We start from the raw sequence: 57,671 nt of genomic DNA, 5'->3' as shown, positions 1-57,671 counted from the left end.
CCGGGCGGTGTGGATTCCGGCCGGTGTGGTCCACGCCCACCTGGCGTACGGGCCGACCGAGCTGCGGGCGCTCAGCTTCGCCCCGGAGGACAATCCGCTGCGGCTCGACCGGCCGACCGTGCTGGCCGTCACCCCGCTGCTCAGGGAGGTCGTGGCCTGCCTGACCGACGACACGGAGCTGATCGGCGACCAGCGCAGGCGGCGGAATCTGGAGCGGGTCGCGCTCGATCAGCTGCGCCGGGTCGAGCCGCTCGGGGTCTGCCTGCCGTCACCGGCCGACGCCCGGCTGCGGGACATCGCCCGCATCCTCCAGGAGGACCCGGCGGACGGGCGGACCCTCACCGAGCTGGGGGCGGCCGTCGGCGCCTCGGCGCGCACCCTGAGCCGGCTGTTCCGCGGGGAGACCGGGATGTCGTTCCCGCAGTGGCGCACCCAGCTCCGGCTGCACCACGCGCTGACCTTGCTGGCGTCCGGCGGCTCGGTCACCGCGGTGGCCGCCGCCTGCGGCTACAGCGGGCCGAGCGCGTTCATCCAGTCGTTCCGGCACGCCTTCGGCACCACCCCGGGGTCCTACGCGGCGGGCGGTGCGGGCGGGGCGTAGTAGCAGAGGAACATGTCGACGCCGTGGGTGACCAGCCGGTCCGTGGCGTCGTCGTCCAGGGTCGTGCCGTACGAGCCGAAGACCAGGTGCGGGAAGACCAGCAGCGCGTAGAGCTGGACGATCGCGGTCTCCAGGTCGGGGATCACCAGCCGCCCCCGCCCGGCCAGCTCCCGCAGCGCGTCGGCGACCGCCGGGTGGTGGCCCTCGGGCCCGTGGCCCCGCCAGGCGTCCGCGAGCCCCGGGAAGCGGTGCATCTCGGCGGCCACGAGATTGCGCAGGGCGATCACATCGGCGTTGCCCCGGACGGCGGCCACCCAGGTGCGGGCCGCTTCGGTGAGGGCCGCGCGCAGGTCGGGGGCGTCGGCGAGGCCGGCCAGCGCGGTGGTGGAGGCGCCGCCGAGCGGTTCGTCCAGCGCGCCCGCGATGACCGCGGTGAACAGCGCTTCCTTGCTGCCGAAGTGGTTGTAGACGGTCACCTTCGAGACGCCCGCGTCGGCGGCGATCACGTCCATGCCGACGCCGAACCCGTCCCGGAGGAACGCGGCGCGGGCCGCCCGCACGATGGCCCGGCGCTTGGCCTCGGCGCGGGGTCCGCTGGGGCGTGGCCTTTCGTCCATGGGGCCGATGCTAGCAGCGACCTGAACTGAACTGTTGAGTTCAACTGAACTGGGCCGTACAGTTCAGTTCATGACCCATGACACCTCATCGTCCCCGCACGCGGCCCACCCGCACGCGGCCACCCGGAACGGCTCGGGGCTGATGCTCGCGCTGCTGTGCGCGGCCCAGTTCATGCTGGTCCTCGACGTCACCGTGGTGAATGTCGCGCTGCCCGACATGGCCGCCGACCTGCACCTGGACCGCACCGCGCTGACCTGGGTGGTCACCGCGTACACCCTCTGCTTCGGCGGTCTGATGCTGCTCGGCGGGCGCCTCGCCGACGCACTGGGCGCCCGGCGCACCCTGCTCGCCGGACTGGCCCTCTTCACCGCCGCCTCGCTGGCCTGCGGCCTGGCCGGCAGCGCCCCGGTCCTGATCGGCGGCCGTATCGCGCAGGGCGTGGGCGCGGCCCTGCTGTCCCCGGCCGCGCTGGCCCTCGTCACCACGTCGTTCCACGGCCCCGCGCGCGCCGGAGCGCTCGGGGTGTGGGCCGCGATCGGCGGCACCGGATCGGCGGTCGGCGTCCTCGCGGGCGGTGCGCTGACCGGGGGCCCCGGCTGGGCCTGGATCTTCTACGTCAACGTGCCCGTCGGCCTCGCCCTGCTGGCCGCGCTCCCCGCCGTCGTGCCCCCGCGCGCCCCGCAGCGCTCGGGCGGCCTCGACCTGCCGGGCGCCGTGCTCGTGACCGCCGGCACCGGGGCGCTGATCTACGGGCTGGTCGAGGCCGGGGACGGCGGCTGGGCCGGGACCGGCACCCTGCTGCCCCTCGCCGCCGCAGCGGCCCTGTACGCGGCGTTCGCGGGCGTCGAGCGGGCGGCCCGGAAACCGCTGATGGACCTGCGGATGTTCACCCGTCGGCCGGTGCTCGCCGGAGCCTTCCTGATGCTCGTCGCCACCGGGCTGCTGATCGCGTTCTTCTTCCTCGGCTCGGTCTACCTCCAGCACGCCCGCGGTCTCGGGGCGATGCGGACCGGCCTGGTCTTCCTGCCGGTCGCGGTGGCCGTCGGGGCCGGCGCGCACCTGGGCTCGCGGCTCGTCACCACGGCCGGCAGCCGGGCCACCGCCGTCGGCGGCATGGTGATCGCCACCGCCGCCTGCGCCCCGCTGGCCGGCCTCGGCGCGCACAGCAGCGTGTACGGGGTGCTGATGCCGGGTCTCGCGGTGGCCGCCTTCGGGCTGGGCGCGGTGTTCGTCACCGCGACCACCACCGCCCTCGGCATGGTCGCCCACGAGGAGGCGGGACTCGCGTCGGGCGTGGTCAACACCTTCCACGAGGTGGGCGGCTCGGTCGGCGTCGCGGTCGTCTCCACGGTGGCGGCGGCCGGGATCGAGGGCGCCCCGGGCACGTCGGCCGGATTCGGGGACGCCTTCCTGGTGTGCGCGGTGGCGGCGGCCGGGTGCGCGGCCCTCTCCGCGGTGCTCGTACCCCGGGGGAAGCCGGAGACCGGGGGAGCGATGCCGCTGCACTGAGGGCGACGCCGCTGCTTCAGGGGGGTCCGGAAGGCCCCGGCGTGCGCCCGCGGACCGGGCGGGACTTCGCGGACACGGCCCGGGTGACACCGGTCGGCGGTGCTGCGGATGCGGGAGCGGGCCGGGCGTTCGAGGATGAAGGGCCGGGCAGTGTGGCGGCCCGCGCCCTGCCCCAGGAGGTACGCCTTGCCGGTCCACGCCGACCATCCGCCGTCGATCGACGTCACGGCGCTCGCCGCCGTGCTCGACGGCACGACGGCGGGCGTGGCCGTGTTCGACACCGAGCTGCGCTACATGTACGTCAACCCGGCGCTCGTCCGCCACAACGGCCTCCCGCCCGCCGCCCACCTGGGCCGCCGCCCCAGCGAGGTCATGCCGGACATCGACGCCCGCGAGGACCTGATGCGCGCCGTGCTCGCCGACGGGCGGGCCCGCGAGATCACCTCCAGCGGCCGGCTCCCCGCCGCGTCCGGCACCGCCCGCTGCTACTGGCACGGGGCCTACCACCGTCTGGAGATGGGGGAGCGGGTCGTCGGCGTCGTCGGGATCGTGCTGGAGGTCGTGGCCTCCGACGACGAACAGCGCCGGCTCGCCCAGGCCCAGCGCCACCTGAGCCTCCTGGACAGCGCCAACACCCGCATCGGCACCACGCTCGACATGGACACCACCTGCGCCGAGCTGGCCGACCTCGTCGTCCCCGGGATCGCCGACGTCGCCATCGTGGAGGTCTTCCCCAGGGACGTCGCCCCGCCGGTGCGCCCGGCCCCGCCCGGCGTGGTCCGGCTGCGGCGCGCGGCGATGTCGGCCGTGCGGGGGCTGAGCCCGGGTGCCGAACGGTTCGGGGTGGCCGGTGACTACGTCGACCACCAGGAGGACGCCGCCGTACCGCGCTGTCTGGCCACCGACCTGCCCATCGTCGAGAACCTCACCGACGACGAGCAGCTGAACCGCTCCGCCCCCAGCCCCGAGTGGGCCGATGCCTACCGGGACCTCGGGCTGCACTCGGCCGTCGTGGTGCCCGTCTCCGTGCGCGGCGCCCCGATCGGGATCCTCGGCCTGATGAGGGGCGGCGGCTCGCCCGTCTTCTCGGACGACGACGTGGTGGTGGCCCGGGAACTCGCCGGGCGGGCCGCCGTCCACCTCGACCACGCGCGCCGCTTCACCCACGAGCACACCATCGCCCTGGAGCTCCAGCGCTCCCTGCTCTCCGAGCCCCGGCCGCCCCACCCGCACATCGAGGTCGCCACCCGCTATCTGCCGGCCGACCGCAGCGTCCTGGTGGGCGGCGACTGGTTCGACGTCATCCCGCTGCCGGACGGGCGGCACCTCAAGGCCATGGGCGACGTCATGGGCCACGGCGTCGAGGCGGCCGTCGCGATGAGCCACTACCGCTCGCTGCTGCGGCTCCTGGCCGACGAGGAGCTGCCCCCGCACCGCATCCTCCAGCAGCTGGACCGGATGGTGGAGCGCTCCGGGATCGACCGGGCGGCGACCTGCCTGCTCGCCGTGGTGGACCGGGACGGCGAGATGTGCGAGGTGGCCAGCGCGGGCCACCTGCCGCCGGTCTTCATCGACCCGGGCGCGGCCGGCACCCGGATCTGCGACGTACCGGCGGGCCCGCCGCTCGGCACCGGGTTCGGCGGCTACCGGTCGACCAAGATGGAGTGCGGGCCCGGGACGGTGCTGTTCATGTACACCGACGGGCTGGTGGAGCGGCGCGACGAGGACATCGACGCGTGCGTCGCCAGGCTCAGGGAACTGACCCTGCCGGAGGACGGCGATCTGGAGACGCTGCTGGACCGGGTGCTCGAACGCTTCGGTCCGGGCGCCGAGGACGACATCGCGGTGATGGCCTCGCGGACCCGGGTCGAGCCGGTCTGATGCCTCACCCCAGTTCGAGGCTGGTGATGCCGTACAGACCGGGGAGGTCGATGTCCGGGACCGGGCCCGTGTACATGCGGGCCGTCTCGAACGTCGGGGCGAGCCCGAGGCGTTCGGCCAGCCGCAGCGCCGCCGGGTTGGCGTCGGGCACGTCCACGGCGACCGGGGTGGCCGGGTCGGTGGCCGCGAGCGCGCTCACCAGGGCTTCGGCGATGCCCGGCGTGGCCGCGTACAGCGGTCCCACGCGCGAGGACGTACGGCCGGCGCGCAGCACCCCGAGGCCCCGTACCTCGCCCTCGTACAGCGCGGCGTACGCGGTGCGTCCCGGGGTGGTCGTCCAGGCGGCCAGGAAGCCGTCGCGCCCGGCCGGGAAGAAGCGGCGGTCGTACGCGGACACCTGGCCGAACGGCAGCGTCCGCACGTCCACGAGGGTGACGCCCGGCGGCGGTGCCACGTCCAGCGGGGCCAGGCCCTCGTGGCGCAGGTTCGTCCAGGCCGGACGGAAGCCGGACTTCCGGTAGTTCGGCTGCTGCTTCACCACCCCGTCGAGCCCCGTGTTGCGCCCCGCGAGCCGTGCCGTACCGGCGGCCCACAGCCGGCTCCCGTAGCCCTGGCCGCGCAGCTGAGGGCGGGTCAGGTAGAAGCCGAGGAAGCCGAATCCGGGGTCGTAGCGGACCACCGAGACGCAGGAGACGGGCGTGCCGTCGAGCCTGCCGATCAGGAAGCCGCACGGGTCGGCGGCGAAGAACGCCGGAGCGTCGGTCAGGCCCGGGTTCCAGTTCTCGGCGTGGGCCCAGTCCGCCATCATCCGGAGGTCGTCCGCGCTCGCTGTGGTGATCTCGAAGTTCGGCACGCCCCCACCTTGGACTGCCCGCCGGGTCCGTTCAACGACCCGCGGCCCCGCTCATACGAACAGGAACGCGCACGCCGTCGTCGCCCCGAGCGCCGTCCCGGCCGTCACCTGGCCGACCGTGTGGTAGCCGAGCGCCACCCGCGACCAGGCCACAGCGGCCGTCATCACATAACCGGACAGCCACCACGGCGAGTGGACGGCGGCGAGCAGGGCGACGACGGCCGAGGCCACGGAGGCGTCCACGGAGATCTTCCACACCGTGTTGACCGCCAGCAGCACGACCGTCATCGCCCACAGCGCGAGCATCGCGGCCAGGATGCCGGCGGGCGCCCCGCCCAGCACCATGACCGCCGAACCGGCGCCGATGGAACCGAGGATGACGAAGAAGATCGGCGCCCGCTTGGTGCGGTCGACCACATGGCGGTCGCCCCAGGTGCCGCGCCCGCGCTCCCACTCGATGTACCCGGCGGGCACGATCCCGGCGCAGAGGGCGCCCAGGAGACCCCAGAGCAGCCCGGTCCAGTGCCCGGCCGCCGCGAGGCCGATGGAGAGCATGCCGACGAGCAGCAGGTTGCGCGGCTGGAGGACGTCGGTCACCGTGCGCGCCACGCGGTGGTCGGGCACGGCGTCCGGTGCGGTGCCCGTGGTGTCGGTGGTGCTCATGCCGGCTGCTCCTTGCTCGCCGCGGAAGCGGATTCCAGGATCCGACGGGCCCGTTCCGGGGTCACCGTGCGGTACGCCGCCGCGACCCGGACCAGCCAGGCGACCTCGTCGTCCTGGTCGGTGGCGTGCTGGGTGCCGACGGCCGCCGCCTCGCCCGCCGGTGCCCCGGCGTCGCGGGCGATGAGGGCCGCCTTGATCCAGTAGGCGTCGGTGAGCGGACCGGCCTGCTCCCGGCCACCGGCCCCGGCGGCGGCCTCCGCGGCGGGGAACAGCGCGTCGGGCACGTAGTGGCGCAGCTTCTCCACCGCGTCCGCGATGTCCGCGGCCCAGCGGTCGACGCGCAGATCGGCCGGGGTGTCGAAGCGGGTCAGCTCGCGCGCCAGCGGCGCCGGCGGCTCGAAGGGCTGGTCGGGGAAGGCGGTCATCAGCTCGAACCAGAGGCCGTGCAGCCGCACCTGAGCCCGCCAGAGCTTGGCGCGACGGCGGACGTTGCTCAGAGCGGGGATGGAGGCGCCGACCGCGAAGAAGGCGAACAGGACGACCTGGGCGGCCTCGGTGACCTCGTCGAAGCGCAGCGCGAAGCTCTCGCCCGGGTTGTCGACGACGCTGACCCAGAGGAACAGCGTCCGGCTGACGGTGTATCCGACGCCGATGAACATCGCGAACGTCATCATCCCGAGCCCCACCCGCAGATGGCGCGCCCGCGCGCTCGCGGTGGCCAGCGCCCACTGGTAGGCGCAGACGGCGGACGCCGCGCCGAGGTAGAGGTAGAACACGCTCATGTACAGCGTCGCGCCCCACTGCCCGGCGTGGTCGGCGACGAAGCGGTCCGAGGGGACGGAGCGGTCGACCACGGTGAAGAACAGCACGGTCAGCAGGACGAGGGTGGCGGCCGACGCCTTGGCCGCCACCTGCTGGATGAGCCGCGCGAACCGTACGTGCCGGGGGACGGCCCCCTCGTCCGCGTACTGGCCGTAGATGGCCACGATGTAGCTGAGAATGGCCAGAATCGCGATGGTCGCCGTGTAGTGCTTGATGAGGACGGCGAGATCGGTGACCGGGCTGTCGTTGAGCCCGATGCGCACGACCCGGGTCTTGGTCCACAGCGCGACGGCGAATCCCGCGTAACAGCCCCACAGGGCCCGGCGCCTGCGGTCCTCCTCGTCGCCCCACAGGGCGGCCGGCATGCGCCACAGGGCGACGGCTGTCATCAGGCCGGCTACCAGATAGCCGGCGAGGTCGAGCGGGGTCACGGCGGAAGTCCTCGTGGGTGGGGGGCAACAGGGGCGGGCGCAACGGGTGCTACGGACGGCGGAACAGGCCCCCGCGGCGGTGCGCGACCGGGCGCGAGAGCGAGTTGGCGAGCCGCCCCACCATGTCATCGCTCGTCACGTCGCGGGCCATCCGGGGGATGAGTGAGGCGCCGAATTCGGCCATGCGTTCGTCGTGGGTGTCGTACTGCGCGCGTGCCTGTACGACGTCCGGGGTCAGCGTTCCGCCGGGGCCGACGACCCGGGAGATCAGGGAGGCGTCGAAGACGGGCAGCAGCCGCTGGAGCTGTTCCGCGTCGAGCGAGGTGCCGTGGTCGAACCACTCGTGGCACAGCTCGTGCAGGATGACGTGCTGGGTCTGGTACTCGGTGGGGCGTCTGCGGTAGAGCACGAAGCTGGTCCCGCCGGTCTTCAGCCGCAGCCCGCAGGCGGCGTTGACACGCGCCAGCCGGTCGGGCATCTCGTGCAGCACGATGGTGCGGCCGCGGGCCGCCTCCATGTTGGCGACCAGGCCGGGTATGGAGAACGGGGAGGGCAGCGGCAGTTCCGCGAGGCCCTCCTCGCACTCCCTGCGCAGCTTCCGCATGGACACGGGTCAGCCCCGCTGTCCGCCGCCGGCCGCCGGCCCGCGGTCCTCGGCGTCCCGGAGCAGGGCCAGGGCGAACTGGAGCAGCTCCGGCGGGAGTCCGTCCTCGTCGAGCCCGCGCCCGGCCAGTCCGCTGATCTCGCCGGTCCGCCGCTTGGCCAGGAACTGGAGCCCGGCGACGACGTCGTCGACGACCTCGGACTCCTCCTTGAAGAAGCGCCAGTCCACGCCGAATCCGAGACCGAGCGCCTTGAGGATCTCCTCGGACGGCTGGGTGACCTTGCCGGCCAGGATGTTGGAGAAGTAGCTGTGGGAGAGGGAGCCGCCCCGCTCCTTGACCAGGTCGGCGAAGACCCGGCCCGAGATCTTGCGGCCGGGGAAGGTCTTCTCGACCATGTACTCGACCTTCTGGCGCAGCGTCCGCAGCTCCGGCGCGCGCTCTTCGCCGTTGTCCATCCGGCCCCCACGTTCACGTCCGCCGCAGGCCCCTGTCCGGTCCCGGGCGGCGCTCGATTCGGTCAACGGGCTCGTACTGTAACCAACCCCCGGACCCCGACCCGGGGGCGGGACACCCGGGGTTGCGCGAGGGGGAGCTTTCCGATCCAGTGCCCGGAGCGGGCTTGCGCAAACACTCTAAGTCACTGTTAACTCAAAAAAACACGGGCAGGGGGCCACGAGGGGAGTCCCTTGCCCGTGAAGACTCCGGCGGGTCGCGGGCGGGGCGGCCCGCGCGCTGCCGGAGGGAGCGCACAGGGGTGTAGCCCTTCACGACGGGGGATGCGTGAAGGGCTACCCGTGCATTATGGACCCTGCCGACGGAAGTCATCAACTGACCGGCCGGTCAGTGTCCTTGTGGTCATCGGCGCCGGTGCGCCGCCCGTTGCCGGTTTCCGGCAGCCGCCCGCCCCGCCCGTCGGGCGCTCCGGTCAGCGGGTGTCCGAGCCCTCGCGCGGCGCCGCGGTGCTGCCCCGTTCGATGAGCCGGGGCAGCGGCACCCGCACGGTGCGGGCCGGGCCGCCGTCGAGCAGTGCCGTCAGCTCCCGCGCCGCGAGCCGGCCGAACGCCACCGTGTCCCGGGAGAGCGCGGTCAGCCACGGGGCGGTCAGCCGGCACAGCGCGGAGTCCTCCCACGAGACCACCGACAGGCCGCCGGGCACCTGGACGTCCAGGCCCGCCGCCACGGCCACCCCGGCCGCCGCCATCACGTCGTTGTCGTAGATCAGCGCGGTCGGCGGGTCGTCCCGCTCCAGGACCCGGCGGGTCACCGCGGCGCCCTCGGTGTCCGAGTAGTCCGTGGTCACCGAGTGGGCCCCGGTCAGGCCGCGCCGGTCGGCCTCCACGCGCAGGGAGCGGATGCGGCGGTCGGTGTGCGCGAGCGAGGGCAGTCCTGCGATGTGGACGATGCGGCGGTGCCCCAGCTCGTGCAGCCGGCCCACGACGGCGGCCATCGCGCCCGCGTCGTCGGCGCGGACCTGCGAGAGGCCCGGGTGGGGTCCGGTGTCGGTACCGGGCAGGGCGCCGATGACGACGCCGGGCAGGCTCAGTTCGTCCAGGAGGGCGACGCGGGGGTCGTCGGTGCGCGGGTCGACGACGAGCACGCCGTCGACCCGGTGCTCGGCCCACCAGCGGCGGTAGACCTCGCACTCGGCGGCCACGTCGTCCACCACCTGGAAGAGCAGCCCGAGTCGACGCTCCGCCAGGACCTCCTGGATGCCGGAGATCAGCTGGAGGAAGAAGGAGTCCACGCCCAGGTTCGCGGCCGGCCGGGCCACGACGAGGCCGACGGTGGCCGAGCCCTCGCCGGACAGGGCGCGGGCGGCGGTGCTCGGATGCCAGCCCAGCTGTTCGGCGACGCGCCGCACCCGGGCGCGGGTGACCTCCGAGACGCCCGGCCGGTCGTTGAGCGCGAAGGAGACCGCGCTCTCGGAGACCCCGGCGCGCTGGGCTATGTCCTTCATGGTCGGCCGCTTCGGTGCCACCGGTGCCTCATTTCCTGCGTTCCCCGTGGTGCTGACTGATCGTCGGGTCCGCTCGCCCCCGGGGCATCGTAAGGCGTCCCCAGCTCTTTGGTCGAGTGAGGCGACCCGCACAACTAAAGCGCTTGAGCAATCCCCATCTAAAGCGCATTAGTAAGCAGCCGTCAATAGTCTGCCGTGCGGCTCTGACCTGCATGTATGCCATAACTAAAGATTACGTTCCGGTGAATGTATTGACTTTGGGTCCACGTGCATTGCAGGGTCTGTCGGGCGAACGCGGCCCGCCGGGTCAGGGCCCCGGGCAGCGTCCGCACGCCTGGTCCGAGCAAAGGAGCCGTTCACCGTGCGCATCTCCCGCAGGGCAGTCGCCACTGCCGCCGTCCTCGCCACCGTCCTGCCGTTGAGCGCGTGCGGCGGTGGGTCCGGCGCGGACTCGTCCGACGCCTCCGGCAAGGTCGAAGGGAAGATCACCTTCCAGACCTGGAACCTCCAGGCGAACTTCAAGGACTACTTCAACGGGGTGATCGCGGACTTCGAGAAGAAGTACCCGGACACCGAGGTCAAGTGGGTCGACCGTCCCGGTGAGGGCTACGCGGACAAGATCAGCGCGGACGCGGCCGGCGGCACCCTGCCCGACGTCGTCAACGTCTCGCCCGACCTGGTGGCCCCGCTGGCCAAGGCGGGCATCGCGCTCGACCTGGACAAGGCGGCGCCGCAGTACCGCAAGGAGTACCTGGACGGCGCCTGGAAGAGCCACCAGATACCGGGCACGGACGGCACGTACGCCTTCCCCTGGTACCTCAACACCGGCCCGATGTTCTACAACAAGCGCCTCTTCGAGGACGCCGGGCTCGACCCGCGGCAGCCGCCGGCCACGTACGACGAGGTCTTCGCCGCCGGACTGAAGCTCGCCGAGAAGAGCCACGGCAAGGTCGCCACCCTCGCCAACGTCCCCACCATCGAGGACTTCGGCCGCTACGGCGGGCAGCTCATGAACGAGGAGGGCACCGGCTTCGCCTTCAACGACGCCAAGGGCATCGAACTCCTCACTCACTACAAGGAGCTGTACGACGCCAAGGCGCTCGACCCGCAGGCGCTGACCGCGACCCCCGAGTCCTCGGGCCACAAGTTCCTCACCGAGTCGGTGGCGATGAACCCGGGCAGCGCGCTGGACCTCGCCAACTTCAAGAAGCAGGCTCCGAGCCTCTACAAGAACATCGGCATCACCGACCAGGTCAGCAGCACCGGCAAGGCCAACATGTACGTCATGGGCGTCATGGTGAACGCGCAGACCAAGCGCAAGCCCGCCGCCGTGGCCTTCGCCCACTACGTGACCGACGCGACCCGGCAGATGGAGTTCGCCAAGCAGGTCGCCATCTTCCCGAGCACCGAGGGCTCGCTCGACGACCCGTACTTCACCAAGGAGGACGGCACGGACGAGACCCGCGTCCGGGTCGCCGCCGCCAAGTCCCTGAAGACGGCCGTCAACTACACACCGGTGCTGTTCAGCGAGCAGATGAAGACCGAGCTGCGCAACCAGATCGCCAAGGCCCTGCAAGGAAAGCAGAGTCCCAAGGAAGCTCTTGACAACGCTGTCAAGGCCTGTGACCGGCTGTTGCAGCAGAGCTGAGCCCCCTCGTGAACTCCCCCGCCCCCACCGGCACGGCCTCCCGGAGCACCCGCTCCGGGAGCCGGCCCGGCGCCCGGATCAGGCGCCATCTGCCCCTCAGCCCCTGGCTGTTCGCCGCACCCGGCCTGATCGTGGTCGGCGCCTTCAGCCTCTTCCCGTTCTTCAGCACGCTGGTCAACTCCTTCACCGACCGGCGCACCCTGGTCCCGGGCTCGTACGTCGGCCTGGCGAACTTCCGTGAGCTGCTGCACGACGAGATGTTCTGGACCGGCCTGCGCAACAACGTCCTGTACGTGCTCGGCGTCGTCCCCGCGCTCGTGATCCTGCCGCTGCTGCTCGCGATGCTCGTCCAGCGGCACATCCCCGGCATCACGTTCTTCCGCTCGGCCTTCTACACCCCGGTCGTCGCCTCCATCGTGGTCGTCGGCCTGATCTGGGTCTGGATGCTGGACGACCGGGGGCTGATCAACGCGGTCCTGGAGGCCGTCGGCATCGGCAAGGTCGGCTTCCTGAGCGACCAGTGGCTGCTGCTGGGCAGCGCGATGACGGTCACGGTCTGGAAGGGCCTCGGCTACTACATGATCATCTACCTGGCCGCCCTCGCGAACGTGCCCAAGGAACTGCACGAGGCCGCTTCCGTGGACGGCGCCGGAGTCGTACGCCGCTTCTTCACGGTCACCGTGCCCGCCATCCGCTCCACGATGGTCCTGGTCGCGGCCCTCTCCTCGGTCTCCGCCTTCAAGGTGTTCTCCGAGGTCTACCTGATGGCCGGACCCTCCGGCGGACCGGCGGGCGAGGACACCACCCTGGTGATGCTCGTCCAGCGGGTCGGCACCGGACTGAGCGGGCGGGTCGGCTACGCCTCCGCCATCTCGGTCGTCATCTTCGTCGTCACCGTCGGCCTGATGCTCCTGGTGCTGCGCGCCGACCGCAAGGAGGACGCGTGAGCTTCCTGAAGACCACCGACGCCGACGGCCGGCGCGTCCCGCCCTGGCAGCTCGTCCTGCGCTACGTGCTGCTGCTCGCCGTCCTGGCGCTGACCGTCGGGCCGTTCCTGTGGCAGCTGTCGACCTCGCTGAAGGGCCCGAACGAGGACATCTTCAGCTCGCCGCCGAAGTTCCTCCCCAGCGACCCGACCCTGGACAACTACAGCCGGGTCGCCGACACGATCCCCGTCTGGGACTACGCGCTGAACTCCCTCAAGGTCGCCTCCGCCAACGTGGTGACCAACTGCGTCGGCTCGGCGCTCGCCGGGTACGCCCTGGCGAGGCTCCGCTACCGGGGGCGCAGGGCCGCGACGCTGGCGTTCATCCTCGCCATGCTGGTGCCCGTGGAGGGCATCATCATCGCCCAGTTCACCACCATGCGGGACCTCGGTCTGAACAACACCCTGCTCGGCGTGCTGCTGCCGGGCTCGGTCGGCGCGATGAACGTCCTGCTGATGCGCAACGCGTTCCTCAACCTCCCCGTGGAGATCGAGGAGGCGGCCTTCGTGGACGGCGCCAACGTCTGGCAGCGCTTCCTGCGGATCGCGCTGCCCTCGGTCAAGGGCACCCTCGCCGTCGTCGCGATCTTCGCGTTCATGGGCTCCTGGGACGACTTCCTGTGGCCGCTGATCGTCCTCAGCGACCCGGACAACTTCACCCTGACCATCGGCCTGAACTACCTGCACGGAACCTTCGCCAACGACGAGCGGCTCGTCGCGGCCGGCACGATCATCGCCGTGCTCCCGCTCATCGTCCTCTTCGCCGGGCTCCAGCGCTTCTTCTTCCGGGGCGTCGGCGAAGGCGCCGTCAAGGGCTGACCCCCACCGCCCCACCCCCGCACCACAGAACCAGGACCCCTGTTCCGTATGAGCACCTCCCCCTTGCGTTTCGGCGCCAACTACACGCCCAGCCAGGGCTGGTTCCACCACTGGCTGGACTTCGACCTCGACGCCGTACGCGCCGACCTGGACTCGATCGCCGGGCTCGGCCTCGACCACATCCGGGTCTTCCCGCTCTGGCCGCTCTTCCAGCCCAACCGCACCCTGATCCGCCCGCGCGCCGTCGAACAGCTCGTCCAGCTCGCCGACGCCGCCGCCGAACGCGGCCTCGACACCTGCGTGGACGGGCTCCAGGGGCACCTGTCGAGCTTCGACTTCCTGCCCGCCTGGACCGGCACCTGGCACCGGCGCAACCTCTTCACCGACCCGGACGTGCTCTCCGGCCAGGCCGAGTACCTGCGCACCCTGGCCGCCGCCCTCGCCGACCGGCCGCACTTCATCGGGATGACCCTCGGCAACGAGATCAACCAGTTCTCCGGCGACCCGCACCCCGATCCGGACCGCATCACGCCCGAGCAGGCCGGGGCCTGGCTGACCCGGATGCTCGACGCCTGCGAGGAGGGGGCGCCCGGCAAGCTCCACCTGCACGCCGAGTACGACGCCGCCTGGTACCAGGACGACCACGCCTTCACCCCGGCGCACGCAGCGCGCGAGGGCGCCGTCACCGCCGTGCACTCCTGGGTCTTCAACGGCACCGCCCAGCGCCACGGCCGCACCGGCACCGCCACCGAGCACCACGCCGCCTACCTGATCGAACTCTCCAAGGCCTGGGCCCTCGACCCGCACCGGCCGGTGTGGCTCCAGGAGGTCGGCGCGCCCGCCCCGCTCATCCCCGCCGAGCACGCCGCCGCCTTCACCGAGGCGACCGTGGCCAACGCCCTGGACTGCGAGGACGTGTGGGGCGTCACCTGGTGGTGCTCCCACGACGTGTCCCGCTCGCTGGCCGACTTCCCCGAACTGGAGTACAGCCTCGGGCTGCTCACCAACGACCGCCGGGTCAAGCCGGCCGGCCGCGCCATCGCCCGGATCGTGCGGGAGCAGCGCGCCAGGACCCGGAAACCCGCGCCCCGGACCACGGCCCTCGTGGTCGACACCGGGGACGAGGCGACCGCGCCCCGCCGCTCCGTCTGCGCCCCCGGCGGCGCCGTCTTCGAGGCGTTCGCCCGGCTCACCGCGGACGGCGTACGCCCCACCACCGTCCTCGCGGGCAAGGCACTCGACCCGGGCCACCTCGCCGCCCGGGGCATCACCGAGGTCGTCACGCCCGACGAGGTCCGCTGACCCCCACGCACGAACCACCCCGCACCGCACCGGAATCACATCCCGCCTGATACGGAGCACGCCATGTCCCAGTCCTCGCCCGCGCCCCGGCCGCGCCCGGCCGCCCCCGGCCGCCGCACCGTGGTCCTCGCCGGAGCCGGAACGGCCGCCGCCCTCCTGACGCCCGGCCTCGCCGGGACCGCCGGGGCCGCCACCCGCACCGCCCCCTCGGCACAGGGCGCCCGGCAGCCGTACGCCTCGTACTGGTTCCCCGACTCGCTGCCCGACGGCACCCCCGGCGACGGCATCACCTGGCGCAGCCTGAAGGCATGGCACCCCGGCAGCGACCCCGACCTGCCGTTCAACACCGCGTCCGTGCCGCTCGCCGACCGCTTCACCCCGGTCCCGGCGAACACCACGGCCCGGACCGACCAGGCGCGGATCACCTCCCTGGTGGCCTTCGGGAACACCGCGGGCAACCCCTCCCAGGGCTCCGCCACCGCCGACTACTACGCCCTGAACCACTGGGCGTACATCGACGAACTGGTCTTCTGGGGCGGCTCGGCGGGCGAGGGCCTGATCCTGGCGCCGAACGCCCCCGTCGTGGACGCGGCGCACCGCAACGGCGTCCCCGTCCTCGGCACGGTGTTCCTGCCGCCCGTGCACCACGGCGGCGACCTGCGGTGGACCCGCGACCTCGTGCAGCGGGACGCGGCCGGGCGCTTCCCGCTGGCCGCGAAGCTGGTGGAGGCGGCCGTCGCGCACGGCTTCGACGGCTGGTTCATCAACGCGGAGACCGAGGGCGGGGACGCCGCGCTCGGCGCCGAGATGCTCGCCTTCGTCACCGACCTGCGGGCCCGCAGCGACCGGGCGGGGCTGCGCATCACCTGGTACGACGCGATGACCGTGCGCGGCGAGGTCGGCTGGCAGGGCGCGCTGAACGACGAGAACACGGCCCTGTTCCGGGAAGCGGACTCGATGTTCGTGGACTTCCGCTGGACGCCGGAGACGCTCGCCGCCTCCGCGAGGACCGCCGAGGCCGCCGGCCGCAGCCGCTACGACCTGTGGGCCGGCGTCGACGTCGAGTCCAACGGCTGGAACGCGCCCGTCGACTGGGACGCGATCATCCCGGCCGACCGCCCGCACACCGTCGGCTACGGCTTCTACCGCCCGGAGTGGACCCACAGCCGGCTGGCCGACGACGCCCGCACCCCGGACCGGTTCCACGCCGCCGACCAGCGGTTCTGGACCGGGCAGTCGCTGGACCCGGCCCGGCCGGACCGTACGGACAGCTGGCGCGCCCCCGCCACGGCGGTGGCCGACCGCTCGACCGTGGCCGGGCTGCCGTTCGCCACCGCCTTCAACACCGGCCACGGGCTGCGCTGGTACGAGAACGGCCGGGTGACCTCCGACGCGGAGTGGAACCACCTCGGGGTCCAGGACCGGCTGCCGGGCCGCCGCTGGGTCGTGCGCACCGAGGGCCGCCGCCCGTCCGTAGGCTTCGACTTCGACGACGCCTGGCACGGTGGCAGCAGCCTCCTGGTGGACGGGGAGCCGGGCGCCCCGGTGACCGTCGAGCTGTACGCCACGCGGCTGCCGCTGACCCGGCGCACCGTGGTCGAGCTGACGCACCGCACCGACCCGGGCTCGGGACCGGTCACCGTCGAGCTGGCCGTGGCCCTGCGCGAGCCGGAGCGGCCGGGCGACCCCGTCCCGTACACCTTCGTCCCGGCGGGGGAGCTGCGGGCGGGCGGCACGGGCTGGAGCACCGCCACCCTCCGGCTGAACCCGCTCTCCGGGACCGCCCACGCGCTCGGGGTGCGGCTCACGGCGTCCGGCCCGGTGCGCTGGCGCCTCGGCGCCCTGGCCGTACGGGACCGGGCCGAGACCCCCGCCGCGCCGGCCGGGCTGCGGATCACCGCGGCGTCCGCCGGTACCGACGGCACCGACCTGCGCCTGAACTGGCACCGGGCACCCGGCACCCCGCGCCACTACGAGCTGCACCGCGTCCTGCCCGACGGCACCCGGCGCTTCCTCGGTGCCACCGCGGGCACCGCGTTCTTCGTCCCGGGACTGCGCCGGGAACCGGGCGAGAAGACCGCCCGTTTCCAGGTCAGGGCCGTCGGCGAGCTGTACACGACCTCCGGCGCCGCCAACGCCGCGCACCGCTGGTAACCACCCCCCACCCGACCCACTCACAACGGAGCCACCCTCATGCACGACGACCGCAGCCTGGTCGAGGCCCGACTCAAGCGCGTCCTGGACGAGCGCATCCGGCCGGCCGTATACCCGCAGTCCGTCCCGCTGGACGTCGCCGTCTGGAACGCGCCGGGTGAGCCCGTCCCGGTCGCCGAGGGCCTCGCCGGGCCCACCGAGAAGATCGCGGTCGGCGACCGGTGGGGCGCTCCGTGGGGCACCTCCTGGTTCAAGGTCTCCGGCACGGTGCCGGAGGACTGGGCGGGCCGGACCGTCGAGGCGCTGCTCGACCTCGGCTTCGACGAGAACATGCCGGGCTTCCAGTGCGAGGGCCTCGTCTACCGCCCCGACGGCACCCCGGTGAAGGGCCTCAACCCGCGCAACCAGTGGGTGCGGGTGGGCGCCCCGGTCGCGGGCGGCGAGGAGGTGCTGCTGCACATCGAGGCCGCCTCCAACCCGGTGATCCTCGACTACCACCCCTTCCTGCCGACCCGGCTGGGCGACAAGGAGACGGCCGGCAGCGAGCCGCAGTACACCCTGGCCCGGATGGACCTCGCCGTCTTCGACGAGGACGTGTGGAACCTCGTCCAGGACCTGGAGGTGCTGGGCGAGCTGATGGGGGAGCTGCCCGTGGAGGGCGCCCGCCGCTGGGACATCCTGCGCGCGGTCGGCCGGGCGCTGGACGCGGTCGACCTCCAGGACGTGGGCGGCACGGCCGCCGCCGCGCGCGAGGAGCTGGCCGGGGTCCTCGCGACGCCCGCCGTGCCCTCCGCGCACCGCATCAGCGCCGTCGGCCACGCGCACATCGACTCCGCCTGGCTGTGGCCGCTGCGCGAGACGGTCCGCAAGGTCGCCCGTACGACGTCCAACATGACCGCGCTCCTGGAGGACGAGCCGGACTTCGTCTTCGCGATGTCGCAGGCGCAGCAGTTCGCCTGGATCAAGGAGCACCGCCCCGAGGTCTACGCCAAGGTCAAGGCGGCCGTCGCGGACGGCCGGTTCGTCCCGTCCGGCGGCATGTGGGTCGAGTCCGACACCAACATGCCGGGCTCCGAGGCGATGGCCCGCCAGTTCGTGCACGGCAAGCGGTTCTTCCTGGACGAGTTCGGCATCGAGAACGACGAGGCGTGGCTGCCCGACACCTTCGGGTTCGCGGCCGGGCTGCCGCAGATCATCAAGGCGGCCGGCTCCAAGTGGCTGCTCACGCAGAAGATCTCCTGGAGCCAGACCAACAAGTTCCCGCACCACACCTTCCAGTGGGAGGGCATCGACGGCACCCGGATCTTCACGCACTTCCCGCCCGTCGACACGTACAACTGCTCGATGAAGGGCAGCGAGATCGCCCACGCGGCGACGAACTTCAAGGACAAGGGCGTCGCCCAGCACTCGCTGGCCCCGACCGGCTGGGGCGACGGGGGCGGCGGCACCACCCGCGAGATGATCGCCAAGGCGGCCCGGATGCGGAGCCTGGAGGGCTCGGCGACGGTGACGTGGGAGACCCCCACCGACTTCTTCACCAAGGCCGAGGCGGAGTACCCCAACGCCCCGGTCTGGGTCGGCGAGCTCTACCTGGAGCTGCACCGCGCGACCCTGACCAGCCAGGCCAAGACCAAGCAGGGCAACCGCCGCAGCGAGCACCTGCTCCGCGAGGCCGAGCTGTGGGCCGCCACCGCCGCCGTCCGCACCGGCTTCTCCTACCCGTACGAGCGGTTCGACCGGATCTGGAAGACGGTGCTGCTGCACCAGTTCCACGACATCCTGCCCGGCTCCTCGATCGCCTGGGTGCACCGCGAGGCGGAGAAGACGTACGCGGCCGTCGCCGCCGAGCTGACCGGCGTCATCGACGCCGCGCAGCGCGCCCTGGCCGGTGACCCCGAGGGGGACAGGGCCCTCGTCTTCAACGCCGCGCCGCACACCCGCTCCGGCGTTGCCGCCGGAGGCGCGGCAGCCGTCGCGACGGCCGCCGCCACCCCGCCCGCCCCGCGCGAGGGCGGCGGCTACGTGCTGGACAACGGCCTGCTCCGGGTGGAGATCGACGGCCGGGGCCTGGTCGTCTCCGCGTACGACATCGCCGCCGGCCGCGAGACCGTGGCGCCGGGTGCCGCCGCGAACCTGCTCCAGATCCACCCCGACTTCCCGAACATGTGGGACGCCTGGGACGTCGACGCGTTCTACCGCAACACCGTCACCGACCTGACCGGCCTGGACGAACTGACCCCGGTGACGGACGGGGTGCGGGTCGTCCGCAGCTTCGGCGAATCGAAGGTGACCCAGCTGCTCACCCTGGAACCGGGCGCCAAGCGGCTCGACATCGACACCGAGGTCGACTGGCACGAGACGGAGAAGTTCCTCAAGGCCGCGTTCCCGCTGGACGTGCACGCCGAGCGGTACGCCTCCGAGACGCAGTTCGGCCACTTCTACCGGGCCACCCACACCAACACCAGCTGGGAGGCCGCCAAGTTCGAGGCGTGCAACCACCGCTTCGTCCACCTGGAGGAGCCGGGCTGGGGCGTCGCGCTCGTCAACGACTCGACGTACGGCCACGACGTGACGCGTACCGTGCGGGACGCGGACGCGGGCACGACCACCACCGTCCGGGTCTCGCTGCTGCGCGCCCCGCGCTTCCCCGACCCGGAGACCGACCAGGGCGTGCACCGCTTCCGGCACGCGCTCGTCCCCGGCGCCGCGATCGGCGACGCGGTCCGCGAGGGCTTCGGCGTCAACCTGCCGGAGCGCCGGGTGACGGGTGACCGGGAGGTGGCCCCGCTGGTGGCCGTCGACAACGACGCGGTCGTGGTGAGCGCCGTCAAGCTGGCGGACGACGGGAGCGGCGACCTCGTCGTACGGCTCTACGAGTCCACGGGCGGCCGGGCGAAGGTCCGCCTGGCCACCGGCTTCCCGGCCACGTCCGTCGTGGCGACGGACTTGCTGGAGCGGCCGCTGGCCGGTGTGCCGGTGCCCGAGAGCGACGAGGAGGGCGTGCGGCTGTCGCTGCGCCCCTTCGAGCTGGTGACGCTGCGGCTGACGCGCGGCTGAACCGCCGGAGGGCGGGCGAAGGGAGCGCCGCCGGCCGTCGCGGGCCGCAAATATTCCCGGACACGGCCCTCCGGCACAGAATTTTGCGCAATGCACACCGAGTGTTTGTGTGAGGGTTTGCGTGAGTTTTATGGCGCGCCGGGCGCGGGGAAATTACTTCTCGCGCCCGGCCGTTTTCATTGTGCTACGGTAGATACCAGTTGCAGTTGTGGTTCCCGAAGACTCCAAGTGCTCTCCTCGGCTAAGTGGCCGATGAGTGCGCTGACGTATTTTCCGGCTTGCATATCCGGATGGGGTAATCATCACGGCGACGTGGGACTGGCACAGTGCGAGTCCCCGGGCTCATCCCCAGAAGGAGAAAAAATGGCTACCGGCACCGTGAAGTGGTTCAACTCGGAAAAGGGTTTCGGCTTCATTGAGCAGGACGGCGGCGGCGCCGACGTCTTCGCCCACTACTCGAACATCGCCTCCAGCGGCTTCCGCGAGCTGCAGGAGGGCCAGAAGGTGAACTTCGACGTCACGCAGGGCCAGAAGGGCCCGCAGGCGGAGAACATCACCCCCGCGTGAATCCGATCACGTCGGCGCCTACGCGCTGACGGTGCATCCGCAGCTGGGGCCCGCACTTTGGGTGCGGGCCCCAGCTCGCTGCTTTTTCCGGTCCCGCCCCGTGCCCGCCGTGCCGTACCATCGCCACGAGCCGCCGGGGGAGCGCAGACCCACCGTCTTCACCATGCGGCGGACGATCCGCCATGGCCCCCGGACCGACCAGGTCCGGCGGAGCCCCTTGACGTGACCCCCACTCCACGGAGCGGCCGGGCTCGTCATCGCGAAGCACCGGACCCGGCTCAGGCCGGGCCCGTATCGGCTCAAGACCGGCCGCCGGGCTTCGTTCACGTATGCCAACGGCCCGTTCTTGCGATTCTTGTGCCGCTCGTCGACGCAATGAATTCCTCGATACGCGCCATTTTCGAGGAAAGGTTCCGCATGAACCGCGACCGCACACCCCGTTCCAACGACCGATATTCCCGTACCCGTGGCGGTGCCCCCGTCGGCTCCGGCTCCCGTTCGGGCGGCGGGTTCCGTTCCCAGGGCTCGGGCCGCCCCGGCGGCCCGGGACGTTTCGGCTCGTCCGAGCGGCGCTCCGGCGGATCCGGCGGATACGGGCGCAGGCCCGCCGCCCGGCAGGGTGAATTCGCCCTGCCGACCACCATCACCCCCGCGCTGCCGCCCGTCGAGGCCTTCGCCGACCTGGACATGCCCGCGCCCCTGCTGGCGGCGCTCGCCGCCCAGGGCGTCACGGTGCCGTTCCCGATCCAGGCCGCCACGCTGCCGAACTCGCTGGCCGGCCGTGACGTGCTGGGCCGCGGACGCACCGGCTCGGGCAAGACACTCGCTTTCGGCCTGGCGCTGCTGGCCCGTACGGAGGGCCGCCGTGCCGAGGCCCGGCACCCGCTCGCGCTGGTCCTGGTGCCCACCCGTGAGCTGGCCCAGCAGGTCACCGACGCGCTGACCCCGTACGCCCGTTCGCTCAGGCTGCGACTGGCCACCGTCGTCGGCGGCATGTCGATCGGCCGTCAGGCGGCCGCGCTGCGCGGCGGCTCCGAGATCGTCGTGGCGACCCCGGGCCGGCTCAAGGACCTCATCGAGCGCGGTGACTGCAACCTCGACCGGGTGGCGATCACGGTCCTGGACGAGGCGGACCAGATGGCCGACATGGGCTTCATGCCGCAGGTCACCGAACTGCTGAACCAGGTCCAGCCGGAGGGCCAGCGCATGCTGTTCTCGGCGACCCTGGACCGCAACGTCGACCTCCTCGTCCGCCGCTACCTGCACGACCCGGTCGTCCACTCGGTGGACCCGGCCGCGGGCGCGGTGACGACGATGGAGCACCACGTCCTCTATGTGCGCGGCGCCGACAAGTACGCCACCACGACGGAGATCGCGGCCCGCGACGGCCGGGTGATCATGTTCCTCGACACCAAGCACGCCGTGGACAAGCTCACCGACCACCTGCTCAGCAGCGGGGTCCGCGCGGCGGCGCTGCACGGCGGGAAGTCCCAGCCGCAGCGCACCCGCACCCTGACCCGCTTCAAGACCGGACACGTCACGGTCCTGGTGGCGACGAATGTCGCGGCGCGCGGCATCCACGTCGACAACCTCGACCTCGTCGTCAACGTCGACCCGCCGAGCGACCACAAGGACTACCTGCACCGCGGCGGCCGTACCGCGCGGGCCGGTGAGTCCGGCAGTGTCGTCACGCTGGTGCTGCCCAACCAGCGCCGCGAGATGACCCGGCTGATGGCCGACGCCGGCATCACCCCGAAGATCGCCGAGGTCCGCTCCGGCGAGGCCGAGCTGAGCCGTATCACCGGCGCGCAGGCGCCCTCGGGCGTGCCCGTCACCATCACCGCGCCGCCCTCCGAGCGCTCCGCGGGCGGCTCGTCCGCGCGTGGCCGGCGCAGCCGCCCGTCCCAGGGCCGCCGGTCCTCGTCCTCGGCGTCCTCGTCGCGCGGCGGCGAGCGCCGTCCGTCCGGCAGCCGGGCTTCCTGACCCGGTCATCGTGTTCCCGCCCGGTTTTGTCCCCGACCCCGTTGAGGCACCATGCGCTGTGTGATCGCCCGCTTTCCGTTCGACCTGTTCAAGCACGAGGTCGAGGCATCGATGAAGGGCATCAAGCCCGAACCCGTCACCGGGGAGTCGGTGATCATCGGCCGCCGGGTGTACCCGGTCAAGCAGGTGGGTGAGGTGATCACCCGGCAGGACCGCCGCGACTTCTCGGCCGCCGAGGTGACCAGGGCGCTGGGGCGCCTCGGCTTCACCTGCCGGCCGGTGGCGGCCCCCGCCGTGCCGGTGGTGCCGAGCCCGCTGGAGGCCGCGTCCGCCGAACTCGGGGTCCCCGGGGCCTGACGGCCCGGGGTACCGCGCGCCGGAGCCCGGCCCTCTCGGGGGCCGGGCTCCGGCGCGTTGCCGTACGTTCTCGCGCTCTGCGCGCGGGTTCAGGTCCAGAGCGCTTCGGCGAGGGTGACACCTGCGAAGGCGGCGCCGAGGCCGATGACGACGCTCGCCACCGCGTTGGCGGCCGCGTAGAGCCGGGCCCCGTCCTCGGCCAGCCGCAGCGTCTCGTAGCTGAACGTGGAGTACGTGGTCAGCGCCCCGCAGAACCCCGTCCCGACCAGCAGCTGTACGGAGGACGAGGCGGCCCCGGCCACCACCGCGCCGGTCAGCAGGCCCAGGATCAGGCAGCCGGCCATGTTCACCGTGAACGTCCCCCAGGGGAAGACCGTGTCGTGGCGGGACTGCACGGCCCGGTCGGTCAGATAGCGCAGCGGGGCGCCGACCGCCGCGCCGGCGATCACCAGCAGCCAGTTCACTCCGGCTCTCCCTGTATGCCGGGACCGGCCGGGCCCTCCTGGGCCCCGGGGTTCTCCCGGCGGACGATCTCGCAGGCGTCGAGGGTCATCCGGCAGCCGTCGGCCATTTCGGCGATCCTCGGCAGGAACGCGCGCACCGCGGGCTCCGCGTCCACGATGATCACGGCCACCGGCAGGTCCTCGCTCAGCGACAGCAGCCGCTGGGTGTGGATCATCGAGGAGGCTCCGAAGCCCTCGATGCCCCGGAAGACGCTCGCCCCGGAGAGACCGGCCGCGTGCGCCCGGTGCACGATCTCCGTGTAGACGGGCCGGTGGTGCCAGGTGTCGGACTCGCCGACCAGCACGGTCAGGCGCAGGCCGGGTTCGGTCACGGGTGTCGTCATGGCTGCCTCCACGCCAGTGCGCGGCGCGTCAGCCACACCGCGCTCCACACCGCCGCGAGGGCCGCGAGCAGTGTCGTTCCCAGATAGGCGAGCCCGGTGCCGGCCCGCCCCTTCGCCACGAGGCGTTCGATGTCGACCGCGTACGTGGAGAAGGTGGTGAACCCGCCGAGCACCCCGGTGCCGAAGAACGGCCGCACCAGCCGGTGCGCCGCCCACACCTCGCTGATCACCACCATGAACACGCCGATGACCGCGCAGCCGATGACGTTGACGACGAGGGTCGTGCAGGGGAAGCCGCCGGGCGCGGTGGGCCACAGGAGCGAGGCTCCGTAACGGGCGGACGCCCCGGTGGCCCCGCCCAGGGCGACCACGGCGACGACGGCGCTCTGCGGGTGCTGCCCGAGGCTCCTGAGGGCCCCGGGTCCGGTGCCGGGCATATGTCTCCTACCTGCCGGGGCGCCCACCGGGCGTGGGCGCGCGTCTGCGCAAGTAGGGACCGTTGGCGGCGTTCGACCGGCCGCGGTTCGGGTACGGCGGGCCCCACCGCCGCGCATCGGCCGTCACCGGCCTCCGCTGCCCCCAGGATATCGCCGGGGCGTGACCCTCCGCTTCCGCGGCCGATTTCACCCGATCGGCCACCTCATCTGCGGGTCCGGGGGAGAAGCCGCAGGGTGGAGCCATGTGGCCCCATCGAATATGGCTGGGCGTCGCGGTCCTCCCGCTGGTCCTGCTGGTTCCACGGGACGCCCCGGTGCGTCAGGTGCTGGCCGAGCGTCCGCCCGGCTCCTCCCGGGAGCGGGGCGGGACCGTGCCGCAGCCGGTGATCGTGAGCCGGGCGGCCTGGCACGCGAACGAGTCCATCGTCCGGGAGCGGGCCGTCTACACGGGCGCCGTGCGGGCGGTCTTCATCCACCACACGGGCGAGTCGAACGACTACGACTGCGCGGACGCCCCCGACCTGGTGCGTGCGGTCGAGCAGTCCCACATCGAGGGCAACGGCTGGGACGACATCGGCTACAACTTCCTCGTCGACCGGTGCGGAACGATCTACGAGGGCCGCGCGGGCGGCGTCACGCGCTCGGTGCGCGGGGCGCACACCACGGGCTTCAACGCCGACAGCGTGGGCATCGCGGTGCTGGGCGACTACCGCAACGGCGAGAAGGTCCCGGCGGCCGTGGTGCGGGCGCTGGCGGAGGTGGCGGCGTGGAAGCTGCGGCCGGGCGTCGACCCGCGGGGCAAGGTGCGCCTGGTGTCGACCAACGACAAGAGCAGGTACCCGAAGGGGAAGGCCGCGGTGCTGAACGTCATCTCCGGCCACCGGGACACCTACGAGACGACCTGCCCCGGCCAGGCGCTGTACGACGCGCTGCCGGCGATACGGGCGGCGGCGGCCGCCCTGCGCGAGGGCCGGGGGACGGGGGAGGGCCGGACGGACACGGAGGACGCGGGCTCCACCCACCAGCCTTTGAACTAGTGCATAGTGTGTTTGTAGCTAGTGCGAATGCGGGTATGGTTCCCCCATGTCAGCTACGTCGGCTACGCGCCCGCTTCCCGTGACTCTGACCGGCGACCACGTCCGCGTCGAACCGCTCGCCCTCCACCACCTGGACGACCTCTTCGCCGCCGGCGGTGACGACGACGAGGTCTGGCGCTGGCTGGGCAGCCGGACGCCCCGCACCCCGCGGGAGCTGGAGACCAGGCTCGCCGCCCTGCTCGCGGAGGAGTCCTGCGTCCCCTTCGCCGTCATCCACCTGGCGAGCGGCCGGGCGATCGGCTGGACCACCTACCTGGACATCGACGTGGAGCACGAGCGCCTGGAGATCGGCTCCACCTGGTACGGCCGCGCCCACTGGCGCTCGGCGGTCAACACCGAGACGAAGCTGCTCCTGCTCACCCACGCCTTCGAGGAGCTGGGCATGGGCCGCGTCCAGCTGAAGACCGACCACCTCAACGAGCGCTCCCAGAAGGCGATATCCCGCCTCGGCGCCCACCACGAGGGCATCTTGCGCCGCCACCGCCGCCGCCCGGACGGCACCTGGCGCGACACGGTCTACTTCTCCCTGCTCGCCGACGAGTGGCCGGAGACGAAGGCCCGGCTGGAGGGGTGGCTCTGACGCCCCGGCAGGACCAACCGCGAGAAGCCGTACGGGGGCCATCCCCCCCACCCCTCGTCCACCGACCGGTCGACGCCCGGTTCCACCTGCCGGGGCTGTCGGGCGGGGTGCCCCGCGAAACAGCATGGAGGACATGAGACTTCGCCCCGCACATGGCCCGGTGGAGCGCCCGCCACCCGTGGCGCGCGATCGTCGGCTGGTTCCTCTTCGTCCTGCTGTGCCTCGGTGCGGGCATCGCCACGCCCTGCTGCGCTGCACCCAGGAATCGCTGGCCAACATACGCAAGCACGCCGCCGCCTCCACCGTGGGCGTCGTCCTCACCGAACAGTCCGGCGGCGCCGAGCTGGAGATCACCGACGACGGGCGGGGCTTCGTCGTCGCGGACTCCCGGGGCTTCGGCCTGGACGGCATGCGCAAGCGCCTCGCGGAATTCGGCGGCGGGCTCACCGTCACCAGCTCGGTCGGTGACGGCACCCGCATCCTCGCCACCATCCCTCTGAACGACAGGCCCCAGGTGCCATGACGCCCACCTCCGCTGCGGGAGCCGCCCCCCTGCGCATCATCCTGGCCGACGACCACACCGTGATGCGGGCCGGTCTGGCCGCCCTGCCGGGCTGCGAGCCGACGCTCGACATCGTCGGGGAGGCGAGCAACGGCCGCGAGGCGGTCGCCTCGGTCGAGCGGCTGAGCCCGGACGTCGCGCTGCTCGACCTGCGCATGCCGGTCCTCGACGGCCTCGGCGCCACCACCGAGATCGTCGCGAGCCCCGCCCCGACCCGGGTCCTGGTCCTCACCACGTACGACACCGACGCGGACATCGAACGGGGCGTGGAGGCGGGTGCCACCGGCTACCTGCTCAAGGACGCCACCAGGCAGCGGCTGGTGGAGGCCATCCACGCGGCCTCACGCGGCGAGACGGTCCTGGCCCCCCGGGTCGCCCAGCGGCTGGTGGCCAAGATGCGCGGGCCCGCGCCCGTCGCTCTGACCGCCCGTGAGCCGGACGTGCTCGAAGCGGTCGCGGACGGGCTGTCGAACGGGGAGATCGGCCGCCGGCCGTTCATCGGCGAGGCCACGGTGAAGACGCGTCTGCTGCGCGTCTTCGCCAAGCTCGACGTCAACGACCGCACCCGCGAGGTGATGGTCGCGATGAACAGCGGCCTGCTGAAGCGCCGTTAGGCCCGTCTCCGGCGCCGTGCCGGCCCGTTGAACTAGGCTGCGCGATCATGAAGACCGGGACGGCCTCGCGCCACACACGGATCGGTGACCCGGTGCTCCGCTGAGCGCCGGACGGGCCGCTGCCGCCGGCCAGGTGTCCGAGCGGGCGGCCGGAGCTCCCGCCGCGCGGGCTCCGCCTCCGTCGTGTGGGCCGGCAGGGACGACACCTCAACCACGACAGGAGCACTCATGACCGTCAAAACGCTGCACATCCCCACCGAGGACGGGCAGGCCGACGCGATCGCCGCCTTCCCCGACGACGGGGAGCGGCACCCCGGAGTCCTGATGTACGCGGACGCCTTCGGCATCCGGCCGGTGATCCGGGAGATGGCGCGCGAGCTGGCCGGGCACGGCTACTACGTGCTCGTCCCCAACTTCTTCTACCGGGAGGGCCCCACACCCGTGGTCGAGCTTCCCGAGTACATCGGGGAGGAGGCCCGGCCCGCGCTCATCGGCCGGCTGATGCCGCTGATCCAGGCGCACACCGCCGAACGCACGGTGCGCGACGCCGACGCCTACCTCTCGTTCCTGACCGCCCGGCCCGAGGTGGCCGACGGTCCCGTCGGGGTGACGGGCTACTGCATCGGCGGTCTGCTGGCGATGCGCACCGCCGCCGCCCATCCCGGCCGGGTGACCGCGGCCGCTGCCTTCCACGGGCCGGTGGGCGCGGACGGGCCGGGGCTGTTCGACGGGCTCACCGCGCGGGTCCACCTCGGCCACGCCGCGAGCGACCTGACCCCCGAGGCCCTCGCCGAGCTCAACAAGGAGCTGGACGCCGCCGGTGTCGACCACACCTCGGAGATCTATCCCGGCACCGTGCACGGCTTCACCATGTCCGACACCGACGCCTACAGTGCCACCGGGCTGAAACTCCACTGGGACCGCCTGCTCCCGCTCCTGGACGGCGCCCTGCACCACGGCTGAGGTCCCGGGCGCCGGTCAGCAGCCTCCGCTGAAGCGGCCCGGCCCGTACGCCGAGTCCAGCCGGTAGGTCCCGCCCTCCGGCACGGTCAGCCTCGTCCACTCGCCGTCCTGCCGGAGGCAGCCCCCGGCCCCGCCGCCGGCGGTCCGTACGCGCAGCCACGGCGAGTAGGCGATGCGTACGGTCACCGAGCCGGCGCGCGGCATCCGCACGACCAGCGACGCGTCGTCGCCGCTGACGACCGTGGCGGGGGGCGGCGCCAGTGGTGTGGCGTCCCGGACCCGGTAGATGGTCCAGCCGTCGTCCCGCCAGACCTGCTCCAGCCAGGGGAGACCGCTCCTGACCAGCGACGCCTCCGCCTCGGCCGGGCCGTCCGGCTGCCCGTCGTGGAGTACGACATGGCTCACGGCCCACCGGTCCAGCCAGGCCCGGTAGCGGTCCGGGGTGAGCGCGCCCTCGTAGAAGAGCCGACCGCGCTCGACGTCGAGCTGGCGGTTCCAGCCCCGGGCCATGTTGACGTGCGGGGCGAGAACGGCCGCTTCGCGGTGGTTGCGCGCGGGGACGACCTCGACGCGGCCCAGGCGGGCGCCGAGGCGGTCGAGTTCGGCGACGACACCGTCCGTGTGGGAGGCCCAGGCCGGTACGGGGGTGGAGACCCGCAGGTCGTCCACGGTCTTGTCGATGAGCCAGAGCCCGGACAGCACGAGGGCGGCGGACAGCACACCCGTACGCACCCACGCCCTGGCCCGGACGGTGTCGAACACCGCCGCGCACAGCACGGGCACGGCGACGAGACCGAGCAGCCGCTCGACGTTCGTGCCGATCGGGGAGGCGACGAGGAAGGTGAGGAACACGCCGACGGCGTAGACGGCGGCGCCGAATCGCGTCACCCGCCACTCCCGCGTCCGGGGCGCCGCGGCCACGAGCACCGCGCAGATCAGGACCGGCATCCACAACCGGTTCGCGTGCATGGGCTGTTCACCCCGGAACGGGAAGAGCAGCGTGGTCGCCCCGACGACCGCGAAGAACGGCACCATCAGCACGGCCCCCCGCCGCCACCGGCGGTCGAGGAGGTAGGCCGCACCCGTCACGACGAGGAAGAGCCCCGCCACCGGACTCGCCATCGTCGCCAGCGCCCCCGCCACCACGGGGGTGACGACCCGTCCCGCATACAGGCAGGCGACGAGCCCGATGGCGACGCCGAGCGCGAAGGTCGTACGCCCCGACGCGACGTTGCACCACAGGGCGAAGGCGGCGAGCAGCGCGGGGACGAGCGCGTGCCGCATGCCCGTGCGGACGAGGAGGCGGGCCATGAGCCAGGTGGCCGCGAGCCCGGCGACGACGGAGACCGTGCGGACGCCGAGGAGCGCCATGACGTACGAGGAGAAGACGCTGTAGTTGGCGGTGTGCGTGCCCCCGTACCAGAACAGGTTGTACGCCGAGCCCGGGTGCCGCTCGGTGAACCCGGTCCAGGCCAGCTGGGCGGCGAGGTCACCGCCCCCGGTGGCCAGGAGCGCGGCCCACACGGCGTACAGCGGCACGACGGCGGCCACGGCGACGAGCGGCACGCGGTGAACCCGCCACCACGACTGCCGCCCTGCCCCGCGCTCCGGTTCCGGTCGCTCCTGCTCCGGTCGCGCTGGCTCCGCCCGCTCCGGTTCCGGTCGCTCCTGCTCCGGTCGCGCCTGCCCCTGCTCACGTCGCCGCTCGCGGTTTCGCCGCGACCAGTCGTCCGAGCCCGTCCGTACATCTCCACCGACCACCACCGGACAAACCCTAGAGGGCGCCGGGCAGCGGACAGACCGGGTTCAACGGCTCGAACCCGGCGTGTCCCGCGGGGTGCTGTGCCATCTTTCGATCAAGGGATGAAGATCGCGCGGCTGTTGACGGCGAAAGGTGGGAGCGGCATGACCAGCGGAGGTCCCCGGCTGTACGAACTCCTGGACGACCGGTTCCGCGCGGGCCGGTGCATGAACGGGGACGAGAGCCTGGAGGTGTTGTACACGGGTTGCCGGTGGGCCGAGGGCCCGCTGTACGTGCCGGCCTGGCGGCAGGTGGTGTGGAGCGACATCCCCAATGACCGGATGCTGCGGTGGGACGAGGAGACCGGGGCGGTCGGCGTCTTCCGCCGCTCGGCCGGACACCCGAACGGCAACACCCTCGACCGCGAGGGCCGGCTCATCACCTGTGAGCAGGGCAACCGGCGGGTGACGCGGACCGAGCACGACGGCACGGTCACGGTCCTGGCGGACCGCTGGCAGGGCAAGCGGCTGAACAGCCCGAACGACGCGGCGGTGAAGTCCGACGGCTCGATCTGGTTCTCGGACCCGGATTTCGGCATCACCAGCGACTACGAGGGCTACCGCGCCCGGAGCGAGATCGGCGCCGGCAACGTCTACCGCGTCGACCCCTCCACCGGGGAGGTCCGGCTCGTCGCGGACGGCTTCGACGCGCCCAACGGCCTGGTCTTCTCGGCCGACGAGCGGCGGCTCTTCGTCTCCGACACCCGGGCCGGCCTCATCCGCGTCTTCGGCGTCCGGGACGACGGCACGCTCACGGAGGGCAGTGTTTTCGTCGAGGCGGGGCTCCGGCTGGGGGCCCGCTTCGACAACCTCCGCTTCGACGACGGCGGCCGGCTCTGGGCCGCCGCGACGAACGACGGCGTGCACTGCTACGACCCCGACGGCACACTCATCGGCCGGCTCAACGTGCCGGAGGCGGTGGCCAACATCTCCTGGGGCGGAGCAAAGCGGAATCGTCTCTTCATCACGGCGGAGACGAGCCTCTACTCGGTGGTCATGGGTGTCACGGGAACGCACCCGACGGGTCCGGGCCGCCGCCCCTGGCAGCTCCCGGAAGAGCCCGTCCCGACGCCTCCTCCGTGGGCCTGAACGACCCCGCACCGCGCTCCGAAACTTTCGAAACGGGGGCCGTGAGGGCTTCGGGACGCGATCGGTCCCGCGCCAATTCCGGCGCCCCTATTCACGGGAAGGGTGCCGCTGACCTGCTGAGTGTGCCAACTCCCGTACGGCATAAGGCAGTCGAAGCTTTCGCAACTCGTGCCGAAACTATTGACACCCCCTGGGGCCGGTCCAACACTGAGCGCCGTCGGCAGGCCCCCGCCGACGCCGACCTGGTCACGACGACGAGGAGGAGCTCCGCACATGTACGCCACACCCGCACATCCGACGAGCCACCCGCGAGGCCGCACCAGACCGACGAGCGGCCTCAGGCTGTTCATCCGCAGCGCCTTCGCCATGGTGATGGCCGCCGTCGCCGCGATCGCGCTGCCCGGCACGGCCACCGCCGACACGACCGTCACCTCGAACCAGACGGGCACCAACAACGGCTACTACTACTCGTTCTGGACCGACAGTCCCGGTTCCGTTTCGATGAACCTCGGTTCCGGCGGCAGCTACGGCACGTCCTGGAGCAACACCGGGAACTTCGTCGCCGGCAAGGGCTGGAGCACCGGCGGACGTCGCAGCGTGACCTACTCCGGCTCCTTCAACCCGTCGGGCAACGCCTATCTGGCCCTCTACGGCTGGTCGCAGAACCCGCTCGTGGAGTACTACATCGTCGACAACTGGGGCACCTACCGGCCCACCGGAACCTTCAAGGGGACGGTCACCAGCGACGGCGGCACGTACGACATCTACGAGACGACGCGGACCAACGCGCCCTCCATCGAAGGCACCAAGACCTTCCAGCAGTACTGGAGCGTCCGGCAGTCCAAGCGGACCGGCGGCACCATCACCACCGGCAACCACTTCGACGCCTGGGCCCAGCACGGCATGAACCTCGGCTCCTTCAACTACATGATCATGGCCACCGAGGGCTACCAGAGCAGCGGCAGCTCCAGCATCACGCTCGGCAGCGGCTCCGGCGGCGGCGACAACGGCGGAGGCGACAACGGCGGAGGCGACAACGGCGGAGGAGGCAACAACGGGGGTGGCGGCTGCACCGCGACCCTGTCCGCCGGTCAGCAGTGGGACGACCGGTACAACCTGAACGTCGCGGTCTCCGGATCCAGCAACTGGACCGTGACGATGAACGTCCCGTCCCCCGAGAAGATCCTCTCCACCTGGAACATCAGCGCCAGTTACCCCAGCGCCCAGGTGCTGACCGCCAAACCGAACGGCAGCGGCAACAACTTCGGCGTCACCATCCAGACCAACGGCACCTGGACCTGGCCCACGGTCTCCTGCAGCGCGAGCTGACCGCCCGCGCACCCCTCACCGGCACGACCGGGGCGGCGGCCACCCACCGCCGCCCCACCACCCTTCCCCCCACCACGCTTCCCCCCTCCCTCCCCTGCCCCCTCCCTCCTTCCCCCCCTCCCCCTCCCCCTCCCCCTTTCCCTCTTCCCCCGTCAGAGGATGGGCGGGCGCCCCAGGCGGGTCATCCGCCACACCGTCCGCCACCGCATCGGCGCCCGCTCCCCGGCCGGTGTCCTGACCCCCTCTGCGAACCCGCCCCACCACGCCTTCAGCCCGGTCAGCGAGCGCATCCGCACCATGGCGAGGGTGATCCAGACACCGAGGTAGACCGGGATCAGCGGAGCCGGGAGCCGCCTGCGGGCGAGCCACACCCGGTTCCGCGCGGTGTTCCGGTAATACACCGCGTGCCTGGCCGGCGACGTCCTCGGATGCTGGAGCACGAGACCGGGTTCGTAGCGGATGTCCCACCCTCCGTCGAGCGCCCGCCACGCGAGGTCCGTCTCCTCGTGACCGAAGAAGAACTCCCCCGGCCACAGCCCGATCTGCCGGAGCATGGGCACCGAGAAGGCGTGCCCGCCGCCGAGGAACGCGGTCACCGGGCCCCCGCGCATCGGATCGCCCGCCCGCAGCCTGGGCACCCAGCGCCGCTCGGTCTGCCCCTGCTCGTCCGCGACCCGGAACCCGACGATCCCCAGCCCGGGGTCCTGCACGAAGAGCCGCCGCACCTCGCGGAACACGTCGCCCGCGATGAGCAGCCCGTCGTCGTCCAGCTCGACCACGACATCGACCTCGCCCGATTCGCACAGCCTCTCCAGCCCGACGTTGCGCCCGCCGGGACAGCCCAGATTCTCGACGAGCGGCACTTTGGTCACGCGGGTCGCCCCTGGCGTGGTCCGGTCCGGGGCGCCCACCGGGCCGGCCATGCTCAGGAGATCGGTCGCGACGTCGTCCAGGGAGGTCGCGTTACCCACGAGGACCACGCGCTCGGCCGCGACGTCCTGCTTCGCCACCGAGGCGAGGAGCGCCTCCAGTTCGCGGGGGCGGGTCCCCATGGTCACGATGACGACCCCGATACGCGGCAACGGCATGGCGGCACACTCCACTGATCGACAAGGCGCAATGGGCCGCCACACATGGTCCGGCCCGGCACGGACCGCCCCGATGCTAGGCCGTATCGGTTGCGGTATCCGTATCCATATCCGTATCCGTATCCGTATCCGTGTCAGTATCGGCATTCGTATCCGCCGGGGGCGTGGTCGGCGGGCCGGTCACGCGCCCCGTCATGCCGACGCTCCGCTGTCGATGACCAGGTCGGTGCCGACCACCGCGCCGGCCGAGGGCGAGGCGAGGTACAGCACGGCGGCCGCCACCTCCTCGGCCTCCGCGAGCCGGCCGAGCGGGTTCTGCGTCTTCACCCGCTCCGTCCGCTCGGCTTCCGTCTCGCCGGGGCGCAGGGACATGGGCGCGGCGGAGGCTCCCGGGCTGACCGCGTTGATCCGGATGCCCTGGTGGATGTGGTCGAGCGCGGCGGCGCGGGTCAGCGCGGAGACGGCCGCTTTCGAGGCGATGTAGGCGGCGGCATGGGGTATGCGCTGATGGGCGCCGAGGTTGGAGGCGATATTGACGATGACCCCGCCGCCGTGGTCCCGCATGTGCGCGATCTCGTGCTTCATGGCCAGCCAGACGCCGGTGACGTTGGTCCGTAGCACCGCGTCCCAGTCCTCCTCGCTCATGTCTGCCACCGGGCCCGCGCCCCGGAGTATCCCGGCGTTGTTGACGGCGATGTGGAGCCCGCCGAAGCGTGTGGCGCTCTCCTGTACGAGGTGGTGGACCTGGTCCGATTCGGTGACGTCGGCGGTGACGGCGGTCGCCGTGCCCCCGGCCGCCCCGATGAGGTCCACCGTCTCGTCCAGGGTCGCCCGGGTGCGTCCCGCGACCACCACGGAGGCGCCCTCGGCTGCGAAGGCGAGCGCGGTGGCGCGGCCGAGGCCGGAGCCGCCACCCGTGACGAGCGCGGTCCTGCCGATGAAGCGGTTCACTGGTCCAACTCCTCTGTGCGTGCGTGCGTGCATGCGTGCGTGCATGCGTGTGGCATGTGCGGAGCGATATTGGATCGATCGGTCCAATATGAGGGAATGAGTGGTCGCCGGGGTCCCGGCGAGGGTCGTTCAGTCCAGCAGGCTCAGCGCCTGCTCCGTGGCGTCCCGCACTCTGGCGGGATCGCTCGACGCCTTGCCGACGACCCGCACGCCCTGGAGCAGCACGAGCAGCATCCGGGCCAGTGCGCGCGGTTCGCGGTCCTCGGGCAGCTCGCCCTGGGCCTGGGCCCGTATGAGCGCGGAGTGGAGCGGGGTTTCGAGGTGCTCCCAGCTGAGCTCGACCCGGCGGGCGGCCGCAGGGTCGTGCGGGGCCAGCTCGGTGGCCGTGTTGGTGATCAGGCAGCCGCTCAACCGGCCTTCGACGGTCGATGCCTCCTCCGCGAAACGCCGGACCATGGCCCGGATCGCGGGGAGGGCGGGTCCCGGCTGGGACAGCTCGGAGAGGAGGAGCGGATCGCGCTCCTCCGCGTATCTGTCCATGGCCTTCAGGTACAGGTCGTGCTTGTTCCCGAAGGTGGCGTAGATGCTGGCCCGGCCGATGCCGAGGTGCTCGACGAGGTCGGCCATCGACGTCGCTTCGTAACCCCGCTGCCAGAACAGCTCAAGGGCTGACTGCAGCGCGGCTTCCGGATCGAATTCCTTGGTCCTGGCCACATCCAAGAGCGTAGGCCGATCTGGAACGATCGGTCAATTAACTCTTTGGGGTGATCGTTTCGACGCGTATCCTCCGCACTTTCGTCACGAATTCGTCACTTCCGGAGGATTGTCTTCCAGCGCGTCAGGGCGTCCCGATACGGTCATGCCCTCACGAAACGCACTTGGGGGACGAATGAGTTGGAACGATGGCACTCAGCCACCGTGGGGTCAACCGGCGCCGCAGCCGAAGACACCGCCGTCGGGGCTGCCCGGCTGGGCACGCAAGCGCGTCGTGATTCCCTGCGCAGCCGGTCTGTTCCTCTTCGGTGCCGTCGCCGGCAGCGCCGGAAGCGGCGGGACCGAGAACGCCGACAGCGCAACGCCCGTCCCCACCGCCACGGTTACGGTCACGGCCCAGCCTGCGGCCACCACCGCGTCCGACGAGCCGCCCGCTCCGAAGGGGACGACCAGGCCCGCCGACGACAACGCGGGCGGCGAGGTCCCCGTGCCGGACTTCGTCGGCATGGGGCTCCAGTCCGCGCAGGACGCGGCCCAGGCCAAGGGCTTCCACGTGCTGTCGTCCCACGACAGCCTCGGGCGGGACCGGATGCAGGTGCTCGACCGGAACTGGAAGGTCTGCTTCCAGAGCGTCAAGGCCGGCGAACCCGCCGCTACGGACACCGAGTTGGACTTCGGTTCGGTGAAGACCGAGGAGAACTGCCCGGCCCGCGACGAGAAGCCGCCGACGGTCGAGGGCGGCAGGATGCCGGACCTCGCGGGCAAGTCGGTGAAGGCCGCACGAGGCGCACTCGACTCGGGGACCTCGCTCACGGTGACGGACGCGGCCGAGGACCGCATGGTGCTGATGGAGAGCAACTGGAAGGTCTGCACCCAGGTGCCCGACGCGGGAACGAAGCTGAACGGGCAGCCGGTCGAGATCACCGCGGTGAAGTTCGAGGAGAGCTGCCCGTAGTGTGCGCGGCCCGGCCGTCATCCACCGGACCACCGCCCGGCCGGCCCGACTCGCTCCAGACAGTTCCGGTCACCCGGTCAGCCGGTCACCCGGTCACCCGGTCAGCCGGTCACCCGGTCACGGAGGAAGTCCAGCAGCACCCGGTTGAAGCGGTCCGGCTGCTCGGCTCCGGGCAGGTGGCCGGCGCCCTCGATGACGTGCAGAGTCGCGTGCGGCGCGAGGCGGGTGATGGTCTCCGCGTCGGCGACCGGTGTGTAGGCGTCGTCGGCGCCGACGACGACCAGCACGGGGCAGGGAGTGGCGGCCAGTGTGTCGCGGTAGTCGGCGCGTTCGGCGCGGCCGCGGAGAGCCGCCGCCGCCCCACGGGGGTCGGTGGCGCGCATCATGCCGAGGACGTGCGCGGCGACCTCCGGAAGCGCGGTGACGTTGTAGGAGGCGAGCATCTTGCCGATGACCTCGTCCGCGTACCCGTCCATGCCCTCGGCGAGCAGCCGGTCGGCCAGTTGGTTGCGGAACGTCCGGCCCTCGGGTGTCTCGGCGGGAGCCGAGGTGTCCGACAGGACGAGTGCGCGAACGCGGGAGGCGTGGCGGCGCTGGACCTCCATGGCGATCTGGCCGCCCATGGAGACCCCGCCGACGACGGCCCGGTCGATGCCGAGCAGGTCCAGGAGGCCGACGAGGTCGTCGGCGAAGTCGGACAGGTACACCTGGCCCGGGGTGACATCGCTGGCGCCGTATCCGCGCAGGTCCGGAGTGATGACGCGGTGGCCCGCCGCGGTGAGCGCGGCGCTCTGCGGTGTCCACAGGGTGCGGTTGAAGGGGTGCCCGTGGATCAGCAGCACCGGCAGCCCGGTCGAGGGGCCGAGGTCGTCGTAGTGCAGCGTCGCGCCGTTCACCGTCGCGTGGCTCATGTTCCGTCCCTGGCAGCCGGGTTGAATCGGACGTGTCGTGTGTGGTGGCTCGGTGGGCGTCCGATGCCGCCCCTGCCGGGCCGGTGGAGGACGCCACCCGGCGTACGTACCCCGGGCCCTGGCGGAACCGGGACCGGGAGGCCTCCAGCGTATCGGCCCGTGCGGCCGCGTCCGCTGCGATGCCGTCCGCGCGTGCTCCGCAAGGCTGTTGCGCATGCGGGGAGGTCACGGCTCAGTCCCCAGGACCGTTGCGCATGCGGAGAGGCCACGGCTCAGTCCCCAGGACCGTTGTGCATGCGGGAGGTTGCCGCTCAGTCCCCGCCGCCACCGTCCCCGCCGTCGCTGCCGCCGTCGCCGTTGAAGATCCAGCTCAAGGGGTTCCAGCCCGTTCCCTCGGCGAGCGGTTCGGCGCCGCCCCGGGGGCGCGGGGCCGGCCCCCGGGCCTCGTTGACCAGGTCGCGCACGGTGCGGGCTATCGGGTCCCGTCGGGCGACGAGGGCCAACTCGCCGCGCAGCCGGTGGCGTTCGTCTCCCGGCAGCAGGGCGTCGGCCAGCCCGGTCGCACCGGCGAACGCGGCCAGCAACTGGTCCCGCCCGTCGCCCGACGCGCCGTTCACCACGGCGGTCACCCGCTCCCGCGCGGGAGAGGTCCGGTCGTCCGGGCCCGCGGGATGGCGGCGCTGCGCGACGATCCCCAGCGCCCGGCTGCGCTCCTCGTGCAGGGCGCCACGCGCGATCAGCCGGTGCCGCCACACCTCGTCGCTCCGGCCGTCGATGGTCTTCACTGCCGCCGTGTCACGTATCCAGCGCGGCAGCTTCTGGCCCTTGCGACGCTTGGCCAGACCCGTCAGCGCCGCGTCCAGCAGGGCGTCACCGACCGGCGGGGCCCCCAGCGCGATGATCCGGTCGTTGTCCACGGCCACCCGGCCCGCGAGCACCAACTCGGCGGCGAGCGCACCCGCGAGGCCGAGACGCAGCAGGTGGGGGCGGCACAGGGCCCGGCCCTCGACAGGGTCGTACGCGAGCAGCAGTAGCTCCTCGGGAAGTGTGAAGTGCTGCACGAACACGACGGCGGATCCTCCCCGGAACACAACGGACGAGGCCCCATATTCGCACGCACCCGCGAACGCCCCCCGAGGGGAAGGGCGGGGACCGGCGCCCGCGCACGCCCGCCCGCAGTGCCGTTCCGCTCAGAGGCCGGCGGCCCCGCGCACGCCTGCCCGCGGTGCGGTTCCGCTCAGAGGCCGGCGGCCCCGCGCACGCCTGCCCGCGGTGCGGTTCCGCTCAGAGGCCGGCGGCCCGCGCACGCCTGCCCGCGGTGCGGTTCCGCTCAGAGGCCGGCGGCCCGCGCACGCCTGCCCGCGGTGCGGTTCCGCTCAGAGGCCGGCGGCCCGCGCACGCCCGCCCGCGGTGCCGTTCCTCTCAGAGGTCGTCGGCCGTTCCGTCGATGGCGGGGCCGGTTCCCTCCGGGAGGTTGGCGACGATCAGTTCAACGGCCTCCTCCACGGTTTCGGGCTCGCCGAGCACGGTGCGGTCGGAATTGCGGATCACCATGAATCCACCACCGGCACGGCGGAACAGGGCGCCCACATCCTTGGTCCAGGGGAAGCGAATGCACCGATGGAGGTACAGGGCGCCGTGGCTGACCATCGGGGACAGTTCCCGCAGGCGGGGGTGGGCGTAAGCGGCCCGGGGCATGGCCGGGTCGATCAGCCCTTCGTCGGATTCGAGGATGTACTTCCATTTCGCCGCGACAATGTCCGCGGCTCGCATCCGGTCCTCTTCGTCGGTCATGCGGTGCTTCATCTCTTTCCGGGCTTGGGCGGCTGAATCTCGGGAATATCCGGCTTCGGGACCTTGATTTCTTCATTGCCCGAGTACCAACGTATTTCCTCCCAGGGGCGCCCGAGCGGCGGGTCGTCGCCGTACTCCATGCTGGACTCGTACATCCGCACATTGCGTGCCACGATGTTCATCTCCCAGGCCGTGCCGAAACCTTCCTCGGGATAGGTCCCCGGGTTGGTGCCGTACTGCTGTCCGTTCCGGACGGCGGTCCGGAAGGCGTCCACGATGGTCTCCGGGGTGTTCCAGTTGCCGCGCTCGCCGTTGCTGTTGGGCATCCCGTCGAGGGTGATGGACAAGGTGGTGTCACGGTCGCCCACCGCGGCCATCACGTTCGTCATCCACACGGGCCCGGACGGCTCGATACCGGCGTAGTCGTCCCCGTTGTACGTATGGGCTCCCGGATCACCGTTGGCGCGCAGGTGCTCGGCCAGCGAGTTCGAGGCGTTGGTGGGTTCCTGGTTCACTCCCAGCACCACACTGTGGCGGTGCTCCCCGCTGCGGTGCGGGCAGCCGGCGAGCCCCAGCGGGTCGATCGAACCGGTGGGGTTGTCGACGTAGGTGACCGCGTTCGGCGCCGGGGCCAGACCGAGGGGGTCGGGGGAGAGATAGCGGCCGGACTCGGGGTCGTAATGGCGGTGGCGGTTGTAGTGGAGGCCCGATTCGGGGTCGAAGTACTGGCCCGGGAAGCGCAGCGGGGTGTACGCGCCGGCGTCGCGGTTCCACGAGGTGGTGCCCCACAGCGTGGTGCGGGTGCGCCACGCCACGGCGCCGTGCTCGTCCAGGAGTTCACGGGGCGTGCCCACCAGGTCGGTGACGATCGCGAAGAAGCGGCGGTCGGTCTCCGCCCGGTCCAGGAGCCGTCGTTCCACCTGGCTCACCGGCTGTACGCCGTTGTGGTCCCAGGTGAGGGCGACGGACTCCGGGGAGCCGGCCACGGAGGTGGCCTGTTCGCAGAGGACGTCGCCGTCCCAGGTGAAGGCCACCTCCTCGACGACCGTCGCCCCGTCGCCCGCCAGGCGCTGTTTGGCGGTGCGGCGCCCCAGCGCGTCGTAGCGGTAGCGCCAGCGTGTGCCGTCCGGTGTGGTCACCGAGACCAGCCGGTCCTCGGCGTCCCAGCCGTAGCGCCAGGTGTCGGGTTTGCGGGAGAGGCGGGCCTTCTGCCGCAGCACCACCCGGCCCTGGGCGTCGTACTCGTAACGGCAGCGGCCCGCCCGGGTCATGCGCGTGCCGGTGTACTCGCGCTCCCCGGTGGCGTCGTCCGCACCGGGCCAGGAGGCACTGGTCTGGTTCCCGGACTCGTCGTACGCGTACCGCTCCGACCAGTTCTCCGCGGTGACACCGCTGACCCGGCCGTCGCCGGTGACGTCCAGCCGCTTGCGGCCGGCGCCCGGCTCCTCGACGGAGGTGAGGTGCCCGTCGGCGCGGTACGCGTACGAGCGGCGCTGGAGCGTCCGGTCGTCGCGGGTGCGGACCCGCTGGTCCACCAGGCGTCCCACCGGGTCGTACGCCGACTCGACGGTCAGCGCGTCACCGATACGGCGTGACGTCTCGCGGCCCGTCCCGTCGAAGTCGAAGGCCACCCGGTGACCGGAGGCGTTCAGCTCGGCGCCGAGGCCTGCCGGGAAGGACCAGGTGCTGACCGCCCCGGAAGGGGTGACCCGGCGGACCCGGCGCCCGGCCGCGTCGTAGGTGTTGCTCAGCTCGCGGCCGTCGCAGACCTCACTGAGCACCCGGCCCGAGGCGTCGCGGACGAAGGACAGCGCGCTGCCCGGGGCGGTCGCCGAGGCGAGGCGGCCGTGGACGTCGTAGGTGAAGCGGGTGACGGTGCCGTCGGCGTCCTTGGCGACGACACGGCCCGCCCGGTCGCGCTCGTAGCGGACAGTCTGGCCGAGGCCGTTCGTACGGGAGACGAGCCGGCCGCAGGCGTCGTGCGCGTAGCGGAGGGTACGGCCGTCGTAGTCGGTCTCCGTGCTGGTGCGTCCGGCCGCGTCGTAGGTGTAGTCCCAGGTGAGGCCCTGCGGATTGGTGACGCGGGTCAGGCGCAGCTCGGTGTCGTGGGCGAACTCCTGCCGGGCGCCGTCCGGCGTGGTGCGGGCGGAGACCAGCCCGAAGTGCGTGTACTCGAAGCGGGTCTCGCCGCCCGCCGCGTCGGTGTGGACGAGGCAGTTGCCCTCGCCGTCGTACGTCCACGACTGCCGGGCGCCGTCGGGGCCGGTCTGCCGGGCGAGCTTGCCCTCGACGGTCCATTCCAGTTCGGTGGTGCGGCCCTCGGGGTCGATGATCCGCACCACGCGCCCGAACGCGTCGCGGACGTACCGGGTGACCGTCCCGAGCGGTCCGCGCACCGCGAGCGGCAGCCCGGCCGGGTCGCAGCGCAGCCGGTCCAGGGCGCCGAGGGTGTCGTAGACCCCGGTGAGCCGGCCCTTCGGGTCGTGGGTGAGGCGGGTCGTCGTGCCGTTCGGCCGGGTGAAGAGAGTCGGGTTGCCCCGGTCGTCGTACTCCTGGCGCGAGATCCCGCCGTCGGGCCCGGTGACGACGGTGATCTGGTGCAGCTCGTTGTACTCGATCCCGGCGGTGCTGCCGTCGGGGTGCTCGATCCGGACCAGGTTCCCGTGGTCGTCGTAGCCGTGGGTGGTGGTCCGGCCGAGCCGGTCGGCCAGGGTGAGCAGCCGGTCGTGGCGGTCGAAGGTGCGGCGGGTGATGCCGCCGGCCGCGTCGGTCTCCGCGACCGCCTGGAGCCGGGCGTTGAAGTAGTGGGTCCTGGTGGCGCCGACGGAGTTCGTGTACCGGGTGACGCGGTCGCCCGTCTGCGGATGCGTGCCGTACGTGAACGTGGACGACTGGTAGCCGTCCGGGCCGACCGTGCGGACCACCCGGCCGGCGTCGTCGTACACATAGCGGAACGTGGAGTCGTTGCGGTCGGTCCACGTCGTGATCCGGGCGTCCTCGTCGTACGTGAAACGCAGCGGCAGCCCGGAGGAGTTGACGACACCGACGAGGTTCCCCGGCCCGTCGTAGAGGTAACGCGTCACGGTGACCGGGCCGTCGGGCGTACGCAGGGACAGCTCGCGGACCCGGCCGGCTTCGACGGCCAGGTCGATCCGGTAGCCGCCGGAGTGGGCGATCGTCGCCGGACTGCCGTCGCTGCCGCGCTCGAAGGTGATCCGGTTGAGGTTGCGGTCCTCGACGGAGCTGAGCCAGTAGGCCGGCGACTCGCGGTACGGGCCACCGCGGAACGTACGCGTCAGACCGGTGACCGGGTCGGTGACGTGATAGGAGGACTCCCCGTTGTCCTGTCCGCCGTGCGTCAGGGGGATCCTGGCCCCCTCGACGGGCAGGACACCGTCGTCGTCCCCGGGCAGCGGCAGCCGGGGATAGACCAGGAGCGAACCGTCCTCCCGCGCCCACACCGCGCCCGCGCCGACCGGGTCCAGCTCGATCCGCTCGTCCAGCGTGGACGCCCAGCTGCGGCCGAACCAGTGCCCGAAGCGGTAGCCGGAGAGGTGGGTGCGGCGCAGGGCGAGCGGAAGGACACCGGGCAGGGCCACATCGGTCTGCGACAGGGTCATCTCCCCGGTGGCGACGTCCACCGGGTCGTTCTCGCAGACCTTCTTGTCCAGCGAGATGCTGTGCCGGCGCGGCTCGTCCTTGGCGTCCCTCAGCGCGTCGCCCTTGGAGTGACCGGACTCCCGGCGCGACCGGGGATGCGGGACGGTGTCGCTCCCGCGGTCGTCCTTGGGGCGCACCTTGTCGAGCCCGTCCTTGATGTCCAGGTCGATCTTCTTCTGCGCCTCGGATATCTCCTTGACCGCCTTCGGCAGCTCCTCGCCGAGGTGGGAGCCCATCGCCTTGTTGGCCTTGCCGAGCGCCTTCATCGCCTTGTCGATCACGGGGTCCAGCGCGCCGGCGATGTCGTCCCTGCCCCGGGTCCGGCCGTGATGCGTCCTGGCCTTGGTCAGCTTGCCCGCGGTCTTCCCGTGTACGTCGACACTGACCAGCCTCAGGCTGGTGCCGGCCCGGTCATGCTCTCCGTGCTCGATGTGCACGCCCTTGCCCGGCGGGGTCCCGGCACCGCCGCCGCCACCGGCCGAGTCGAGCTGGAAGGAGTCCTTGGCCCCCTGCACCCCTTCCTTGAAGCCCTCCTTGCCCGAATCGCCGACCTGGCTCATGTCGACGCCGTCCTGCAACCCGAGCACGTTGGCGCCGAGCTGGACCGCCAGGTCGGCGGCCATGTTCTCCAGCGCGGCGACGGCCGGTTCGGTGAGCGCGGAGACGATGTAGCTGACGACCTCCTCCAGGCACTCCTTGATGACCCGGCGGATGGCCTGCTGCGCGATGGCGATGGCCCCGCCGCCGATGAGCATCGACAGCCCACCGGTCACGGGGATCAGGGCCAGCGAGATGCCCGCCTTGCCGGCCAGCACGCCGAGGTGGACCAGCGCCGCGTACTTCATGGCTTCGATCGCCGCGGCCGCGTTGTCCAGGGCGCCGGCGATGGTACGGGCCCCGCTCGCGAGATCCCTTACGTGCTTGTCCTTGACCTTGCCCCAGTGCCCGCCGAGCGCGTCGAGAGCTTCGCCGTACCCGGACGAGAGCAAACGTTGCACATGCTGGTTGGCAAGGTATCCATCGTCCTCCACGTCCTCTGCGAACTCCCGGAGGGCGTCGGCCATGTCCCGGTACGCGTCCTCGTCGACGTTCGGCCAGCTGACTCCGATGACGTCAAGCAGGGTGTCGGCCCAATCGGGCACGGTTACAGACACAGCGCGAAATCCCCCCGTGCGCAACAGTGTTCACTGAGTGCGTGTGCGAACAGGATGTCATCTTCGAGGGGTTGGCGCCTTGGAGTAGTGCGGTGGGTCGGTGGGTCGGTGGGTCGGTGCGTCGGTGCGTCGGTGGTGAGGTGGGTCGGTGCGTCAGGGCTTCGGGGGCCGGCTGGTCGGGTGGTCGGGCGATCGGGTGGTCGGGCGGTCGGGCGATCGGGCTTCAGGAGTTCTCGGAGCGCGCCATGGACTTCCGTACGGCGTCGCGCAGTTGTTCGTCCGAGAGGTCGGTGGGGTCCTTGAGCGCGGGGTCGATGGAGTAGTCCTCCAGCAGGAGGAAGACCTGCTGGAACGCGCTGAGGAGCGGTTCGCGGAGCCTTTCCCCGCTCTCCTGGGCCGCGCGGCGGGCGTTCAGCCAGCCGCGAGCGAAGTCCGCGCCGCCGATGGCCCCGGCCGTGAAGTCCCTTACGAGGCAGACCTGCTGGGACGTGGCGGTCCCGTCGGGAACGTCCCGTGCGTGCGCCCACGCGATGTGGCGGGGCGCGAAGTCACGTGCGACCGACTGCAACTCCGGCCACCGATCGGCCACGGCCCGCGCATAGCGCGCGAAGCGGGCCCGCCCCCCGTCAACACCTTCCGGGACAGCCCCCCTGAGGAACGGCGTGGTGCCCGCCACCAGTGCGTAGCCGGGCCGGTCGAACAGGACCGCGCCCTGGAGATCCGAGGCCACGAGAAGCACGCCGGCGGCGCTTCCGACCAGGTCCGATGCTGTGGTGATTGATGCTGTGGTGATCGGTGCGGTGAGGCGGGATGGGATGAGGCGGGATGGGGTGAGGCGGGATGGAGCGAGGCGGGATGGAGTGAGGCCGGGTGGGGTGCCGCCGGATGCGGTAATGGCCGATGCCAATTGCCGCCAGGGCCGGCCGGAGGCCCCCGGTCCCTCCGCCGTCATCACCAGCACCTCCCCCACGCCTCCCGCCCGGCAGCCGTCAGCCGTACGCCGGACGAGCGCGCGGTCCACGTGGGTGCCGGCGGGGACGGGGACGACGAGCTTGGGGCCTTCGGAGAGCCAGGAGGTGGCGAAGGCACCGGAATGGGGCTCGGTGAGGACGGCGGGGCCCTCGACGGCAACGGCGCGATTGCCGGCGTCGAGGGCCTTTACTGATGGCTGTTCACCGCCATCCATGGCAGGCAGTGGCACGGAGTCTTCAGATGTCACGGGTCGGCTCATTCACCAATCTTTCCGTACGCCCCGCCGACATCCGGCCACTGCGTCACGCCTGAATGGAAGTGCCGCTTCATATCATGATGCAGCCGTTCTTCGGATCCCCTATCGGAGATGCCGCTGCGGCACCTGCCATCGCCCCTGTTGCCAAGACGGTCAAGCAAAGGATGGCGGCGGCCGCGAGCCTGTTGCGCACGTGCAGATTCCTTCCGTGATCATGGTTGAGGAGCCGGAAGGCTATCAGAAAATACAACTGGCGCAGTCCAGTGAATATGCCTTCTGGATATGCCGCTATTCGTCGCGCCGAGAGAGGCGGGTATTCAGCTCGTCGTCATATATTTGTTCGATTTCAGTGAGGCGCCGAGCGATTCGAAGTGCATCGGAATGGTCTCGATGCTGTATCAGCTCGAATGCGCGACGCAATGTCATGTGCGCGTCATCAGCATGGCGTGCGGCGAGCAGTACCTCCGCCAGGAGGGTCCGCGAGGCGATCTCCTCCTCGACATCGTCCGTGTGGGCGGCGACGGTCACCGCTGCTCGCAGCCGGTCCGTCGCGACAGCCAGGCGTCCGCCGGCGAAGTCCGCGCGTCCCAGCCGGCGCAGCGCCTGGACCTCGTGGTGGGCTGTCCCTATGTCCCGGGCGATCCTCAGCGCTTCGAGGAGTTGACGGCCGGATTCCTCGACGCTCCCCAGTCGCCAGTACGCCTCGCCGATCCCGATCAGGGTCTCGGCTTCGCTCTTGCGGTCGCCGAGGGAGCGGAACTCCGCGAGCGTGGCACTGAACATGGGAAGAGCCGCTGCGGCCTCCCCCGACTCGGTGAGGGATTCGGCTAAATTCCTGCGCACGGTCGCACGGTCGTAACGGTTTCCGTCGACGTCGAGAAATGACAGGGATTCCTCGAAGGAGCGGCGGGCGGACGCTATATCTCCCGCCTGCATCTGTAACTCTCCGATATTGTTGAGAGTCTGGGCTGAGGCGGTCTTGTCCGACGCGGCTCGGAATCCGTCCAGTGCGCTGCGAAAATGCCTGAGCGCCCGCCCGCGTTCCCCCAGAAAAAGCATGGTGACCGCAATGTTGTTACGGCTGCGCGCTTTGTCCCAGATATCGCCTGAAAGTGACTTTATGGCGAAACTCTTCTGGAGTAGGACGAGAGCCTTGCGGTTCTCGCCGAGATGCCAGTTGAGCGTGCCGAGAACGCGTAACGCCTCGGCCTCGGCGGGTCCGTCGCCCAGTGTGCTCGCGAGTTCGAGTGCGCGCTGCCCGGCCGCTGCGCCCTCCGAGTAGTCCCCGATGCTTGCGTCCGCCGCGCAGAGGTCGATCAGGGCCCGGCAGAGCGCGGGCACGTTGTCGTTCGTCCGGTCCCAGTGGGCGACAGCATGCCGCAGAAGTCTCTTGGCGTCCTGCCAGTGACACTCAGACTGCAGGAAACCCGCTATGGCGCAGGCGAGTTCGGCAGCCGACTCGCTGTTGCCGTTCTGGCGGACGTGGTCTTCCAAAGCCAGCAAGTTGCCACGTTCGGAGGCGAGCCAAGCCCGTGCGGCCAATGAGCCTGGGAAGGGCGTCGCAGGTGTCTGCGGGTGCGACGCCGCCGCGGCCGGCCGCATGCGCCGCGGATAGGCAACCCGATCCGCGAGAGCGGCCGTCGTGGCGTAGAAATCAGCCAGACGTTCCACGGCCTCACGGCGTTCCTGCTCGCTGTCCTCCGCGAGGGACAGGTCGTACGCGTATTCCCGCAGCAGGTCGTGGTAGCGATAGCGGTCCGGTACGGGCTCTCTGAGTAGAGAGCATGCAAGTAGGCCTTCGAGTAACCGCTCCGTGATCCGAAGTGGCTGACCCAGCAGCGCGGCCGCCGCTTCGGCGGCGAACTCGGGTCCGGGGTGCAGTCCGAGGCGGCGAAACGCAAGGCGTTGTTGTGCGGTGAGGGTCCTGTAGGAAAGGGCGAATGCCCGTGCCATTTCCTGTTCTTGATCGGCGCTGTGAATCTCCGCCAATCGGCGGGGGTCTCGGGCCAGGCGCTCGGTGAGGATGCCCATCGTCCAGGATGTACGGGCCCGGAAGCGATGCGCCACCAGTTCGATCGCGAGCGGGAGGTACCCGCAGAGCTGCACGATCCGAGCGGTCTGAGCTGTGTCACGGGTGCGTTCCTCTCCAGCGAAGCCGCGGAAGAGGGTGATGGCGTCCTCCTCCGGCAGCACGTCTAGGGGGACCGACAGCGCCTGGGGGATCCCGGTCAGATGCCGCCGGCTCGCAATGATCGTGAGGGATGGTGACCCGCTGGGCAGCAGGGGGCCGACCTGCTCGGGCCCGGTCGCATCGTCGAGGACTATGACCACGCGACGCTCGGCCAGCATGGTCCGCCACAGGGCAGTGCGCCCCTCCAGTTCCGCCGGAATGGAGAAGGCCGGCGCACCGAGGAGCCTCAGCAGCGTTGCCAGCGCGGCCCTCGCGGAAAGTGGTGTCTGCGCGGGTGAATGCCCATGCAAATCTATGTACAGCTGACCGTCCGGGTATCTGTCGGCGAGCAGGTGGGCTGTTGCGACGGCCAGGGCCGTCTTGCCAACGCCTGCCATGCCGCTCACCGCCTCCACGGTGACGACCGACCCGCCGGGTGTGCTCTGCTCCGCGATCAACGAGGTCAGGGCCCGCAGTTCCGATCGCCGCCCCACGAGTGTCGGCTGCTGGGGCAGATTGCGGCGCGGCGGAGCCTCGGGCGGCACCTCGGCAGCGGGGGCGGGTGGCTCCTGCGGGAGCGCGGGTGCTGCGTTGGCAGGCGCGGTCAGGGGAATGGCCGGTCGCCTCGTACCGCCACCGTGCGCCAGTTCCTGTGCCGGCAGGCGGGCAAGTACGCCTTCGTGGATCATGTTCAACTCGGCGCCCGGAAGCGCTCCGTACTCCGCCATCAGTGACTGCCGGGCCCGCTGGTGGACCCGGAGCGCGTCACCGTATCTGCCACTGCCGTAATAGGCGATCATCAATTGTCCGAGCAGGGTCTCGTCGCCGGGATGCCGCTCGGCCAGCGCGGCGAGCTCGCCGATGTGTTCGGCGAAGCGGCCCAGCCGCAGGCCGGCTGCGACGCGTGAGGTGCAGGCGCTCAGCCGCGACTCCGCGAGTGTGCGCCGTACGGTCGCTGCCCAGAGTCCAGGGAGTCCCGCCAGTGGGTCGCCCTGCCACAACTCTTCGGCCCGGGTCAGCAACTCCACCACGAGGGTGTCACTATCGCTGGCGGATGCGGCGTCGACAAGGCGCTGGAAGCGCTGCCGGTCCACGGATTCACGAGGCGTTTGGAGGGTGTAGGTGTGTGCCTGTCCCACGATGGCGGGGGCGTCCGGCCCCGTCCCGGCCGTCCGCAGGCGTCGGCGGAGGCGTGAGACGTAGGTGTGCGCGTTCTCGCGAGCACGCGCGGGTGGGTCGCCGTCCCACAGACGTTCTGTGAGCTCGCCGATCGCGACCGGACGGCCCACATCAAGAGCGAGCGCGGCCAATAACACCCGCTCCTTGTCTGATCCGAGCGTCAGCCAGTGCCCGTCCAGCCGCAGCCCCACCGGTCCCAGAATCTGGAATTCCACCAGCGCCCCCGCTGGTCCGTCGGATGGTTCACGAGCATGACATCGCATCAGGTATTTCGCCATACGTCCCGGCTCTACTTGGCCCGAACCAACTTGTCCCTGATGGTCATTCCGAGTCGTACCGGGGTATAACGCGAAAGAGTTCGGACAATTGGCGATCGATCTCCGGGGGACGGATAGATGACTGATTCGAGTGCGATCTCGCGAGGGCCTCATGGGAATGAGGTCAGTGGCGAGGCGAGACTGTACGGTCCCACTGTCCAGGCACGTGAGGTACATGGCGGCATTCATGTCCACCCAGCGGCGGCACCAGCACCGAGGGCGGCTCCGCCGCGCCAACTCCTGCCCGTTCCCGCAAACTTCACCGATCGGGAACGCGATCTCGCATCGCTAAATGATCTACGCAGCCTTGGATCACGTCTGATTGTCGTCAGTGGACCGGCCGGGATCGGCAAGACGACCCTGGTGTCCAAATGGCTGTGTTCCCTGAACTCCGACTTCCCCGACGGGCAGCTCTACGCGGATCTGCGCGGGCACTCGGAGGGCGATCCGGTGGGGCCCGCGGAGGTCCTGGGACAGTTCCTCCGGGCGCTGGGTGCCGGGGCGCCGTCTACGGACGCGGTGGAGCTGGCCTCCCTGTGGCGCTCCCTCACTGCCGACCGGCGGATCGCGGTCATGCTGGACAACTCGTTCACGGCCGCCCAGGTCCGGCCGCTGCTGCTCGGCGGGCCGGGCGGCCTTGTCGTCGTCACCAGCCGTCGCAGGCTGACTGGCCTGCGCATGCAGGGAGCGGGCTTTCATCAGCTCGACACGCTCGGTCCGGCCGCCGGTGTCGAACTGCTCACTCGCGGGATCGGCGCGGAGCGGGTCGCAGGGGAACTCTCCTCCGTCCAGCGCCTGGTGGCCCTCTGCGCGGGTCTCCCGCTCGCGGTCTGTCTGGCGTCCGCCCGGCTCGCGACGCGGCCGAGGCAGTCGGTCGGGGCGCTTGCCGATGCCCTTGACAGGGACGCGAGCGGCGGTCGGCTGGCTGCGCTCGAAGTAGAGGGAGAGACATCGGTGCGCAAGGCCCTGGACGCGTCGTACGCGGTGCTTAGCGGAGGGGCTGCGCGTCTGTACAGGACGCTCGGTCTGCTCCCCGTGCTTACCTTCGACGCCATGATCGCCGCGGCCTCCAGCGGCGAGTCACTGGAATGGGCGGAGCGCCGGCTGGACGAGCTGGTCGAGGCCAACCTCGTCGAGGATGTCGGCCCGGAGAGCTGCCGCTTCCACGATCTCTTACGGATCCACGCCCACGACCGAGCCATGGAGGACGACGCGGGCGCCGCCCGTGAAGAGGCGCTGCGACGTTTCTGCGACTGGTGCCTGCACACCGCGACGGCGGCCCAGGAGCTCCTTACGCCGGTGCAGTTCACGCTGCCCAGGGCCTACGTTTACCCGCCGGAGCTCCCATTGCCGTTCACCGGGAGCGTGGGCGCGCTCAGCTGGCTCGACTCCCATCGGACGCAGCTGCTGGATGCCGTCAGACTGGCAGCGCGCAATGGCTGGCACAACACGGTTTGGATGCTTGTGGACGCGCTGTGGCCGCTCTTCCTGCGGTTGCGCCACTACGCGGACTGGATCGAATCGCATGAAATCGGCCTGGAATCTGCCCGGCGGGCGGGGAACAGGGCGGCCGAGCGTCAGATGCTCAATTCCGGTGCCATCGGCCTGGGCGCCGCCGGCCACACGGAGAAGGCCACCGCCTGGTACCGGGAGTCCCTTCAGGCCGCACGCGAAGCCGGTGACACACGGGACGAGGGCCAGGCGCTGCTGGGACTCGGCGCCTGTCATCGCGAGGCCGGGCGGCCCGCCGAAGCCGTGGCTCACCTGTACCGGGCGATCTCCGTCTGGGAGGGCTGCGGTTACCCGCGCGGCGCGGCCCTCGCCCGCACCACCCTCGGCGAGATCATCCTTGCGACGGGCGCTCCGGAAGAGGCGGTCGACTGCTTCTCCCGGGCCCATGCCGCGCTGGTGGCGGTGAACGACCCTCACGATGCCGCGCGCGCCCTCGCCTTCCTGGGGCGGGCCGGTGTCCGGGCGGGGGCGTACGCGGAGGGAATGGCGAGGCTGAACGAGGCGCTGGCGGTCTTCACTGCGTCCGGAGCCGCCTTCTGGCAGGCGCGCACCCTGGAGATGCTGGGCGAGAGCGCGGCGGAGCAAGGTGACGAGACGCTCGCGGAGCAGTCCCTCGTGCGGGCCCTGGCCCTGTTCGAGACCACTAGCCCCGCCGATGCGCGTCGGCTCAACGGGGGCGGGTGATCGGCAAGGGAGCCGAGCCGCGGACACTGGCTCGGCTCCCCCGCATGGCAGGAGAGTTCTCCGGCTCAGCCGGGCAGTGCGGCGTGGGCGTACGGCCATTGCCGCAGTGAGCGGCCTGCCACCAGCCAGGCGTGTACGCACGACGGCAGCAACGACTGCCCCGCAGAGCCCTGGTACAGCCGGTGGGGGCCGTGCGGGACGAAGGCCATGGAGCGGTCGAGGCCGCAGGCCAGGGCCCAGCCGCCGGCCCCCGTAGCACCGGCCAGGGGCACTGCGGCGAGCGTGCAAGCCGGGTGGGCCGAGGTCAGAACGGCCAGTCGTCGCAGTGCGTCGGCGGGCGAGTGAGCGCGGCTTCCCTGAAGCACATCGGCGCAGTCGAGCAGGGTGCCCTCCCCACAGGTGTCCACGTCCACGACGAGGTGTTCGTCGACGATCGGCACACCGGGTACGCGGTTCGCAGCGCTCAGCCGCACGGTGCACGACCCATAGGCGCAACGGGCGCGCAGCATTTCCGGAAAGAGGCTTGCCTCGACCATGACGAAGTGGTTCATGCCGATGCCTCCCCGCGTCCCGGTGCCCACGCTGCCGGAGTCACCGGCTCCGGCAGCGGGACCGTAACCGGCTCGTGTGCGGGCTGCCCCATCCCCAGGAGCGCGTACATCAGCCTGCGCATGTTCCGGTTGAACCGGCCGGGCTCCGACGTGATGCGCGACCTGATCGGCGCATAGTCCTCGTGCCGGTACTCCCGGGACACGTAGTCGAGCTGGTCCGCCAGTGGGTGGGTGGGCGACAGCCTCGGTGCGTGAGTGGCGAGCGCGGCGGCCGGCGACGAGGGGTTGATCTCCCGCCCTGGCGACGTGGCCAGCAGTATCGGCACCCCGGTGAGCGTCCCGTACAGGGTCACCGAGCCGTGGTCGCCCAGGATGAAGTCCGCCGCGATCAGAATGCTGCGCCAGTCCGCTTCCGGTGGCACGATCCCCATGCCCCGTTGTTCGCACCGGGCCAGCCACGACCTGACCTGGTAGGCGCCGTGCCCGGCCCACACATTGGGGTGCACGAGCAGTGCCGTACGGTAGCGGTCCGTCGGCAGCTCGCCTATCAGCCTCGGCAGCAAGGCGTCGAACCGGCCGAAGGAGGAGTGGGCTCCCCAGGTCGACACCGCGACGACGAGCTTCTCTCCTTCGGACAGCCCGAGCGCGCGGCGGTACGCGGCGCGCAGCGGCAGACTCGCGGTAATCCGGTCGTGTACGGGATCGCCGATGACGTGTGCCAGCGGGAGCACCTCCGGGCAGGAGCGCGCCAGCTCGCGCAGCTCGGCGTGGTGCGGCACGCCCACGGCGGCCGGCAGCCGGCCGCCGGGCAGGAGGTCCTGTCTGCGCAGCCCTGCCACGCCCGCGTCCGCTCCGCCGACCACCCTCTTCAGGTAGTTGGCCCCGTGCGGCAACGTGATCAGTGGCGCGTCTATGCGCTCGACGCCGCGCGGGCCGGCAGCGAGGGCGAGGTCGAAGGTCATACGGGTCGCCTGCTCCCATGGCAGCACCGCGCTTCCCAGCCTCCCGAAGAAGGCGGGCACGTCATCGCCGAAGGCGTGCGGCGGTGCTGTGAAGACGACCTGCAACCGGAAGTCGGCATCCAGCAGGGAAAGGATGTCGAGCAGGCGCTTCCCGTAGGTCACGGTGTGGATCACCGCGAGCACCTTCTTGCGCCCCACCAGAGTCAGCCACTGCCGTGACTCGGCACCCTCCTTCTCGGTCGCCCCCGTTTCGAACCTGTTCGCCGCAGTCGTACTCGATCCGGTCCTACTCAACGCCGCCATAACGTCCCCCTGTTGATCGTGTCATGCCATCAACTGCTTTCGCTGACGGGATGCCCGGGGAGGGGGACGGAACGCTGGACGGAGCCTTGCGGGAACCTTGCAGCGTTCTGCAGGCGGGGCGCACCTGTGGAGAGGACCGCTCCGACCGGGTGTTCCGGCCCTGGAGCAACAGGGCTCCCGTAGTGTGATCCAGCGCACATCGCGCGGGCGGTGACTCCGCTCCCCGAAGCCGGTCATACAAGGCGACACCACCGAAGCGAGGAAGGCCCGCCATGACCGACACGCTTACCGCACCCCGCCACCTCCCCTCCGCCGTGCCCGCCTCGCGACCCTCGGCGCGGTGGGCCCTGGCCGGCGGTGTGGTGGCGGGGCCACTCTTCCTGGCGGCCGGACTCGCCCAGGGCATCGCGAGGGACGGGTTCGGCTTCACCCGGAACGCGATCAGCCAGCTCGCCCTCGGCGAGCACGGCTGGGTCCAGACGATGAGCTTCCTCCTCACCGGCGCGTTGCTGATCGCCGGTGCGACCGGGCTGCGGCGGGCGCTGCGCGGTGGGCCCGGCGGTACGTGGGGGCCTGCTCTGGTCGGCGTGTTCGGCGCCTCTTTCTGGGCCGCGGCGGCGTTCCCGGCCGACGCAGGGGCGGGCTTTCCCGTAGGGGCGCCCGAGACGACCACGCTGAGCGGGCACGGGGCGGCCCACATGGCCGCCGGCATGATCGGCTACCTCGCCCTGTGCGGGGCGTTCGTCGCCCTGGCCCGTCCGCTCGCCGCCCGGAGCCCGCGCGGCTGGGCCGTCGCGTCCCGCCTCGTACCCGTGGCCGTCCTCGCCGGGTTCATGGCCTCGGCCACCTCCGTCCTGGCCTTCACGGCCGGCGCCGGCCTCGGCCTGCTGTGGCTGAGCGCGGTAATGGCCCGGCTGGCCGGCGGACCGGAGAACCGCTGACCGGTCGCCAACTGCCGTTTCGTCCAGCCAACATCGTCACCACGCACACCATTCCGACATGAAACGGAGACACCGATGACCGGTGCTGTGAAGGGTCCTGCCAGTTACTTCCCGTCCATCGAGAAGAAATACGGCCGTCCGATCGCCGAATGGAAGGACCTCATCCGCTCCTCACCCCTGACGAAGCACATGGAACTGGTCAACTGGCTCAAGTCCGAGCACGGCCTCGGCCACGGCCACGCGAACGCCCTCGTCGCCCACACCCTCGCCGAGGACAGCGGTGCGTGATCGGGGCGGGCGGTAGAGACGTACGCGAAACGGCCGGGCACAGCCACGAGCCGCGGCCGTCCCGACGCCTCCGTGGCCGCGGTGTCCGATTACCTACGTATGCCGCCCCACGTATGTCGGCGGTACCGGTCACGGAACTCCTCCCTCCTCGCCCGGGTTCCAGTACGGTGACCATGAGCCGGAGATCCCCGAGAGGCGGTGCTTCATGAGCGCGCAGGATGGTGCGGAACGCCCGGTGCCTGCGGGTATCGCGAACAGCCTCTCCGGGAATGTGGACGGCCAGTTCGTCCAAGCCGGTGTCGTGTACGGGGGGATCACCTTCCAGTACCAGGAAGGGCCGGCGCCGGCGGACGGGCGGCGCCCGGACCAGGTACCGCGGCCACCGCGAGGGTTCGTGGACCGCCAGGAGCCGCTGGCCGCGTTGGACGAGTTACTCGCAGCCGGTGAACTCCTGGGCTGCCCGATCGGCGTCTTCAGCGGGCTCCCCGGGATCGGCAAGACTGCCGCGGCCTGCCAGTGGGCCCACAACAATCAGCTTCGATTCCCCGGAGGCCAGCTCTTCGTCGATTTTGCCGGGCTGCGTGCCGGCGCCGGCGGGGATGTCTCCGAAGCGCTCGCCGGCTGCCTGCGGGCCATGGGCGTACGCGATCAGTACCTGCCGGCGGGCCTCGCCGACCGGACCGCTCTCTACCGGGACCTGTCGGCCAAGCGGCAGCTGCTGGTGGTGCTGGACGGTGTGACGCGTCCCGCGCAGGTCACGGCCCTCCTGCCGCAAGGGCCCGGGAGTGCGATGGTGGCGACCAGCACGTGGCGGATGGGCGAGCTCGTCCTCGACGGTGCGGCACTGCTTCAGCTGGACGTCCTCGATACCGACAGTGCCCTGGCACTTTTGTCGAACATCTGCGGTCCCGGGCGGATCGCGGACGAGCCGGAAGGTGCGGCCCGGCTCGTCGAACTGTGCGGCGGCCTGCCGCTCGCCCTGCGCATCTGTGCCGCGCGGCTGCTGACCCATCGACGGCTCACCATCACCGCGCTGGTTGCCGCGCTGTCCGACGAACAGAACCGTCTCAGCCACATCTCCGTGTCCTCAGCCCACGAGGAGCGCACCGTGTCCGCAGCCCTCGAACTCGCCTACCAAGACCTTCCCGAAGCCGCCGCCCGTATGTACCGGACCTTGGGGCATCTGCCCGGCCTGAGCTTCGACACCGCCGTCGCGGCGGTCGCCGCGGGGCTGGCCACGACGGCCGAGGCCCAAGAGGCACTGGACGTATTGGAAGCGGCCAGTCTGCTGTCGGTGACGGACGACCACAGGTACGTCCTCCACGGCCTGGTACGGCTGCATGCCAGGGATGTCGCCCATGCCGTCGATCCCCCCGGCGCGGAAGGCGAGCGGGTACGCCGGGTGACCGGCCACTACCTCCTGCTGACTGTCGCGGCGGACCTCGCTGTCCGCGCCGACCGGCTTCGGATCGCCCAACTGTCCCTCACGACAGGAACCTTCGGACCGAGTGACGGTCCCGGACCGTTCGCCGGGGCGGCTGATCCCGGCCGTGACGCGATCAGCTGGCTGGAGGCGGAGCGGGCCAATATCCTCGCCGTGCTCCGGACCGCGTCCGGCTTCGGCCTGGACCGGTCCGTGTGGCAGATGGCCGAGGCGTTCACCGTTCTCTTCTTCCGGCACCGGCACCTCGCGGACTGGCGGGAGTCCCTCGTGCTGGGCGCCGAAGCGGCCCGGCGCGACGGCGATCCGGCTGCCGAGGCCCGGCTGCGCAGCCTCCTGTCCCGACCGCTGCTCGGCCTGGGACAGGACGCTCGGGCGAAGGCGGAACTGGACAGTGCCGAGCAGCTAGCCGTGGAGTCGGGGCATCTGACCCTCCAGGCGTCTGTGCACGAGTTCCTCGGACGTTACTGGGACGCGCGGCAGGACCCGGCGCGGGCGGTCGACGCGTACCGCGCCTCCTTGGCGCTCAACACAGAGGCGGAGGAGGAGCGCGGCGAGGCCCTGGCGCGTTATTTCCTCGGCTGCGCGCAGAGCGCGGCCGGAGACCACACCACGGCTCTCCTCGTGCTGACCCGGGCCAGGGAGGAGTTCCTCGCCCTGGCCGACGCGCCGTTGGCCGCGCGGACACTCGCCGACACCGGGCGCGTGCTCCTGCGTACCGGAGCCCGCGAAGAAGCCGCGACCGCCCTCTCCCGGGCTGTGGACGAACTGCGCCGGTGCGACACCTCGCACTACGAGGCACAGGCGCTGGAGGACCTGGCGGATCTGCTGGAGGACCCCGAAGCCGCCAAGGACTGTCTGCGTCGGGCCCTCGTGATCTACGAGGAGGGCGGCAGCCCCCGGGCGACCGCGGTCCTGGCCCGGCTCGGCACCGACTGATCCGTGGGCGGCGGTACGGGGCCGAGCAGCAGCCTCCGGTGACGCGTGCCGTGGACGACGGTCATCGCGGTGCCGTCCAGGGGCATGCCGAGCCGCAGACACACGTAGACCGCGGCCGCGGCTGTGCCGGGATCGGGACCCGGTTCCTCCGCCGTACCGACATGCACGGCCCGTCCGTCGCGCACCCCGACGACGCAGTGGCCGTCCTCCCCGGGCACTGCGGCGATCCGGGCCCCGGGAAAGTCGGCCAACAGGGCGGACACGCGCTGCCGCGCAGCCGCGGGCGAGAGGACTTCCGACCCGGCACAGATGACGGTGGCGCTTTCGGTGAGGCGTGTGTCCGGTTCGTCGACGTCACACGCCAGGTGCCAGAAGGCGGCCTCGCCCTCCGCCGTCTCAGTGGCGAGCGCGGCGGGAAAACGACGCACGTCCATCCGCGGTTCGCCGTCAGGATCTCGCACCAGTGAGGTGTGCACCATCAGTGACCGCGTGCCGGTGGCGTCCAGGAGCGGAGACGGGGACGGGAGCGGGAAGGCGCGTGCGCCACGCCCCGGCTGCTTCGGCCGGGGCAGGTCCAGGAGGTCGTAGAACAGCTCCCGCAGCCTCGGCAGGGCCTGGCCGGGCTCGGCGAAGGCCGCGGCGCCGACCGAGGCGAACCGGTCCCGCCGGTGGCCGGCCACGGCCGCCCTCACCTGCGGTTCCAGCGGGCCGCCCGGCCCCAGCCGTCCGGCCGCCGAGCGGAGCGCGTACCCGGCCGTACCGGGAACGGCCTCCGATCCGAACGCACCCAGCAGTACGGGGCGGCCGAGCGCCGCTCCGTACAGCGTCACGGATCCGTGATCCCCGATCACCAGGTCCGAGGCGACCAGGGCCTGCTGCCAGCCGTCCGTGGGGTCGACGGCGATCAGGCCCGCCTCCAGCGCGGTCCGCTGCATGACCCGGACCTGCCAGTCCCCGTGTCCGGACCAGACGTTCGGGTGCAGTACGAGTGCCACCCGGTACTCGTCGGTGGGCAACTGAGCCAGGAGATCAGCCGGAAGCCCCGGCCACGCCCCGGCCAGCGACTCCTCGCCCCAGGTCGAGCTGACCAGAACCAGCCGCGTACCGGGGGCGACTCCGAGGGCGGCCCGGTACCGCTCCCGCCATCGGGCGCTCGCCCGGAGCCGGTCCAGGCAGGGGTCGCCCACCAGTACCGTCCTGCCGACCGTTCCGGGGTGGGCCGCCGCCAGCTGCGCCTCCTGGTCGGGGTGGGAGACCGCGAGCCAGGCACGCCGGGCGGCCAGCAGGTCGTCGTGGACCAGACCGGAGAGACGGGTGCCCGGTCCGGCCGAGTCGGGGACCTGCTTCTGAAAGCCGACCCCGTGCGGAAGGACCACCACCGGATAGTCGCCGGGCGGCACTTTGACATTCTCTGAGGCGGAGATCAACAGGTCGGGGGCGATCTCAGGGAGCTGGGACCACGGCAGAGTGCGGCAGCCACGCGAGCGGAGCAGATCGAGCACGCCGTTGTTGAACGCCGACGTCGGGTCGTACGCGAACACCACGGCGATACGCGGATCGTCGTGCACGATCTCGGGCATCACGTCCAGCACACGGACCAGCGACGTCACCGTCCGCGCGGCGGCCACCACCGTGCGCTCGGCACCGAAAGTCCGCCAGCGCGCGGCGTCGGCGCCCACGGGGACGAGAATGCGCTCGTCCGACTCCATCGCGTACCTCCGCCCGAGGGCAGGATCGCACACAACCCGGCTCCCGGCTCCCGGCTCCCGGCTCCCGGCTCCCGGCTCCCGGCTCCCGGC

General features: G+C 71.6%; 46 protein-coding genes and 1 pseudogene (1 of these 47 running past the window's edge). 24 read left to right on the top strand and 23 right to left on the bottom strand.

The features are described 5' to 3' along the window. On the top strand, positions 1 to 601 hold the 3' portion of the coding sequence (locus tag B082_RS0120875) for an AraC family transcriptional regulator (RefSeq protein WP_018553760.1). 161 nt of this gene lie to the left of the window's left edge; only the last 601 of its 762 coding nucleotides appear in the window; its start codon lies off the left edge, out of view; its stop codon occupies positions 599 to 601. Here the strand turns inward: B082_RS0120875 and B082_RS0120870 are convergent. Continuing rightward, on the bottom strand, positions 571 to 1,218 hold the full coding sequence (locus tag B082_RS0120870; RefSeq protein WP_018553759.1) for a TetR/AcrR family transcriptional regulator: 648 nt from the start codon (positions 1,216 to 1,218) through the stop codon (positions 571 to 573). The two genes, B082_RS0120875 and B082_RS0120870, sit on opposite strands and share 31 nt — an antisense overlap. Before the next feature lie 70 nt (positions 1,219 to 1,288). On the opposite strand from B082_RS0120870, the gene B082_RS0120865 reads away from it, so the two are divergent. Together B082_RS0120865 and B082_RS0120860 are read left to right on the top strand one after the other, a co-directional pair. Beyond that, positions 1,289 to 2,728: an MFS transporter gene (locus tag B082_RS0120865; RefSeq protein ID WP_018553758.1), complete on the top strand. Its 1,440-nt coding sequence runs from the start codon at positions 1,289 to 1,291 to the stop codon at positions 2,726 to 2,728. Positions 2,729 to 2,914: 186 nt separating this feature from the next. Further along, positions 2,915 to 4,609, top strand: a complete 1,695-nt coding sequence (locus B082_RS0120860; protein WP_018553757.1) for a SpoIIE family protein phosphatase — start codon at positions 2,915 to 2,917, stop codon at positions 4,607 to 4,609. A gap of 4 nt (positions 4,610 to 4,613) precedes the next feature. On the opposite strand, the gene B082_RS0120855 is transcribed toward B082_RS0120860, so the two are convergent. The 6 genes from B082_RS0120855 to B082_RS0120830 all read right to left on the bottom strand — a co-directional run bounded on the left by B082_RS0120855 (position 4,614) and on the right by B082_RS0120830 (position 9,940). After that, positions 4,614 to 5,462: a GNAT family N-acetyltransferase gene (locus B082_RS0120855; protein WP_018553756.1), complete on the bottom strand. Its 849-nt coding sequence runs from the start codon at positions 5,460 to 5,462 to the stop codon at positions 4,614 to 4,616. Positions 5,463 to 5,513: 51 nt separating this feature from the next. Continuing rightward, a complete protein-coding gene (locus tag B082_RS0120850; protein WP_018553755.1) occupies positions 5,514 to 6,125 on the bottom strand; it encodes a hypothetical protein in 612 nt (203 codons plus the stop codon). Continuing rightward, on the bottom strand, positions 6,122 to 7,378 hold the full coding sequence (locus B082_RS0120845; protein WP_018553754.1) for an MAB_1171c family putative transporter: 1,257 nt from the start codon (positions 7,376 to 7,378) through the stop codon (positions 6,122 to 6,124). Before B082_RS0120845 ends, B082_RS0120850 begins: the two co-directional genes overlap by 4 nt. 49 nt (positions 7,379 to 7,427) lie before the next feature. Then, on the bottom strand, positions 7,428 to 7,988 hold the full coding sequence (locus B082_RS0120840) for a hypothetical protein (RefSeq protein WP_018553753.1): 561 nt from the start codon (positions 7,986 to 7,988) through the stop codon (positions 7,428 to 7,430). 3 nt (positions 7,989 to 7,991) lie between these two features. Next, complete coding sequence (locus tag B082_RS0120835) at positions 7,992 to 8,438, bottom strand: hypothetical protein (RefSeq protein ID WP_018553752.1); 447 nt, start codon at positions 8,436 to 8,438, stop codon at positions 7,992 to 7,994. A gap of 470 nt (positions 8,439 to 8,908) precedes the next feature. After that, a complete protein-coding gene (locus tag B082_RS0120830) occupies positions 8,909 to 9,940 on the bottom strand; it encodes a LacI family DNA-binding transcriptional regulator (protein ID WP_037710648.1) in 1,032 nt (343 codons plus the stop codon). A gap of 361 nt (positions 9,941 to 10,301) precedes the next feature. Between B082_RS0120830 and B082_RS0120825 the strand changes: the two genes are divergently transcribed. The 9 genes from B082_RS0120825 (at position 10,302) to B082_RS0120785 (ending at position 22,812) form a co-directional block, all read left to right on the top strand. Further along, positions 10,302 to 11,588, top strand: coding sequence for an ABC transporter substrate-binding protein (locus tag B082_RS0120825; RefSeq protein WP_018553750.1), 1,287 nt, complete (start codon positions 10,302 to 10,304; stop codon positions 11,586 to 11,588). Positions 11,589 to 11,596: 8 nt separating this feature from the next. Then, complete coding sequence (locus tag B082_RS0120820; RefSeq protein WP_018553749.1) at positions 11,597 to 12,535, top strand: carbohydrate ABC transporter permease; 939 nt, start codon at positions 11,597 to 11,599, stop codon at positions 12,533 to 12,535. Then, positions 12,532 to 13,392: a carbohydrate ABC transporter permease gene (locus tag B082_RS0120815; RefSeq protein WP_018553748.1), complete on the top strand. Its 861-nt coding sequence runs from the start codon at positions 12,532 to 12,534 to the stop codon at positions 13,390 to 13,392. Before B082_RS0120820 ends, B082_RS0120815 begins: the two co-directional genes overlap by 4 nt. Before the next feature lie 48 nt (positions 13,393 to 13,440). Next, positions 13,441 to 14,694 (top strand): glycoside hydrolase 5 family protein, encoded by a 1,254-nt coding sequence (locus B082_RS0120810; RefSeq protein WP_018553747.1) that lies wholly within the window; start codon positions 13,441 to 13,443, stop codon positions 14,692 to 14,694. 63 nt (positions 14,695 to 14,757) lie between these two features. Further along, entirely contained in the window at positions 14,758 to 16,848 is a 2,091-nt protein-coding gene (locus B082_RS0120805; protein ID WP_018553746.1) for an endo-beta-N-acetylglucosaminidase, read from the top strand. A gap of 39 nt (positions 16,849 to 16,887) precedes the next feature. Further along, positions 16,888 to 19,905: an alpha-mannosidase gene (locus tag B082_RS0120800; RefSeq protein ID WP_018553745.1), complete on the top strand. Its 3,018-nt coding sequence runs from the start codon at positions 16,888 to 16,890 to the stop codon at positions 19,903 to 19,905. Between the two features lie 363 nt (positions 19,906 to 20,268). Further along, the gene (locus tag B082_RS0120795) at positions 20,269 to 20,472 is read left to right on the top strand and encodes a cold-shock protein (RefSeq protein ID WP_018522223.1); all 204 of its coding nucleotides are present in this window, start codon (positions 20,269 to 20,271) and stop codon (positions 20,470 to 20,472) included. 417 nt (positions 20,473 to 20,889) lie between these two features. Further along, positions 20,890 to 22,455, top strand: coding sequence for a DEAD/DEAH box helicase (locus tag B082_RS0120790; protein ID WP_018553744.1), 1,566 nt, complete (start codon positions 20,890 to 20,892; stop codon positions 22,453 to 22,455). A 51-nt stretch (positions 22,456 to 22,506) separates the two neighbouring features. Further along, positions 22,507 to 22,812, top strand: a complete 306-nt coding sequence (locus B082_RS0120785; RefSeq protein WP_018553743.1) for an SCO5918 family protein — start codon at positions 22,507 to 22,509, stop codon at positions 22,810 to 22,812. An 89-nt stretch (positions 22,813 to 22,901) separates the two neighbouring features. Here the strand turns inward: B082_RS0120785 and crcB (B082_RS0120780) are convergent, their stop codons facing one another. Genes crcB (B082_RS0120780) through crcB (B082_RS0120770) form a run of 3 tightly spaced genes read right to left on the bottom strand, consistent with a single transcriptional unit; the run spans position 22,902 to position 24,096 of the window. Beyond that, on the bottom strand, positions 22,902 to 23,276 hold the full coding sequence (crcB, locus tag B082_RS0120780; protein WP_018553742.1) for a fluoride efflux transporter CrcB: 375 nt from the start codon (positions 23,274 to 23,276) through the stop codon (positions 22,902 to 22,904). After that, positions 23,273 to 23,659 carry a DUF190 domain-containing protein gene (locus B082_RS0120775; RefSeq protein WP_018553741.1) on the bottom strand — a complete coding sequence of 129 codons (387 nt, stop codon included), beginning with the start codon at positions 23,657 to 23,659 and terminating at the stop codon, positions 23,273 to 23,275. The genes crcB (B082_RS0120780) and B082_RS0120775 overlap by 4 nt, the downstream gene beginning before the upstream one ends. Next, positions 23,656 to 24,096, bottom strand: coding sequence for a fluoride efflux transporter CrcB (gene crcB, locus B082_RS0120770; RefSeq protein WP_018553740.1), 441 nt, complete (start codon positions 24,094 to 24,096; stop codon positions 23,656 to 23,658). The genes B082_RS0120775 and crcB (B082_RS0120770) overlap by 4 nt, the downstream gene beginning before the upstream one ends. Before the next feature lie 242 nt (positions 24,097 to 24,338). Between crcB (B082_RS0120770) and B082_RS0120765 the strand changes: the two genes are divergently transcribed. From B082_RS0120765 to B082_RS0120745, 5 genes and pseudogenes are all read left to right on the top strand, one after another. Then, positions 24,339 to 25,133 (top strand): peptidoglycan recognition protein, encoded by a 795-nt coding sequence (locus B082_RS0120765; RefSeq protein ID WP_018553739.1) that lies wholly within the window; start codon positions 24,339 to 24,341, stop codon positions 25,131 to 25,133. A 46-nt stretch (positions 25,134 to 25,179) separates the two neighbouring features. Further along, positions 25,180 to 25,773: a GNAT family N-acetyltransferase gene (locus B082_RS0120760; RefSeq protein WP_037710603.1), complete on the top strand. Its 594-nt coding sequence runs from the start codon at positions 25,180 to 25,182 to the stop codon at positions 25,771 to 25,773. 235 nt (positions 25,774 to 26,008) lie between these two features. Then, a pseudogene (locus B082_RS0120755) lies at positions 26,009 to 26,296 on the top strand (sensor histidine kinase); the annotation flags it as partial. Further along, positions 26,293 to 26,949, top strand: a complete 657-nt coding sequence (locus tag B082_RS0120750; protein WP_018553736.1) for a response regulator — start codon at positions 26,293 to 26,295, stop codon at positions 26,947 to 26,949. The pseudogene B082_RS0120755 and the gene B082_RS0120750, both read left to right, overlap by 4 nt. A gap of 228 nt (positions 26,950 to 27,177) precedes the next feature. Further along, the gene (locus tag B082_RS0120745) at positions 27,178 to 27,912 is read left to right on the top strand and encodes a dienelactone hydrolase family protein (protein ID WP_018553735.1); all 735 of its coding nucleotides are present in this window, start codon (positions 27,178 to 27,180) and stop codon (positions 27,910 to 27,912) included. Positions 27,913 to 27,927: 15 nt separating this feature from the next. Here the strand turns inward: B082_RS0120745 and B082_RS0120740 are convergent, their stop codons facing one another. Further along, positions 27,928 to 29,478 carry a hypothetical protein gene (locus B082_RS0120740; RefSeq protein ID WP_018553734.1) on the bottom strand — a complete coding sequence of 517 codons (1,551 nt, stop codon included), beginning with the start codon at positions 29,476 to 29,478 and terminating at the stop codon, positions 27,928 to 27,930. Between the two features lie 339 nt (positions 29,479 to 29,817). Here B082_RS0120740 and B082_RS0120735 point away from each other — a divergent pair, with 339 nt between their 5' ends. Together B082_RS0120735 and B082_RS0120730 are read left to right on the top strand one after the other, a co-directional pair. Then, positions 29,818 to 30,801 (top strand): SMP-30/gluconolactonase/LRE family protein, encoded by a 984-nt coding sequence (locus B082_RS0120735; protein ID WP_018553733.1) that lies wholly within the window; start codon positions 29,818 to 29,820, stop codon positions 30,799 to 30,801. A gap of 273 nt (positions 30,802 to 31,074) precedes the next feature. Continuing rightward, the gene (locus tag B082_RS0120730; protein WP_018553732.1) at positions 31,075 to 32,130 is read left to right on the top strand and encodes a glycoside hydrolase family 11 protein; all 1,056 of its coding nucleotides are present in this window, start codon (positions 31,075 to 31,077) and stop codon (positions 32,128 to 32,130) included. A gap of 152 nt (positions 32,131 to 32,282) precedes the next feature. Here the strand turns inward: B082_RS0120730 and B082_RS0120725 are convergent, their stop codons facing one another. The 3 genes from B082_RS0120725 to B082_RS0120715 form a co-directional block, all read right to left on the bottom strand. Next, positions 32,283 to 33,218: a glycosyltransferase family 2 protein gene (locus B082_RS0120725; RefSeq protein WP_018553731.1), complete on the bottom strand. Its 936-nt coding sequence runs from the start codon at positions 33,216 to 33,218 to the stop codon at positions 32,283 to 32,285. A gap of 192 nt (positions 33,219 to 33,410) precedes the next feature. Then, positions 33,411 to 34,169 carry an SDR family NAD(P)-dependent oxidoreductase gene (locus tag B082_RS0120720; RefSeq protein WP_018553730.1) on the bottom strand — a complete coding sequence of 253 codons (759 nt, stop codon included), beginning with the start codon at positions 34,167 to 34,169 and terminating at the stop codon, positions 33,411 to 33,413. A gap of 129 nt (positions 34,170 to 34,298) precedes the next feature. Beyond that, positions 34,299 to 34,883 (bottom strand): TetR/AcrR family transcriptional regulator, encoded by a 585-nt coding sequence (locus B082_RS0120715; RefSeq protein ID WP_018553729.1) that lies wholly within the window; start codon positions 34,881 to 34,883, stop codon positions 34,299 to 34,301. Between the two features lie 274 nt (positions 34,884 to 35,157). Between B082_RS0120715 and B082_RS0120710 the strand changes: the two genes are divergently transcribed. Further along, complete coding sequence (locus B082_RS0120710; RefSeq protein WP_018553728.1) at positions 35,158 to 35,838, top strand: hypothetical protein; 681 nt, start codon at positions 35,158 to 35,160, stop codon at positions 35,836 to 35,838. A 101-nt stretch (positions 35,839 to 35,939) separates the two neighbouring features. Here the strand turns inward: B082_RS0120710 and B082_RS0120705 are convergent, their stop codons facing one another. From B082_RS0120705 to B082_RS36370, 6 genes are all read right to left on the bottom strand, one after another. Then, positions 35,940 to 36,749, bottom strand: a complete 810-nt coding sequence (locus B082_RS0120705; protein ID WP_018553727.1) for an alpha/beta fold hydrolase — start codon at positions 36,747 to 36,749, stop codon at positions 35,940 to 35,942. A 311-nt stretch (positions 36,750 to 37,060) separates the two neighbouring features. Continuing rightward, a complete protein-coding gene (locus B082_RS0120700) occupies positions 37,061 to 37,816 on the bottom strand; it encodes a GOLPH3/VPS74 family protein (protein ID WP_026250009.1) in 756 nt (251 codons plus the stop codon). Between the two features lie 355 nt (positions 37,817 to 38,171). Beyond that, positions 38,172 to 38,543, bottom strand: a complete 372-nt coding sequence (locus B082_RS0120695) for a DUF6193 family natural product biosynthesis protein (protein WP_026250008.1) — start codon at positions 38,541 to 38,543, stop codon at positions 38,172 to 38,174. Between the two features lie 8 nt (positions 38,544 to 38,551). Beyond that, a complete protein-coding gene (locus B082_RS0120690; protein WP_018553725.1) occupies positions 38,552 to 43,345 on the bottom strand; it encodes an RHS repeat-associated core domain-containing protein in 4,794 nt (1,597 codons plus the stop codon). Positions 43,346 to 43,580: 235 nt separating this feature from the next. Beyond that, positions 43,581 to 44,576 carry a colicin immunity domain-containing protein gene (locus tag B082_RS37490; RefSeq protein ID WP_234018197.1) on the bottom strand — a complete coding sequence of 332 codons (996 nt, stop codon included), beginning with the start codon at positions 44,574 to 44,576 and terminating at the stop codon, positions 43,581 to 43,583. A gap of 297 nt (positions 44,577 to 44,873) precedes the next feature. Next, a complete protein-coding gene (locus B082_RS36370) occupies positions 44,874 to 48,212 on the bottom strand; it encodes an AfsR/SARP family transcriptional regulator (RefSeq protein WP_234018196.1) in 3,339 nt (1,112 codons plus the stop codon). Between the two features lie 117 nt (positions 48,213 to 48,329). Here B082_RS36370 and B082_RS0120675 point away from each other — a divergent pair, with 117 nt between their 5' ends. Continuing rightward, positions 48,330 to 50,447: a tetratricopeptide repeat protein gene (locus B082_RS0120675; protein ID WP_158688889.1), complete on the top strand. Its 2,118-nt coding sequence runs from the start codon at positions 48,330 to 48,332 to the stop codon at positions 50,445 to 50,447. 65 nt (positions 50,448 to 50,512) lie between these two features. On the opposite strand, the gene B082_RS0120670 is transcribed toward B082_RS0120675, so the two are convergent. Further along, a complete protein-coding gene (locus B082_RS0120670) occupies positions 50,513 to 50,998 on the bottom strand; it encodes a hypothetical protein (protein ID WP_026250005.1) in 486 nt (161 codons plus the stop codon). Continuing rightward, positions 50,995 to 52,158 carry a hypothetical protein gene (locus B082_RS0120665; protein ID WP_018553719.1) on the bottom strand — a complete coding sequence of 388 codons (1,164 nt, stop codon included), beginning with the start codon at positions 52,156 to 52,158 and terminating at the stop codon, positions 50,995 to 50,997. Before B082_RS0120665 ends, B082_RS0120670 begins: the two co-directional genes overlap by 4 nt. A 377-nt stretch (positions 52,159 to 52,535) precedes the next feature. Between B082_RS0120665 and B082_RS0120660 the strand changes: the two genes are divergently transcribed. The 3 genes from B082_RS0120660 (at position 52,536) to B082_RS0120650 (ending at position 55,872) form a co-directional block, all read left to right on the top strand. Next, a complete protein-coding gene (locus B082_RS0120660; protein WP_018553718.1) occupies positions 52,536 to 53,204 on the top strand; it encodes a DUF998 domain-containing protein in 669 nt (222 codons plus the stop codon). A 75-nt stretch (positions 53,205 to 53,279) separates the two neighbouring features. Further along, positions 53,280 to 53,492, top strand: coding sequence for a DUF4287 domain-containing protein (locus tag B082_RS0120655; protein ID WP_018553717.1), 213 nt, complete (start codon positions 53,280 to 53,282; stop codon positions 53,490 to 53,492). 205 nt (positions 53,493 to 53,697) lie between these two features. After that, positions 53,698 to 55,872 (top strand): NB-ARC domain-containing protein, encoded by a 2,175-nt coding sequence (locus B082_RS0120650; RefSeq protein ID WP_051094655.1) that lies wholly within the window; start codon positions 53,698 to 53,700, stop codon positions 55,870 to 55,872. Here the strand turns inward: B082_RS0120650 and B082_RS0120645 are convergent. Next, entirely contained in the window at positions 55,812 to 57,581 is a 1,770-nt protein-coding gene (locus B082_RS0120645; protein ID WP_018553715.1) for a hypothetical protein, read from the bottom strand. The two genes, B082_RS0120650 and B082_RS0120645, sit on opposite strands and share 61 nt — an antisense overlap. Positions 57,582 to 57,671: the final 90 nt, after the last annotated feature.

This window comes from Streptomyces sp. ATexAB-D23, assembly GCF_000373645.1.
Classification (GTDB): domain Bacteria; phylum Actinomycetota; class Actinomycetes; order Streptomycetales; family Streptomycetaceae; genus Streptomyces; species Streptomyces castrisilvae.
This window is presented reverse-complemented; position numbering and strand designations above follow the sequence as displayed.

Excerpts from the sequence above, each read along its gene's own strand:
- B082_RS0120870 (WP_018553759.1), bottom strand. The coding sequence starts at position 1,218 with ATGGACGAAAGGCCACGCCCCAGCGGACCCCGCGCCGAGGCCAAGCGC.
- B082_RS0120865 (WP_018553758.1), top strand. The coding sequence starts at position 1,289 with ATGACCCATGACACCTCATCGTCCCCGCACGCGGCCCACCCGCACGCG.
- B082_RS0120850 (WP_018553755.1), bottom strand. The coding sequence starts at position 6,125 with ATGAGCACCACCGACACCACGGGCACCGCACCGGACGCCGTGCCCGAC.
- B082_RS0120835 (WP_018553752.1), bottom strand. The coding sequence starts at position 8,438 with ATGGACAACGGCGAAGAGCGCGCGCCGGAGCTGCGGACGCTGCGCCAG.
- B082_RS0120830 (WP_037710648.1), bottom strand. The coding sequence starts at position 9,940 with ATGAAGGACATAGCCCAGCGCGCCGGGGTCTCCGAGAGCGCGGTCTCC.
- B082_RS0120810 (WP_018553747.1), top strand. The coding sequence starts at position 13,441 with ATGAGCACCTCCCCCTTGCGTTTCGGCGCCAACTACACGCCCAGCCAG.
- B082_RS0120805 (WP_018553746.1), top strand. The coding sequence starts at position 14,758 with ATGTCCCAGTCCTCGCCCGCGCCCCGGCCGCGCCCGGCCGCCCCCGGC.
- B082_RS0120800 (WP_018553745.1), top strand. The coding sequence starts at position 16,888 with ATGCACGACGACCGCAGCCTGGTCGAGGCCCGACTCAAGCGCGTCCTG.
- B082_RS0120795 (WP_018522223.1), top strand. The coding sequence starts at position 20,269 with ATGGCTACCGGCACCGTGAAGTGGTTCAACTCGGAAAAGGGTTTCGGC.
- B082_RS0120790 (WP_018553744.1), top strand. The coding sequence starts at position 20,890 with ATGAACCGCGACCGCACACCCCGTTCCAACGACCGATATTCCCGTACC.
- B082_RS0120785 (WP_018553743.1), top strand. The coding sequence starts at position 22,507 with ATGCGCTGTGTGATCGCCCGCTTTCCGTTCGACCTGTTCAAGCACGAG.
- B082_RS0120775 (WP_018553741.1), bottom strand. The coding sequence starts at position 23,659 with ATGACGACACCCGTGACCGAACCCGGCCTGCGCCTGACCGTGCTGGTC.
- crcB (WP_018553740.1), bottom strand. The coding sequence starts at position 24,096 with ATGCCCGGCACCGGACCCGGGGCCCTCAGGAGCCTCGGGCAGCACCCG.
- B082_RS0120765 (WP_018553739.1), top strand. The coding sequence starts at position 24,339 with ATGTGGCCCCATCGAATATGGCTGGGCGTCGCGGTCCTCCCGCTGGTC.
- B082_RS0120760 (WP_037710603.1), top strand. The coding sequence starts at position 25,180 with ATGTCAGCTACGTCGGCTACGCGCCCGCTTCCCGTGACTCTGACCGGC.
- B082_RS0120750 (WP_018553736.1), top strand. The coding sequence starts at position 26,293 with ATGACGCCCACCTCCGCTGCGGGAGCCGCCCCCCTGCGCATCATCCTG.
- B082_RS0120745 (WP_018553735.1), top strand. The coding sequence starts at position 27,178 with ATGACCGTCAAAACGCTGCACATCCCCACCGAGGACGGGCAGGCCGAC.
- B082_RS0120735 (WP_018553733.1), top strand. The coding sequence starts at position 29,818 with ATGACCAGCGGAGGTCCCCGGCTGTACGAACTCCTGGACGACCGGTTC.
- B082_RS0120730 (WP_018553732.1), top strand. The coding sequence starts at position 31,075 with ATGTACGCCACACCCGCACATCCGACGAGCCACCCGCGAGGCCGCACC.
- B082_RS0120725 (WP_018553731.1), bottom strand. The coding sequence starts at position 33,218 with ATGCCGTTGCCGCGTATCGGGGTCGTCATCGTGACCATGGGGACCCGC.
- B082_RS0120705 (WP_018553727.1), bottom strand. The coding sequence starts at position 36,749 with ATGAGCCACGCGACGGTGAACGGCGCGACGCTGCACTACGACGACCTC.
- B082_RS0120695 (WP_026250008.1), bottom strand. The coding sequence starts at position 38,543 with ATGACCGACGAAGAGGACCGGATGCGAGCCGCGGACATTGTCGCGGCG.
- B082_RS36370 (WP_234018196.1), bottom strand. The coding sequence starts at position 48,212 with ATGGCGAAATACCTGATGCGATGTCATGCTCGTGAACCATCCGACGGA.
- B082_RS0120675 (WP_158688889.1), top strand. The coding sequence starts at position 48,330 with ATGACTGATTCGAGTGCGATCTCGCGAGGGCCTCATGGGAATGAGGTC.
- B082_RS0120670 (WP_026250005.1), bottom strand. The coding sequence starts at position 50,998 with ATGAACCACTTCGTCATGGTCGAGGCAAGCCTCTTTCCGGAAATGCTG.
- B082_RS0120660 (WP_018553718.1), top strand. The coding sequence starts at position 52,536 with ATGACCGACACGCTTACCGCACCCCGCCACCTCCCCTCCGCCGTGCCC.
- B082_RS0120655 (WP_018553717.1), top strand. The coding sequence starts at position 53,280 with ATGACCGGTGCTGTGAAGGGTCCTGCCAGTTACTTCCCGTCCATCGAG.
- B082_RS0120650 (WP_051094655.1), top strand. The coding sequence starts at position 53,698 with ATGAGCGCGCAGGATGGTGCGGAACGCCCGGTGCCTGCGGGTATCGCG.
- B082_RS0120645 (WP_018553715.1), bottom strand. The coding sequence starts at position 57,581 with ATGGAGTCGGACGAGCGCATTCTCGTCCCCGTGGGCGCCGACGCCGCG.